At 37.5% G+C, this 57,671-nt stretch carries 48 protein-coding genes and 1 pseudogene (1 of these 49 running past the window's edge); 24 read left to right on the top strand and 25 right to left on the bottom strand.

What is annotated here, in order from left to right; all coding sequences use genetic code 11:
• Positions 1-2,281: Calx-beta domain-containing protein (locus ON073_RS05195; protein WP_274760801.1), on the bottom strand; the 2,281-nt coding region annotated here is incomplete at its 3' end.
• Between the two features lie 284 nt (positions 2,282-2,565).
• On the opposite strand from ON073_RS05195, the gene ON073_RS05200 reads away from it, so the two are divergent.
• Positions 2,566-3,852 carry a M20 family metallopeptidase gene (locus ON073_RS05200; RefSeq protein ID WP_274760802.1) on the top strand — a complete coding sequence of 429 codons (1,287 nt, stop codon included), beginning with the start codon at positions 2,566-2,568 and terminating at the stop codon, positions 3,850-3,852.
• Positions 3,853-3,892: 40 nt separating this feature from the next.
• On the opposite strand, the gene ON073_RS05205 is transcribed toward ON073_RS05200, so the two are convergent.
• The 3 genes from ON073_RS05205 to ON073_RS05215 all read right to left on the bottom strand — a co-directional run bounded on the left by ON073_RS05205 (position 3,893) and on the right by ON073_RS05215 (position 6,501).
• Complete coding sequence (locus tag ON073_RS05205) at positions 3,893-4,375, bottom strand: MgtC/SapB family protein (RefSeq protein WP_274760803.1); 483 nt, start codon at positions 4,373-4,375, stop codon at positions 3,893-3,895.
• 68 nt (positions 4,376-4,443) lie between these two features.
• The gene (locus tag ON073_RS05210) at positions 4,444-5,751 is read right to left on the bottom strand and encodes a hemolysin family protein (protein ID WP_274760804.1); all 1,308 of its coding nucleotides are present in this window, start codon (positions 5,749-5,751) and stop codon (positions 4,444-4,446) included.
• A 207-nt stretch (positions 5,752-5,958) separates the two neighbouring features.
• A complete protein-coding gene (locus ON073_RS05215; protein ID WP_274760806.1) occupies positions 5,959-6,501 on the bottom strand; it encodes a rhomboid family intramembrane serine protease in 543 nt (180 codons plus the stop codon).
• A 419-nt stretch (positions 6,502-6,920) separates the two neighbouring features.
• On the opposite strand from ON073_RS05215, the gene ON073_RS05220 reads away from it, so the two are divergent.
• The gene (locus ON073_RS05220; protein WP_274760807.1) at positions 6,921-7,295 is read left to right on the top strand and encodes a nuclear transport factor 2 family protein; all 375 of its coding nucleotides are present in this window, start codon (positions 6,921-6,923) and stop codon (positions 7,293-7,295) included.
• 87 nt (positions 7,296-7,382) lie between these two features.
• Here the strand turns inward: ON073_RS05220 and ON073_RS05225 are convergent, their stop codons facing one another.
• Positions 7,383-7,691: a hypothetical protein gene (locus tag ON073_RS05225; RefSeq protein ID WP_274760808.1), complete on the bottom strand. Its 309-nt coding sequence runs from the start codon at positions 7,689-7,691 to the stop codon at positions 7,383-7,385.
• 181 nt (positions 7,692-7,872) lie between these two features.
• Positions 7,873-8,505, bottom strand: a complete 633-nt coding sequence (locus ON073_RS05230) for a LysE family translocator (protein WP_274760809.1) — start codon at positions 8,503-8,505, stop codon at positions 7,873-7,875.
• Positions 8,506-9,012: 507 nt separating this feature from the next.
• On the opposite strand from ON073_RS05230, the gene ON073_RS05235 reads away from it, so the two are divergent.
• Together ON073_RS05235 and ON073_RS05240 are read left to right on the top strand one after the other, a co-directional pair.
• The gene (locus tag ON073_RS05235) at positions 9,013-9,240 is read left to right on the top strand and encodes a hypothetical protein (protein ID WP_274760810.1); all 228 of its coding nucleotides are present in this window, start codon (positions 9,013-9,015) and stop codon (positions 9,238-9,240) included.
• Positions 9,241-9,355: 115 nt separating this feature from the next.
• Complete coding sequence (locus ON073_RS05240) at positions 9,356-10,126, top strand: hypothetical protein (RefSeq protein WP_274760811.1); 771 nt, start codon at positions 9,356-9,358, stop codon at positions 10,124-10,126.
• 196 nt (positions 10,127-10,322) lie between these two features.
• Here ON073_RS05240 and ON073_RS05245 read toward each other — a convergent pair whose 3' ends face one another.
• Entirely contained in the window at positions 10,323-11,057 is a 735-nt protein-coding gene (locus tag ON073_RS05245) for a glutathione peroxidase (protein WP_274760812.1), read from the bottom strand.
• Between the two features lie 243 nt (positions 11,058-11,300).
• On the opposite strand from ON073_RS05245, the gene ON073_RS05250 reads away from it, so the two are divergent.
• Positions 11,301-12,272 (top strand): DUF4382 domain-containing protein, encoded by a 972-nt coding sequence (locus tag ON073_RS05250; protein ID WP_274760813.1) that lies wholly within the window; start codon positions 11,301-11,303, stop codon positions 12,270-12,272.
• Here the strand turns inward: ON073_RS05250 and ON073_RS05255 are convergent, their stop codons facing one another.
• Entirely contained in the window at positions 12,273-12,965 is a 693-nt protein-coding gene (locus tag ON073_RS05255) for a glutathione S-transferase family protein (RefSeq protein ID WP_274760814.1), read from the bottom strand.
• 151 nt (positions 12,966-13,116) lie between these two features.
• On the opposite strand from ON073_RS05255, the gene ON073_RS05260 reads away from it, so the two are divergent.
• Positions 13,117-13,737: a hypothetical protein gene (locus tag ON073_RS05260; protein WP_274760815.1), complete on the top strand. Its 621-nt coding sequence runs from the start codon at positions 13,117-13,119 to the stop codon at positions 13,735-13,737.
• Here the strand turns inward: ON073_RS05260 and ON073_RS05265 are convergent.
• The gene (locus ON073_RS05265; protein WP_274760816.1) at positions 13,734-15,050 is read right to left on the bottom strand and encodes an MATE family efflux transporter; all 1,317 of its coding nucleotides are present in this window, start codon (positions 15,048-15,050) and stop codon (positions 13,734-13,736) included. The two genes, ON073_RS05260 and ON073_RS05265, sit on opposite strands and share 4 nt — an antisense overlap.
• 244 nt (positions 15,051-15,294) lie before the next feature.
• Positions 15,295-16,248: a hypothetical protein gene (locus tag ON073_RS05270; RefSeq protein ID WP_274760817.1), complete on the bottom strand. Its 954-nt coding sequence runs from the start codon at positions 16,246-16,248 to the stop codon at positions 15,295-15,297.
• A 283-nt stretch (positions 16,249-16,531) separates the two neighbouring features.
• On the opposite strand from ON073_RS05270, the gene ON073_RS05275 reads away from it, so the two are divergent.
• The 3 genes and pseudogenes from ON073_RS05275 (at position 16,532) to ON073_RS05285 (ending at position 20,059) form a co-directional block, all read left to right on the top strand.
• Positions 16,532-16,777, top strand: a complete 246-nt coding sequence (locus tag ON073_RS05275) for a DUF1294 domain-containing protein (RefSeq protein WP_274760818.1) — start codon at positions 16,532-16,534, stop codon at positions 16,775-16,777.
• A 186-nt stretch (positions 16,778-16,963) separates the two neighbouring features.
• Positions 16,964-17,340, top strand: a pseudogene (arfB, locus tag ON073_RS05280) (alternative ribosome rescue aminoacyl-tRNA hydrolase ArfB).
• Positions 17,341-17,485: 145 nt separating this feature from the next.
• Positions 17,486-20,059, top strand: coding sequence for a TonB-dependent receptor plug domain-containing protein (locus ON073_RS05285; protein ID WP_274760819.1), 2,574 nt, complete (start codon positions 17,486-17,488; stop codon positions 20,057-20,059).
• Positions 20,060-20,289: 230 nt separating this feature from the next.
• On the opposite strand, the gene ON073_RS05290 is transcribed toward ON073_RS05285, so the two are convergent.
• Both ON073_RS05290 and ON073_RS05295 read right to left on the bottom strand, forming a co-directional pair.
• On the bottom strand, positions 20,290-21,489 hold the full coding sequence (locus tag ON073_RS05290) for an EAL and HDOD domain-containing protein (protein ID WP_274760820.1): 1,200 nt from the start codon (positions 21,487-21,489) through the stop codon (positions 20,290-20,292).
• Between the two features lie 127 nt (positions 21,490-21,616).
• Positions 21,617-22,990: a hypothetical protein gene (locus ON073_RS05295; RefSeq protein WP_274760821.1), complete on the bottom strand. Its 1,374-nt coding sequence runs from the start codon at positions 22,988-22,990 to the stop codon at positions 21,617-21,619.
• Between the two features lie 492 nt (positions 22,991-23,482).
• On the opposite strand from ON073_RS05295, the gene soxR reads away from it, so the two are divergent.
• A complete protein-coding gene (gene soxR / locus ON073_RS05300) occupies positions 23,483-23,929 on the top strand; it encodes a redox-sensitive transcriptional activator SoxR (protein WP_274760822.1) in 447 nt (148 codons plus the stop codon).
• On the opposite strand, the gene ON073_RS05305 is transcribed toward soxR, so the two are convergent.
• Together ON073_RS05305 and ON073_RS05310 are read right to left on the bottom strand one after the other, a co-directional pair.
• On the bottom strand, positions 23,926-25,311 hold the full coding sequence (locus ON073_RS05305; RefSeq protein ID WP_274760823.1) for an aspartate ammonia-lyase: 1,386 nt from the start codon (positions 25,309-25,311) through the stop codon (positions 23,926-23,928). The genes soxR and ON073_RS05305 overlap by 4 nt on opposite strands.
• A 124-nt stretch (positions 25,312-25,435) precedes the next feature.
• Positions 25,436-26,311 carry a LysR substrate-binding domain-containing protein gene (locus tag ON073_RS05310; RefSeq protein WP_274760824.1) on the bottom strand — a complete coding sequence of 292 codons (876 nt, stop codon included), beginning with the start codon at positions 26,309-26,311 and terminating at the stop codon, positions 25,436-25,438.
• 65 nt (positions 26,312-26,376) lie between these two features.
• Between ON073_RS05310 and ON073_RS05315 the strand changes: the two genes are divergently transcribed.
• Positions 26,377-26,961 (top strand): hypothetical protein, encoded by a 585-nt coding sequence (locus ON073_RS05315; RefSeq protein ID WP_274760825.1) that lies wholly within the window; start codon positions 26,377-26,379, stop codon positions 26,959-26,961.
• A 42-nt stretch (positions 26,962-27,003) separates the two neighbouring features.
• Here ON073_RS05315 and ON073_RS05320 read toward each other — a convergent pair whose 3' ends face one another.
• The gene (locus ON073_RS05320; RefSeq protein ID WP_274760826.1) at positions 27,004-27,297 is read right to left on the bottom strand and encodes a DUF1496 domain-containing protein; all 294 of its coding nucleotides are present in this window, start codon (positions 27,295-27,297) and stop codon (positions 27,004-27,006) included.
• Positions 27,298-27,399: 102 nt separating this feature from the next.
• On the opposite strand from ON073_RS05320, the gene ON073_RS05325 reads away from it, so the two are divergent.
• Together ON073_RS05325 and ON073_RS05330 are read left to right on the top strand one after the other, a co-directional pair.
• Entirely contained in the window at positions 27,400-28,602 is a 1,203-nt protein-coding gene (locus ON073_RS05325; protein ID WP_274760827.1) for a BamA/TamA family outer membrane protein, read from the top strand.
• Between the two features lie 80 nt (positions 28,603-28,682).
• Positions 28,683-29,549 carry a hypothetical protein gene (locus ON073_RS05330; protein WP_274760828.1) on the top strand — a complete coding sequence of 289 codons (867 nt, stop codon included), beginning with the start codon at positions 28,683-28,685 and terminating at the stop codon, positions 29,547-29,549.
• On the opposite strand, the gene maiA is transcribed toward ON073_RS05330, so the two are convergent.
• On the bottom strand, positions 29,542-30,168 hold the full coding sequence (gene maiA / locus ON073_RS05335) for a maleylacetoacetate isomerase (RefSeq protein ID WP_274760829.1): 627 nt from the start codon (positions 30,166-30,168) through the stop codon (positions 29,542-29,544). The two genes, ON073_RS05330 and maiA, sit on opposite strands and share 8 nt — an antisense overlap.
• Before the next feature lie 60 nt (positions 30,169-30,228).
• Positions 30,229-31,524, bottom strand: coding sequence for a homogentisate 1,2-dioxygenase (hmgA, locus tag ON073_RS05340; protein WP_274760830.1), 1,296 nt, complete (start codon positions 31,522-31,524; stop codon positions 30,229-30,231).
• Between the two features lie 171 nt (positions 31,525-31,695).
• Between hmgA and ON073_RS05345 the strand changes: the two genes are divergently transcribed.
• Positions 31,696-32,121, top strand: coding sequence for a MarR family winged helix-turn-helix transcriptional regulator (locus ON073_RS05345; RefSeq protein ID WP_274760831.1), 426 nt, complete (start codon positions 31,696-31,698; stop codon positions 32,119-32,121).
• Between the two features lie 294 nt (positions 32,122-32,415).
• Here ON073_RS05345 and ON073_RS05350 read toward each other — a convergent pair whose 3' ends face one another.
• Together ON073_RS05350 and ON073_RS05355 are read right to left on the bottom strand one after the other, a co-directional pair.
• Positions 32,416-35,559 (bottom strand): TonB-dependent receptor, encoded by a 3,144-nt coding sequence (locus ON073_RS05350; RefSeq protein WP_274760832.1) that lies wholly within the window; start codon positions 35,557-35,559, stop codon positions 32,416-32,418.
• Positions 35,560-35,606: 47 nt separating this feature from the next.
• Positions 35,607-36,458: a S1/P1 nuclease gene (locus ON073_RS05355; protein ID WP_274760833.1), complete on the bottom strand. Its 852-nt coding sequence runs from the start codon at positions 36,456-36,458 to the stop codon at positions 35,607-35,609.
• A gap of 207 nt (positions 36,459-36,665) precedes the next feature.
• Here ON073_RS05355 and ON073_RS05360 point away from each other — a divergent pair, with 207 nt between their 5' ends.
• Positions 36,666-37,517, top strand: a complete 852-nt coding sequence (locus ON073_RS05360) for a hypothetical protein (RefSeq protein WP_274760835.1) — start codon at positions 36,666-36,668, stop codon at positions 37,515-37,517.
• 40 nt (positions 37,518-37,557) lie between these two features.
• Positions 37,558-38,439, top strand: a complete 882-nt coding sequence (locus ON073_RS05365; protein ID WP_274760836.1) for a hypothetical protein — start codon at positions 37,558-37,560, stop codon at positions 38,437-38,439.
• Positions 38,440-38,499: 60 nt separating this feature from the next.
• On the opposite strand, the gene ushA is transcribed toward ON073_RS05365, so the two are convergent.
• On the bottom strand, positions 38,500-40,095 hold the full coding sequence (ushA, locus tag ON073_RS05370; protein WP_274760862.1) for a bifunctional UDP-sugar hydrolase/5'-nucleotidase UshA: 1,596 nt from the start codon (positions 40,093-40,095) through the stop codon (positions 38,500-38,502).
• Between the two features lie 233 nt (positions 40,096-40,328).
• On the opposite strand from ushA, the gene ON073_RS05375 reads away from it, so the two are divergent.
• The 6 genes from ON073_RS05375 (at position 40,329) to ON073_RS05400 (ending at position 48,017) form a co-directional block, all read left to right on the top strand.
• Complete coding sequence (locus tag ON073_RS05375; RefSeq protein WP_274760837.1) at positions 40,329-41,090, top strand: peptidylprolyl isomerase; 762 nt, start codon at positions 40,329-40,331, stop codon at positions 41,088-41,090.
• A gap of 159 nt (positions 41,091-41,249) precedes the next feature.
• Positions 41,250-44,135, top strand: a complete 2,886-nt coding sequence (locus ON073_RS05380; RefSeq protein ID WP_274760838.1) for an insulinase family protein — start codon at positions 41,250-41,252, stop codon at positions 44,133-44,135.
• Positions 44,136-44,261: 126 nt separating this feature from the next.
• On the top strand, positions 44,262-45,959 hold the full coding sequence (locus ON073_RS05385) for a lysophospholipid acyltransferase family protein (protein ID WP_274760840.1): 1,698 nt from the start codon (positions 44,262-44,264) through the stop codon (positions 45,957-45,959).
• A 259-nt stretch (positions 45,960-46,218) separates the two neighbouring features.
• Positions 46,219-46,614: an MAPEG family protein gene (locus tag ON073_RS05390; RefSeq protein ID WP_274760842.1), complete on the top strand. Its 396-nt coding sequence runs from the start codon at positions 46,219-46,221 to the stop codon at positions 46,612-46,614.
• Positions 46,614-47,462 carry a glutathione-dependent disulfide-bond oxidoreductase gene (yghU, locus tag ON073_RS05395; RefSeq protein ID WP_274760844.1) on the top strand — a complete coding sequence of 283 codons (849 nt, stop codon included), beginning with the start codon at positions 46,614-46,616 and terminating at the stop codon, positions 47,460-47,462. The genes ON073_RS05390 and yghU overlap by 1 nt, the downstream gene beginning before the upstream one ends.
• A gap of 60 nt (positions 47,463-47,522) precedes the next feature.
• Complete coding sequence (locus ON073_RS05400; RefSeq protein WP_274760845.1) at positions 47,523-48,017, top strand: GNAT family N-acetyltransferase; 495 nt, start codon at positions 47,523-47,525, stop codon at positions 48,015-48,017.
• Here the strand turns inward: ON073_RS05400 and ON073_RS05405 are convergent.
• Genes ON073_RS05405 through ON073_RS05415 form a run of 3 tightly spaced genes read right to left on the bottom strand, consistent with a single transcriptional unit; the run spans position 47,992 to position 51,474 of the window.
• Positions 47,992-48,597 carry a PqiC family protein gene (locus ON073_RS05405; RefSeq protein WP_274760846.1) on the bottom strand — a complete coding sequence of 202 codons (606 nt, stop codon included), beginning with the start codon at positions 48,595-48,597 and terminating at the stop codon, positions 47,992-47,994. The two genes, ON073_RS05400 and ON073_RS05405, sit on opposite strands and share 26 nt — an antisense overlap.
• 1 nt (position 48,598) lies before the next feature.
• Complete coding sequence (gene pqiB, locus ON073_RS05410) at positions 48,599-50,254, bottom strand: intermembrane transport protein PqiB (RefSeq protein ID WP_274760847.1); 1,656 nt, start codon at positions 50,252-50,254, stop codon at positions 48,599-48,601.
• Positions 50,251-51,474 (bottom strand): paraquat-inducible protein A, encoded by a 1,224-nt coding sequence (locus ON073_RS05415; RefSeq protein ID WP_274760848.1) that lies wholly within the window; start codon positions 51,472-51,474, stop codon positions 50,251-50,253. The genes pqiB and ON073_RS05415 overlap by 4 nt, the downstream gene beginning before the upstream one ends.
• A 109-nt stretch (positions 51,475-51,583) precedes the next feature.
• Between ON073_RS05415 and ON073_RS05420 the strand changes: the two genes are divergently transcribed.
• Positions 51,584-52,804 carry an iron-containing alcohol dehydrogenase gene (locus ON073_RS05420; RefSeq protein ID WP_274760849.1) on the top strand — a complete coding sequence of 407 codons (1,221 nt, stop codon included), beginning with the start codon at positions 51,584-51,586 and terminating at the stop codon, positions 52,802-52,804.
• A 27-nt stretch (positions 52,805-52,831) separates the two neighbouring features.
• Here ON073_RS05420 and ON073_RS05425 read toward each other — a convergent pair whose 3' ends face one another.
• Positions 52,832-54,187 (bottom strand): hypothetical protein, encoded by a 1,356-nt coding sequence (locus ON073_RS05425; RefSeq protein WP_274760850.1) that lies wholly within the window; start codon positions 54,185-54,187, stop codon positions 52,832-52,834.
• Positions 54,188-54,315: 128 nt separating this feature from the next.
• Positions 54,316-56,946: a TonB-dependent receptor gene (locus ON073_RS05430; protein ID WP_274760851.1), complete on the bottom strand. Its 2,631-nt coding sequence runs from the start codon at positions 56,944-56,946 to the stop codon at positions 54,316-54,318.
• Positions 56,947-57,069: 123 nt separating this feature from the next.
• Between ON073_RS05430 and ON073_RS05435 the strand changes: the two genes are divergently transcribed.
• A protein-coding gene (locus tag ON073_RS05435; RefSeq protein WP_274760852.1) for a winged helix-turn-helix domain-containing protein crosses the window boundary here: on the top strand, positions 57,070-57,671 show its beginning. The gene runs 1,441 nt beyond the window's last position; the window shows 602 of its 2,043 coding nt (coding positions 1-602); the start codon lies at positions 57,070-57,072; its stop codon lies off the right edge, out of view.

The following is a 57,671-nucleotide window of genomic DNA, read 5'->3' on the forward strand; positions in this document are numbered from 1 at the left end:
ACGCTTCGCTTTGTTCATCTAATGAGTCTTTTAGGGTATTTACCTTCACATCAAAGCAAGTTAAACCTTGTGGAACGGCAACTGTTGCAGCGCTCGCTAAGTTTAACTCGTTGGTGAAAGAAACCCCTTGGTCAAAACTAACAAACGCAGTGGTATCAATATCAGCAATTGTTGCAGTATTTGGGTTTATTTCTAGGTAGTAATCTTGTGTTTGGCTGGTGGTACCATCTAAACACACGTTAAATAGTGCGGCATTGCCTTCAGTTACTTTAAATGGTGTTGCAGTAATACTAGCAACCTCAGGGAAATCACCAGTGTTTTCGCTGCGATCGCTGATAGTAACGGTTGCCGTTTGTGTATCCTTGCCACCACTAATTAGATACGCTGCTAAATTAAAGTCTTCAGTACTTTCAGCTTCATCATCACGCCAAGTATGTACTCGAACATCGACATACTCAGTACCTTCAGGAATGCGAGGTCGCTGCTTAGACGATAAATCATATTCCATTGGCCATGTAATGCCACCATCAAGGGATATTTCTGCAAGTGGGTTATAATCTTTAGATGCTTCAGCAGCACCTTCATTTAAGCGTAGGCGTAATTTTGTATCTTCTGTTAATGCTTGATTAAATTTAACTCTGAAAGTAACAAATTCGCCTTCTTCCACGTTACTGTCTAAGGCGAATACAGAATGCACGGCATCTTTTGCAAGGTCGAGGTCTGCATCTTCATCATGCAAACGCACAATTTCAAATTCATGGTCAGATTGGTCTGCTCGGTGCCAAGCATGTAGTTTTAGGGCTTCAAACCCTTCTTCTAAATCGTCTTCATAGGATTCAAATTGAATGTCGACATATCGCCCACCAGGTGGCACTAAGATTTCTTTACGTGTTGCTAGATCAACGTTTTCTACGAATGTTTCGCCGCGGTCAAAAGAGACTTTTGCAAGCGTTGAAAAATCATCACCTTTAGTTGCAGATGACCCTTCAATTTCAAGGGTTAAAGGCGTTGGTAATACCAACTCTTTATTGAATTTCAAGCGGTACTTAATGGTACGGCCTTCTTCTACTAAATCATCAGTATGACGTGAGTAAACAGCATTTACACGCAAATCACCCTGATTACTTGAAGGGTCTAGAATATCTTGATTAAGTGTTAAGCGGTCTGAAAGCGTCTCTCGGTGCCATGCTTCAAGTGTGAAATATTCGGTATTTTCATCTTTGCCATCATTATTTAGGCCAATCAAAATATCAATATGGCGGCCACCAGGTGGCACGCTTATTTTTTGAGGGCTAGCAAGATCAATGACGTATGGGTAGCTTTCACCACGATTAAACGAAACAAATGCTGTCGTATCGAAATCTTGTCCTTTTTGTGCAGTGCCGCTGCTAAGTTTTAGATTAAGATCCTTTTCTTCATCAAGGTCTTTGTTGAATTTAACACGCAGATGCGCTTCATCGCCTTCTTCTGGGCTTTTATCTAAGCTATATACTGCACTGATTTTGTAATAGCTATCTTCACCGCCAGATGAATCAGAGCCACCTGTCCCACAGTTTGCGGCTGCTAAGTCAGTAAAACGATGGCTGCTTGTCGATAAATAGCTGAGCGATGATTTACCCATATCATAAGCAAAAAACTCAGAGCCACCTAAGTTGTCTTGGCGAGAAACAATTAATTCACCAACATGGTTTTTAGCTGCCCCAGTTGCTAAAGCCAAATTGTGCTTATTAACAATTTCAACGGTTAATGCATCTGTATCGACCCGATAAATACTGTTTTTGCTCACTAAATATAAGGTGTCACCGATAAAGGTTAAATCACCCCAGTTCTTATCTTGTTCATTACGAAAGCCGGTTAATTCACCATAAATTGACGCATAACCTGTGTTTGGATCGATAGTGAAAAGCGTGTCGTCATGTGCTGCCCATAATAGGTTTTGTTCAGGATCACTTACAAGTCGGTAAGTAAACTTTGTTTTGCCAACTTGATGATGAGAACCTGCATTAATATCGTAGTAAGCTAAGTAACTTACGCCATTAGTTTGAGGCACAGAAACATAATATAAACGCTGACTGTCTTTATCGAGCGCAATTGCGGCAGAATCGTATAAAGCGATTGAGTTCGACAGGCTTTGGCCTGTGTATTCATCTAGTGTGTGAATTACACCTTGACCAGCATCACTTGCAATACCGTACATAGGACTATGGCACTTCGAATGTGCAGAAAATCCAGAGGTAGCAAGGGCTGCACACACAAGTGTACGAACAGCATTTAGTTTCATAGGGGGCTCCAAATTGCTAACAGCTTATAATTAGTGGAAATTTTTTCGCGATTTTACGCGAAATAGGTACGAAAATAAAATATTTATCAGAAAAAAATATGAGAAAGTTATTACACTTTATCACACTACGTGAGTGTTCAATTCAGAGAATATGAATAATTATTCAGTACTATTTTCGCGATGGTTTGACCTTATATTGACTTTGGACTTTAGGTTAATTGCTTAGCACGCTTTTGATGGTATTGTTGTAGTGAACTAATAATAAAAACGACAGGAATTTATGCATGAATAAAACACTGCTTGCCCTCGTATTATCGTGTTTTTCATTGGGTACATATGCATCAAGTGACCTTAATTCACTCTTTAAACAAACTGAACCAAAAGTGATTGAGTGGCGACGTGATTTCCACCAAAACCCCGAACTTGGTAACAGAGAAACCCGCACAGCTGGCATTGTGGCAGCACACTTAAAATCATTGGGCATGGAAGTCGAAACAGGTATCGCTTATACCGGCGTAGTGGGATTATTAAAAGGTGCTAAACCAGGGCCAACTGTTATGTTACGAGCAGATATGGATGCATTACCAGTAACCGAAAAAACAGATGTGCCTTTTAAGTCGACAAAAACGACTAATTATCGCGGTGTTGATGTAGGCATAATGCATGCGTGTGGCCATGATACTCATGTTGCGATGTTAATGGGGGCTGCAGAAGTTTTGGCAAACATGAAAAATGAGCTAGCTGGTAATGTGATGTTTGTTTTTCAACCTGCTGAAGAAGGCGCACCACAAGGTGAAGAGGGTGGTGCTGAATTGATGCTTAAAGAAGGTATTTTTAAAAAATACAAACCAGATGTGGCCTTTGGATTACATATCACTTCGAAATTAAATGTTGGCCAAATTGGTTATCGCAGTGGGCCAGCCATGGCCAGTGCGGATCGCTTTGAAATTACCGTTAAAGGGGAGCAAACTCATGGTTCAACACCTTGGGCAGGCGCAGATCCAATTGCTGCCGCGGCGCAAATCGTGACAGGGGTAAACCATATTGTCAGTCGCCAAATTAATATTACAAAAGAGCCAGCTATTGTATCGTTTGGTAAAATAGCAGGTGGGGTACGTAATAATATCATTCCTGAACAAGTGGAAATGGTAGGCACAATTCGTAATTTTGATATGGACAACCGTCAAAAAATTTTCAAGAAAATTAAAACCACGGCAGAGCATATCGCGTTATCGTCTGGTAATACCGCTGATGTGACTATCTATGAAGGCTATCCGGTAACCGTTAATGACCCTAAATTAACAGAAAAAATGCTACCAACGCTTGAAAAGGTGACAGGTAAGGGGAATTTAATTGAAATGCCAAAAATTACTGGTGCTGAAGATTTCTCATTCTATGCAATGGAAGTACCGGGATTATTTGTATTTTTGGGCGGTACACCAAAAGGAACAGATCCTATAGATGCACCGAGCAATCATTCGCCTTACTTTTTTGCCGATGAGTCTTCATTTAAAATAGGCACAGAAGCCTTAACTAATTTTGCACTAGACTATATGGCAATGGCTAAGTAACTACTTAATCTGAAAAGCGAAACTGATATTAGTAATGTGGTTATCTTTTTCGCTTTTTCCAATCATGAAACTTTGCATGCACGCCTTGAGTCAGCGATGTAAAGTAGTCTTCTAATACATCCACACCATATAATATACCTACTACCAAAACACTGAGCTTTATTGCACTTAATTCACCTGCGATATCAACAGCAACACCAATGGCGGCAAGTACCCAAATGGTTGCGGCTGAGGTAACACCTACCACAATACCGTCTTTAGCAAGCATTACGCCTGCACCCAAAAAGCCAACACCGGTAACAACTTGGCCAATAATGCGTGATGTATCGGTTACATCATTATTTAATGAATTTGAAGCCGCAATAAACATATATGTACCAAGTACAATAAGTGCAGAGGTACGAATACCAACAGGTTTGCCGCGAAGTTGTCTTTCTAGTCCAACGATAAATCCACAGCAAATAGCAGCGGCAATTTTAGACCATTCAAACGGTGAAATTGAAAAAAGGGTTGTTAGTTCCAATGTTTCTCTCTTTTAGGTTATAAAGGCAATAAATTTAACTGCCTGTTTAAGTTGTTGTTTTATTTATTTTATAAATTTTCAGACGTTGCTGTTTCACTTGATTCAAGATGGGTGATCAGTAATTGATCAACACGAATTCCGTCAATATCTACCGCTTCAAATTTATATCCAGCATGTAGCACAAAGTCGGCACATTTGGGCATTCGTTTCATTTTATAAATGATAAATCCAGCTAAAGTTTCATAATAACTTTCGTCAGGAAATTCATCAATTTCAAGTAATTTCTTAACATCGACAATAGGTGTTGCGCCATCAACTAACCAAGAGTTTGCATCGCGTTTAACTATTTGTTCATCGCCACTAAATGGCACTAAGTCACCCATAAAGCTGCTCATTAAATCTTTTAATGTAATCACGCCTACAACCAGCGCGTATTCATTTACCACAACAGCAAACTGAGAAGATGCAGATTTAAATGCATTTAATGCGTCTGAAAGCGTTAGTGTTTCCGGTAAATACAGCAAATCTTTGTTTAAAGCTTGTAAACTGAGTTCGGCTTTTCCACCATTCAATAACTGATGCAAAATAGTTTTTGATTCAATGGTGCCAAGCAGTTTATCCAACTGTCCATCACACACTAAAAATTGGTGGTGAGGGTTTTCTAAAATTTTGTTGCTGATTGTTTCACTACTATCGTTAATATCAAAAAATACAATCGAATCACGTGTGGTCATTACTGTGGGTAATGTGCGGCCCTCAAGTTCAAATACATTGCCTATCAGTTGATACTCTTGCTGTTGCAATGAACCGTCTTGGGCACCAGCTTCCATTACGGCAACGATATCTTCCGTGGTGACAATTTCTTCGCGCTTTGTAGGTAGTTTAAAAATTCGCAGAACCACATTGCTAATACCATTGAAAAACATTACCAATGGGGTGAGAGCAAAGGTTAACAAATTCATCAAACTAACCACTCTGATTGCGACAGATTCAGGCATGATCATCGCAATGCGCTTAGGTAGTAAGTCAGCAAATAAAATAAATAACGAGGTAATTGCTAAAAACGACAGGAAAAAACTGATTTGATCAGCATGTTGTCCGTTATAAACCAAATTTACCAACTGAGAGGTATAAGGAGTAAGCGTTTGTTCACCCATGATACCGCCTAAAATGGCAATCGCATTCAATGCAATTTGGATCATGGCAAAAAAACCACCCGGTTGTTCTTGTAGCCGTAAAACTGCTTGCGCTTTTTTGTTACCTTCGTCAGCCATAACACGTAATTTAATTTTACGTGCTGCGGCAATGGCAATTTCCGACATAGCAAATAAGGCACCAAAAATGATTAAAATGCTTATACCCAGCAAGTCACTCATAGCGTTCTCCAAACAAAAGATGAGCATATGCTTTTTAATCTGAAATACATTAAAAAGCGCGCAATTATTATGCAAGTTTCACTTTGCTGCAATTACTTTTTACAAATAAATTTTTTAATTAAATTTCAGTTGGTTAGGGTTTGTATTTGCTGCGCTATTTGCAACAGGAATGCAACTGTGTTTTGAGTATAAAGGGGTTGATCGATTTTAATAATGAGCTTGCGATTTTTGCTGTTTACTTAAAAAGAGCTTTCCTGCAATGCAACCCGCAATAAAACCGAAGAAATGGCTACTCCAACTTACACCAGGTACAAACTGAGTAAGCGAATAAATAACACTGGCATACAAAAAACAAATAATTGCAGCTAGCATCAAATTAAAAATATTACGACTAAAAATAGCGTTACAAATAATGTAACCTATTAGCCCAAAAACCAATGTGCTAGCCCCTGCATGAAAACCTTCACTGGCAAAAAGCCATAACGTAAAACGCTTTAGACCTTGTTGCAACACAATAAATGCAAGCACTGCTAAGGGGGCCGCATTTGACAATAAATGTTGCCAACTGTGGTGTATAAAAGGTGCCAGTGGGATCCCGATTAAGCCGTTGATGTATCGTGGGTATATGCCGAAATTTGAAACTAACCCTGCAGTAATAGTATTTAAAATTTGCACCCCAAAGAGAATGACGAGCAAAATGCAAATAATATGTAATGGTTGTTTAATTAGCATATCAATAGTGGCTCTCATAAAATAAAAGGCACCTAGTTTTTTTCAACTAAGTGATTTTACTTTAACGCCTTACTTCTCTGAGCAACAGTTATTTTTATTAACTCATATTTTTTCGCAAAAACAAATTGGCTTTAACATTTACAATAGTCGACTGACTAAAGTTGTAGCAATATAAATTGCCGGAGTGATTTAAATCTATTGTAAGTCTCAATACTCTCGCTTTATTGCGTTTTAAATGTGTCATAACAGCAAGCATATCTAAAATTTCTCGATAATAACTGCCTCAAGCTCATATTTGCTAGTGAATATGAGCTAACGTGAAAAGTAATTTTGGTAATCAGTAGCCATTATAAAATCGAAAGATGCTCGCTTAATCATTGATCTTTAGTTGTTTTGCGTTATAACAAAGTAAAGGGTAAGAATTGCGAGGCGTTCACTTGAAAGAACTATTGATAGAACAAGAGGAATCACTTCATAACTATGAAACTCGCCACAATAAACGTGAAATTATCCGTTTAATTCATCCTGAATTTCGTGAAGTAGGCCAATCGGGCACATCATTTTCATTCAAAACCATTATTGAAATGATGTCTTCGGAAAAGCAACCAAGCGGACATGTCCATGCGCAAGACTATGAATGTATTCAGTTAGAATATTCAGTATTTTTAATGTTGTACAAAACAGCATGGGTTAGTAAAGATGGCTCGGCCAGCTATTTTGCTAAAAGATCATCTATTTGGGTACTCAATAATGGTGCATGGCAAATGAAGTACCACCAAGGTACGCCTTGTGATGAATTTACTTTAGTTTAAATGGTTATTGAATCACCACTCAAATTGATTGAGGGTTATACAACGTAATTTAATAAGAAGAAACTACAACATCCATGTTGTAGTTTACTATTTTAGAATTTTCACAACTTCACGAGTTGCTTCAATCAGGCGGATTATTCTGCCATCGATGTTTACGGTGATTAACCCTTTGTGGTCAACCGGTGCAATAATCTTGCTGTGGCTATAAATTTCACGGTCGATAGGTTTACCAACCTGAATTTTCTTTTGCCATCCTGGAGGTAATTCACCTGTGCGAGCCACTTTTTTCTGAAGGCCAGGTGGTAAGCTGTTACCTTTATTGTGTTTATCATTTTTGGCGTGAAGTGGAGACACCATCAAACAAAGACTGGCTAATGTAACTAAAACGGTTTTCATTAAAATGTTATTCCTCAAAGCTTTCACAACGGGTATTAAACTAAACGTTTGTAGTTTCTGATGTTGTAAAATTTAAAAGCGTGAAGCCACTATAAAACTAATTACCCTCAAAAGAAAACCAGTCTTTTATCTTAATTCCTTTTAAAATAAGGGTTTCTAAGTATTTTATTAATGACAGTATTCACTCGCTTCTATTTGACATTGAAAGCAATGCGCCTGCACCAATAAACACGCTGCCAGAGAGTTTATTAAAAAATGCAGTGCGACCTTTTTCGAACAACCACTTTGAAGACTTAACGCCTAGCATGACATAAAACAACAACCAGGTCAGTTCTAGTAAGATAAATGTACCTGAAAAAATAAGGTATTGTGTTAAAAGTGACTCACCTGGGTTAATAAATTGTGGAAATAGCGCTGTAAAAAACACAATGGCTTTGGGGTTACTTGCTCCAATTGTAAAGCCACTAATAAAGTGCTGCATGCTTTGCTGATTATTTTTATCTGGTATATCAGTGAGCGCAAAACCAGTGCTCTTTGACAATAACGCCTTTATACCAAGGTAAATCAAATAACTTGCACCAAGCCATTTAATAATATTAAACGCAAGCTCTGATGTAGCAATTATCACGCCTAACCCTGTAAAAGATAAACTCAAAATTAGAGTGATTGCAGTTAAGCTACCGAGCGCTGCATATATACCCGAACGTTTTCCTGAGGTAATGGCTTTTGACATACAAAAAAGTGCGCTGGGGCCAGGCGACACGGTTAAAATGAGCACCGCAATAAAATAGAGTGTCCATGTACTTATATCCATTTTGAAACCTTCAACGTTTTTTCTTTAAGCTAGCATTTTTAACAAGAAAACAAAGACAATTATTTAATGATTATCAAAAATTTTCACCTTGGTTTGTATAAGCATTGAATTGTTAAGAAAAGCCCATATTAATTTTGATGGGGTAGGCCAAAGAAAAGGAAGAAAACGGTGCTTAAAACAACGCTAATAATTTTATTTGTTATATTTTCGTTGTTACCGTTTAATTTAGCACGCTCAGTTATTCCATCTCATCAACAAACGTTAAACTCCTTTCAACACCTAACACACTTAGCAAGTAATAACAGTTCTGTTAAAACATTTATAGATTATTCGACCTTAAAAGTTTTTGCTAATCGTTTTAACTTGCGAAAATCAGCGAATTCACTTTACAGCTGCCCGTTTATAAATTTTTTAATTCGCGAAAGTTATCTTTTTAATCAATCATACTGCCAAATATGACTGCTTATCTTTTTTGATTATTTAACAACTTAAAAGATAAGGAAAATTATGACACAAGTAATCACCTTGTTTGTTTTGGTATTTGCGTCGGCTTTCTTGATGTTGCTTTGCTGGAAGATGATTGGCTGGGCAAAAAAGCGTAAAACTGGCGCAGTTGTATTTGGTGCTTTGGTTAATATGGTATTACCTGATCCCAAAATTGAACATACAATCGCCATTGTAAGAGAGCAAAAAGAAGAAAAACCACAACCAAGTGACGAACAAAAAGAAAAATAACCAAAAGCCAGCGGATGCTGGCTTTTTTTCAATTACGTTGATTTACAATTTGGCCTTGCCTTAATAACGAAAAAGTTCGTACTATTCAACTATCTAAAAATAAACGGATTTTCTTTTGGAAAATTTAATTTCAATGTCACTGGTATTAGCCAGTGTTGCTCTTGTAGGATGTGAATCTACTCCTGAAGTTAAACCACGCATGGCGCGCTTTAATAGCCCAGAAGTAAATAGCCAGCCTTTTAATTTTAAATTAGCAGTTGGCTCCGATACATCCAATGAAATATCAAATAATAATAGCAAAAAAGCAGATAGAGATTCAGCACTTCGCTTTTCTGCGGCCATGACATTAAGCCATGGTTTTGAAGCGCGCTATGTTGATAATGGTGAGCAGCAACTTAGTATGAAGTACCAGTGGTTTGGTGCTCCAGAAGAAGAAAAGCAAAGTGGTAATGTCTCGCTTGCTACAAGTGTTGGTTATATATATTCAAAGCGCAATGAAAGTGCAACACGTGCTTATAATAATTGGTCACTGGAACAAAAAAGTTATGATCTTTCGATGATTGCGGGTTATCGTTTTAATAAACAGACACTAATGTATGGCAGCGTTTTTTATCAAGATGGCGATATAGACGGGAGCTATTACCTTCTTGAAAGTTATGATGATGTAAATCATGAGCAAGTAAACCAAGGCTGTGGTTATGACAGAACGTGTGTAGGCGATCGTTTTTCAGATAAAGGTAAAGCTTATGGCGTAAGCTTAGCTTTAGAATATGAGTTTTTAACTTGGTTAGTTTTAACAGGCGAAATTGTTCATCACAGAGCTGATTGGTTTAACCGTAGCAATAACGAAACTGGTGCAAATATTAATCTTGAGTTCTGCTTTTAATACCAATTGCATTAATTGATAGGTCACTTATTGCGACAGAGAAACGGTTCATAAACAAGGCGAAAAATTTAATGTGTAGTTGCTCTACATGAGGATTTTTTAACGCAGTTAATGAGGCGTTTAACTCGCAGTAATGACATAGTAGTTAATAAAATTGGTATAAATAAAGCCTGCAAATGCAGGCTTTATTATTTTTTTACAATGATTGGAAGTAAGTTTCTAAATCATCCGAACCACCAATGTGTTTGCCACCAATAAACACTTGCGGCACGGTATCGCGGCCAGACATTGCTTTTAAGCTTGTTAATGATGCATCTTTGCCAAGTACAATCTCTTCATAGTTATAGCCATGCTTGTCTAAAAGTCGTTTCGCATTTTGACAATATGGGCAGTTTGGTTTTGTGAACAACGACACCGGTTTTGGTTTGATTGCATTTGGATTAATGTAATCTAACATTGTATCTGCATCGGATACTTCAAATGGGTCGCCTTCAACTTCAGGCTCAATAAACATTTTTTCAATAATGCCATCTTTCACAAGCATTGAATAACGCCAACTGCGCTTGCCAAAACCAATCTCGCTTTTATCTACTAACATGCCCATACCATGAGTGAACTCACCTGTGCCGTCAGGAATAAGCCTGATGTGTTCGGCTTCTTGCTCTTTAGCCCAAGCGGCCATCACGAAGCTGTCATTTACTGATACACATAAAATATCGTCAACGCCATTTGCTTTGAAGGTATTGGCTAATTCATTAAAACGCGGTAAATGTGTTGAAGAGCACGTTGGTGTAAATGCTCCCGGCAAAGAAAATACCACAACAGTCTTACCTTTAAATAGGTCATCAGAGGTCAGTGTTTGCCATTGGTTATTAGCAAAAATTGGTAAGCTAACCTGTGGTACTGATTGTCCAGAAATATCATTTAACATTATTACGCCCTTGATTTGGTTTTTGTTGAATTGAGATAAGTATGTCTTTTAATAAGCAATCAATCCAATGAATTATACTGCTCGATTCAATCTAAAAAACAAATCGAATTGCGGTAATGACTAAAAGATATACTGTTAGCTTTGATTAATTACAAAATAAGAATAAATATCATCATAATGACGTATCAAATCCTGTTCTCTCTACTACTATAATGTTGGTAATTATGAAAAGTTGGGGCAATCATGAAAAACTATTTAATTATTTTGTTATCCGCATTAATAGCTGCATGTGGAGGCAGTTCTTCTTCCAATGATAATGATGTTGTTGTGCCACCTGTGACAGGTGTTGAACAAGCAAAATTTTCATTAGGACTGAGCGATGCACCTGTTGACGATGCAATCGCAGTAGTGCTTGAAATAGATACAATTAAAATCATTAGACTAACTGATTCTGGTGATGCAGCAGAAGAAATTTTAGTTGAAGAGTTTGTTATGGAAGATGGTTCTAGCGCATCTTCGATTGTCACTAACTTACTTGATTATCAAGGTGCAGATCAAAAGAAAATTATTGATGAGCTGGCTGGCATTGTACTTGACGAAGGTAACTATCAACTAGAACTCGTAATTATCGATGCAGGCTCTTATGTTGAGCTTGATAATGACGCGACATTATACGCTATTAAAGTGCCTAGCTCGCGTTTGCGCCTAGGTGAGTTTGCGGTTGACGCAAGTTTAGTGCAAGTTGGTGATACTCCAGCTTACACCATTGAATTTGATTTAAGAACATCCCTAGTACAGCGAGGCAACAACCCAGCTAAAAATGGTTTTATTTTAAAACCACATGGTATTAAAGTTGTGGGTAGCTCGGGCACTATTGCTGGTACTATTTCATCTGAATATCTCAATTTAGGTACATGTACAGTGTATATGTACCCGGGCGATACTACTGAGTTTGGTGATTTGTTTGATAGTGAAGATGAAGCTTTCACAGGAGAAGTGCCAACTGCGACTGCGCCTCTTGCATCAACCGTTGTAACAACTGAAGGTAGCTATGAGTTTGGTTTTGTCAAAGCGGGTGATTACATGGTGGCTCTACGCTGTAATGATTTAGTAGATGACAATATCCAATTTGATGGTTTAGTGATCCCATCACCAGAAGGTCAAAGTACATCTATTACAGTGACCTCAGGTAATACAAGCGAAGCTAATTTTTAGTTAAACACCGCATGATTCATAACAGCGATTGATATAAGCAACAAGGTTAGGTTTGTTTTCAATCGCTGTTTTTATTGGCGTACTCAGTTTTCCATTAAGTAAATTGGTAAGTGTTGCATAAGCGGCTGCGTCGTATTGTGTCATTCGATCTGTTACAAAATAAGGTTTATCACCCAATAAACTGGCCAAATGTTCAATTGCTTCAACGGCAAAGTCATAGATTTGTGTTTTGCTATGGCGGCCTAAGCCTTGGGCATAAATACTTTTAATTAAGTTCTTTCTTACCAAATTAGGCACAAACAATTTTAACAGTGCCGGCATCTCTGAAAATAACTCCTGCTTAGTTAAAGGCCAAAATTCCTCGTCAACCCATCTACTAAACACTAAGCTCCAATATAGCTTCTCTTCTACTAATTCTTTAATTAGATAGCCAATTGCATGCTGTTCTTTAGAGAGATTTGCATCGAGCTTGGCGTTTTGTTCAAGGGTTGCCAAAATAATGTTTGAATCTGCAACCATTTCATTGTTAATAATGGCAACAGGAAACTTCTTTTTTGGCATTTTTTCTGAATCAATGCGATATTTAACTTGATAATCAATGTTAGCAAGTTTGCAATAAGCTTGGAGTTTTAGTGCAAATGGACTTGCATTGGTGAGTCCAAAAGCAGGAGGAAATTCATATATTGTAATCATTTTACTGTCCTTGTTGTTTTTGCACATAATACGCTGTAGTTTTGTCAGCGAGTGTCAGTAGCTTAACTTGCCTATGTAAAAATAAGTTTATCAGTGTTTAGTATGCAAGTGTCCGATAGCTAAAGTAATTATAAAATTGAAAAATAACACTATGACAGAAATCCTCTCATTAATTGAAAGTAATCCACAATTTGTACTGTGCGCCTTGATTGTATTAATCGCAATCATTTTCTTTAATGAGCGAATATCGCGAAGTTCCTTATATAAGCTTAAAACCGGAAATGGAAATGAAGCGCATTTGAAATTATTTGAGATGACAGCGTCTCAACTGATTGTATTTCAGAGTTTGTTAGGCGAAATGATTTATCGTCATAAATCTGTAATTGCCGATGAACTTGATAATGCCTCAAAAGTATTCTTAGAAGACATTAATGCAGTAGTGGAATTAAATAATCCTAAAAAAGAAGCACAATTAAAAAAACAATTGCTTCAGCTTATTAGTGATAAGCGACAGGTAGTTGCGAATGACCGATTGAAAATAAGTTTAGCCGTGAAACAGTTAGAATTATTGGCATCAAATGAACTTGCGTTATGTATTTTTAATATTCAAGGCAAAGTACTTAGTATGATCCAGCATACTGATGCCTATTTAACGCATTTAGTCAGTGTTGCTGAAAGCCCTTTTGACTCTAGATTGCAAACAAAACTGGCATTAAGTGACGATGATCAAGAGGTACTGCTAGCGCTTGGCGCCTTTTATAAGGCGTTTTAATTAATAGCAGAGCCTTGTTTGATAGCTGTAATATCATTTTGATTGTGCTCACTTAAACCAATACTTTCTTGTTTTTTATATCTGTATAAAACATACAAACCAACAAAAGCATGAGCCAAGCTTAAACCGATAAATAACCCTTGGCTTCCAGCAAAATAGACACCACTCAAGCTTAGTAATGGCACAAGCACTAAACGATGTATCACAATAACTTTACTTGCATCAAATACATAACCAATCGCATTTAGACAAGAAGGCGCTAGAAGTGCAATGGCTAAAAAGAAGTAAGTAAAAGGCACATAACTTAAGTAGTTCAAAATAACTCGTTTTTGTTCACAATCGGGACACAAAAAGAATAAAACATCACTTTTGAATACCAGCAGTAAAATGCCAATGAGGGATTGAATTACTACCAGTGAAATTAATACATGGCTGATTATTTTTTTACAACGTTTTACCTGTTTCGCCCAATAGTTAATGCCGATGACCGCTGGTAATGCTGCAGTCAAAACCATAGGTAAAACTAACAGTAACATTTCTAAACGGAAAATAATGGCAAATGCACCTACATACTCTGTGCCAATGCGGCTTAAAAAAATGGTGAGGATAAATAAAGATAGAGCAGGTGCGAGTTGCTGTAAGGTCAGAAGTAATGATAGCCGTTTATCGCTAAACAAGGTTTTGAGACAGATAATTTTAAAGTCGATACGCTTGTAAACAATAAAAATAAGCAGGGCAGCAAGCGCAAAGCAACTATCCACAACAAAATGGAGCTGTGCAAGATCTGAAATTAAAGTTGGGCTTTGATTATCGATAATTAATAACAAAAGCACGGTTTTGCTTGTCATCCAAGCGAGTAAATACATAGCTGAGAAATGACACCAGCCTAAAGCACGCATTACACTGCTACTTTGCCAAACCAAAACCAGTGGTAAAAATGAAGCAATTTTGTATTCGTAAAAGAGAGCGATTTCACTTTGATAATGGGCTAATTCCCCTTTGTTGAACTGTGATAACCATACATTTAAATTGACTAATTCGCTGTAATGATCTCGGCCAAAATACAAGGTAACTAATAAAGCGCTGGTTACAATAAGTGTAAATATAAAGAGCGTTGGAATAAATGATTTTTGATGCTGTTGTTCTTTTACCAAAATCATATTTGAGCGGACCGCAATGGCTATTGCTATCGCATTCATAGAGATAACAAGCGGCAAAAAATAACCAAATAGTGATAAGCTATTATCACTGTGTGATGCAATCAGACTCGATTCGAGGACATCAAATAGCAGCAGCATAAAAATTGCTGGCATTAATAAAGAGCTTGAATTAACAATTGCTCGCCAGGGGGAGCTGACCAAATATGGATGAAGACTCGTTGTTTGCATTATGCTGATATTTAAATCTTATAAAAAAATGCAGCATACAAGAATAAATACGTGAATATGTGTACAGAATGTAAGTGTTTATGTCGCTGATAGAATAAAAAAATACAAACAACACATACTGGTTATAAACCGCTTCTGCTAAGCATATTTATACTATCTTTTGCAGACATTAAACTACAAAATCAATTTGTTGAATAAGGCCTGCATTACCATCATTGTTAAGATAATAACCAGATTGTCGGATTGCCCCTTTTAATTCGCCATTGTCATTGCGAATATTTAAGGGTGAATTAACACTTTGTGTTGCGATAGCCCCAATATTTGCATCGTCCAAGGAAACTAACTTATCCTCGGCGCTATTTTTTACCCATATTTTTAACGAATCAAAGATTACGTCATTTTCATCAATAAAGCCGTTACCATCTTCATCGTATAGCGAAAGATCAGCAAAGCCGTTACCACTCAAAGCGCCAAACAATTCTTGTCCGTCATCAATTTTGCCATTGTTATTGCGATCAAATGCGAGATAACCATAGCCTTTTCCAAGTTGGGTTAAAGTGTCTTGGTTGCCATCAGCATCAATATCAAATTGATGCGTGCTTTCGCCAAATTCAACCGGTTTACTTATAAAACTAATAATAAGCGGATCTTTCATATTGATTGTTTCAATTGAGCGCTGATACTCGGTAAAGCTTTGCTCAAAATTAAGCTTAAATTCAAAGCTAATATCGCGACCGGCAGCCGTTGTTATTTTTCCGGCCATTTTAAGCGAGTTGGCTTGGTGTTCATGGTGAAGCTCTTCAACAATCACCTGAGTAGCCCCTTGTTCTGCATCATCATTTTGTGCTGTTGGTGTTGTTTTAGCAGCTAAATTCGCCGCAGTAAATTCATCCTGATTAAACCACTCTATGTCTTTGCCTGCTAGTTTTTGTACTAGCAGCTTGAGGATCATTACCTTTGCATTATCTTTCATCTCAAGGGTGGAATTTTGTTCTTCAACACTGTTTGCCTGCGATTGATCATGAGCTTGAATTGGCGGCTCAATTGGCGTTTCAATGCGCGTTTTTACAAATTCACTCACATGGTGATTTTCAAGTGTTACCGCTGAGCTTTCAATTTTCATAACAAAACCAACTTAAACGGGTACATATCAAGTTATCGGCAGGTTCGATTGATAATTGAGCAGTTATAAAGTTTGGGAGCGAATTATTAGGCTATAGATAGTGAATAGATTTGAAAACAGTTTTTTCTCAATTCTTCATTTTCATGTAGCATACTAGCGTTTTTGAGCCGTTAATTAAGTAGTGTATTGCTGTATGTTACTCGTATTCTTCTTTTCAATTGTTTTGATTGTATTGTGTTTTTTAAATTTCATAAAGAGCCAATTGTTGGCAATCTATTGTGTTATGAGTGTATTTGCATTTGTTGTGTATGGTATTGATAAATTCAAAGCTAAGCGTGACAAAGCTCGTGTGCCTGAGAGTACTTTACACATTTACAGTGTTTTAGGAGGATGGCCAGGTGCAGTGCTTGGACAACATGTGTTCCGCCATAAAACTGTTAAACAACCCTTTAAAAAGCATCTTTATATTTCTATTGTAATGAATATGCTTTGTTTATTATTTTACCTAATTTATCCTCATATCTTGTAAAACTAGCTTAACACAATACCTACAAGACAATTTCAAAATATATGTATTTCACGAACATTTATAAGCATTAAAATTTAGAAAACTTTAATCGTAAATGACTGTAAATATTATTAAAGATCAAAACCATCAGATGATTTGTCCAGTTTGGTATAATAAAGGTTACTAAGAGTCGTACGGAACAAATGAATGTTACAAATTTCTAACACTGTTTCAATTTCTGACTGGGAAATTGAATTAACGGCTATTCGTGCCCAAGGAAGTGGTGGTCAGAATGTCAATAAAGTATCCTCAGCAATCCACTTGAGATTTGACATCAAGCACAGTACGTTACCGCAAATATATAAAGAAAAATTATTGTCTCTGAATGACAGTCGAATCACAAATGATGGTGTCATAGTCATTAAATCTCAGTCATTTCGAACACAAGAGCAAAACAAACAAGATGCGCTTGAACGATTGAAATTGCTGATAAAAAGCGCGATGGTTGTGCAGAAAAAAAAACGCGCTTAGATAGCAAAAAGAAACATAGTCAAACAAAAGCAATGCGAGGAAGAATTGTGTAAAAAGGGATGTTTTGCTCAAAAAATCAACTAACAAATGTAAAAAATCGACTTTTTACTTGAAATTTCCCCAATATAGTCTATTTATTGTAAACAACATGTTAAGTTCATGTTTACAATAAATAACTATACAAATGCTAGGGAAATTATGAAAATTAACGCGCTACGCAAGGCAATATTACTCGCCTGCTCATCAACTCTCGCTTCAGCAATGTCTTATTCTGTATCTGCGGAGGAAACACCTGCCGCAGAAGAAAAGAAAGATGTTGAAAAAATCGCCGTTGTAGGTACACGTTCAGCACCACGTTCTATTGGTGATTCGCCAGTACCAATTGATATTATTGGTGGTGATGACTTAGAAAAGCATGGTTCTTCAGATATGCTTGAACTGCTAGTAAGTCAAGTGCCTTCATTTAATGTTCGTCAGCAACCTATTAGTGATGCTGCAACGCTTATTCGCCCAGTAAACCTACGCGGTTTATCTTCTGACAGTACTTTAGTGCTTGTAAATGGTAAACGCAGACACCGTGCATCTGTAATTGCTTTCCAAGGTGGCGGTGTGAATGATGGTGCACAAGGACCGGATGTTTCAGTGATCCCTAGTATCGCACTAAAACAAGTTGAGGTGCTTCGTGATGGTGCTGCAGCACAGTACGGTTCGGATGCTATTGCGGGCGTTATGAACTTTGTACTGAAAGATGCATCAGAAGGCGGCAGTGTATCAGTAAAATATGGTGAGTACTTTGAAGGTGATGGTGATACTACAACTATCGAAGGCAATGTAGGTTTACCTTTTACTGATGATGGTTTTGCTAATTTATCTTTTGCATTAAAGAATGCAGATCCTACTAGTCGCTCAGTACAACGCCCTGATGCGGCAGGTTTAGCAGCAGCTGGAAATTCATATATCAATAACCCAGCTCAAATTTGGGGTAACCCTGAAATAAAAGACGATTTAACTATTTTTGGTAATGTAGGTCTTGATTTAGGTAATGATAAAGAATTCTACATGTTCGGTAACTATTCTGAGCGTGATGCAATCGGTGGTTTCTATTATCGTAACCCACACAATCGTGGCAATGTTTATTCGATTGATGGCGGCGAAACTCTGTTAGTGGGTGATATTGGTCAAGCAAATGGTGGCCCAAGAACATGTGCGGTAGTGCCTGCAAATGTTCCAAATGTGCTAGAAACACAAGCATACAAAGACATGGTTGCTGATCCAAATTGTTTTTCAATGAACATGATTTTCCCTGGTGGTTATACACCGCAGTTCGCAGGTAATATTGTAGATACTTCTTTAACTATGGGTGTTGAAGGGGAGTTTAAAGGCGGTTGGCTTGATGAAGTTTATTTTGATATTAGCGGCTCTGTTGGTCGAAACGCTTCAGACTTCTATTTATACAATACACTGAATCCATCGCTAGGTTTAGAAACGCCAGTTGATTTCGATACAGGTAAATACATCCAATTAGAAAAAACATTTAACTTCGATTTAGTTAAATCAATTGAAGTGGGGTTAGATGAACCGCTAAACCTTGCTGGTGGTTTTGAATTTAGAGAAGAATCGTTTGAGATTATTTCTGGTGAAGAAGCTTCTTGGAAAGCAGGCCCTTATGCAGATCAAGGCTTTAACATCGGTTCTCACGGCTTTAAAGGGTTTGGACCTGAGTCACAAGGCACTAATACTCGTCGTAACTGGGCAGCGTATGTAGATGCTGAACAATATTTAACTGATAACTTGCTTGTAGGTGCTGCGCTTCGCTATGAAGACTACAATACTTTCGGTGACACAGCTAACTACAAAATAACCTTACAATATGCAATTTCTGATGATTGGCAAATTCGTGGCTCAACAAGCACCGGCTTTAGAGCCCCTACGGTTGGTCAAGCAAATGTTGTAAATACTGCAACATCGTTAGTAAATGGTGAGCTAATTCAAAGCTTCTTAGCGCCACCGACAGATCCGTTATCAGCGTTTTATGGTGGTAAAGAATTAACACCTGAAGAGTCTACAAGTTATGCGCTTGGTACAGTCTACGAGTATGAAGACTTCTTCTTAACGGTCGATTACTACAATATTGAAGTAACTGACCGTATTGCACAATCTAGCCAGATTGATGTACTTGAATCTGATTATGCAGAACTGCGATCGCTAGGTGTACAAAATCCAGAACTTATCTCTGCGGTAACGTATTTTGCAAATGACTTTGACACAACGACTAAAGGTCTTGATGTAGTTGCAAACTATTCAGCAGATTTACTAAATGGTGCCACTAAATTTGCCCTAGCGTATAACTGGAATGAAACTAATGTTGATTCGTTTAATCCAGCTACAACAAGTGACGGTAAAGTTAAACGTTTAGAAGAAGGTATGCCACAGCACCGTGCAACATTCACAATTACGCAAAATTGGGATGATATTAGCATGTTTGTTCGTGCAAACTACTTTGGCGAATACTTTGCTGTGCATGCGGATGATGATTGCTTAGATGGTTGTTGGAATGAAATTGCAGATTCTGCGTTTACTTTTGATGCTGAAGTAAGCTATTTCTTCACAGAAAGTTTTAAAGGTGCAATTGGTGCTAATAATATTTTCGACCAAGAAGCACAGAAGCTACCTTCATCTTCTTACGGTGTTCTTGGTGCACAATACTACGAAAGTGGTCCGTACGATTATAACGGTGGTTTCTACTACGTTAAATTAAGTTACTTATTCTAAAAAGAAGTTATATAACAATGCAAAGCCCAGATATCTGGGCTTTTTTTATTTTAATTAAAGTTATATTTAGCATTGTTTACAAGCAAAAAAAGTAATCCGAAAACTAATGAAATCGTTTTTATTGAATAACTTAGAGGTATAAAAGCAAAGTGATGATAATGGCTATTCAAAATGATTAATAGCGATAAACAAACAGGGGAATTCAGAAATTGCCAATTTAAATTGGCTAATTAAAGAGGACTTTCTTGTGTGCAATTATAAAGAATATCGCTCCATTTTATTGCCTCAAAATAAAACGCAGGTAAGTCTGCTTGGTCCAATTTCAATTTATTACATTGTGCTTCAATTTTCTGCCACTCGCCAGATTCATAACTTAAAACAAGCTCTAAAATATTACGATTAATGTTATCTTGCCCAATCAAAGCATCACTGATGTCTTTTCCTAGGGGAAGCTGTTTTAAAATAACTTCCATAGAGCGATCAAAAATTGCATCTAAAAGCGAAAATAACCCCACCAAGAAAGATTTACTTTGAAGACTTGGCGCAACTTTCTGCGCTATTACATCACAGAACTTAGCGCGAATGGTTGACATGCGAATAAGCTCATGTGGTTTGTCTTTGGCAAAATGAGCTGTTACAACAAGATTTAAAAAACGTTTAGCATTCTGTTCACCTAAATAGATTAAACCTTGCTTGATAGAGTTAATTTCTTCACGAATTGGGAATAAACCCGAGTTAATAAAACGCATTAATTTGTAGCTGAGAGCTGCATCTTGTTCGACGAGGTTTGCGATTCGATCGTAATTAAGTTCTACTTTTACTAACTCAGTATAAAGCAGTACAACAGTTTGCGCGTGGCTGACCATATCTGGCTGTTCTATTAACTGAGGTTTACATAGAAAATAACCTTGAAAATAATCAAAACCAAGTTCTTTAGCTAGCTCAAAGTCTTCGTGTGTCTCAATTTTAGTCGCCATTAACTTAATATTTTTAAGTTGCTTTAGCTTGTGAATGTCTGCAATCACTGTATTTAATGGTGTTCTACTGATATCAAATTTAACAAGGCGACATAAATTACAATAAGGTTGCCAATCAAAATGCGGTGTATAAGGGTCTAAGGCAAGGGTATAGTTTTTGTGAAATAAGTTACGACAAGCTTCATACACCTCAGGGTTAGGGATAAAGTCAGTCATTACTTCAACTATAAAGTCGTTACTCGGTAAAAGCTCAGGCTGTTGTTGTAATATCCCTTGGTGGTGAAACTTGATAAGTGCTTTTTTACCGGATGTAAGACGCCTTAATCCAATAATAAACTGACTATCAGCAATGAGTTTAGATGTTGCAATAACAGGATCTATTTCGGGAAAGGAATTTGCTCGACTGTTACGGAATAAAAGCTCGTAGGCAACAAGTCTTTTCTTATGGTTCAATACTGCTTGTCGAGCTGTGTATATTTTCAAGTGATTGATAAATTAAAGTTATTTTATATTAATTTAGTGGAATATCACGAAATTGCAATAATAAAAAAGGGTCAAAAGACCCTTCTTTAAAGTAGAATTAAGCTTGATCTTGCAATGGCACTACATTATTTTGTGCGCGAACTTGCTCTAGTTCAAGTTTGGCATCGTCTACTTCTCGTTCTAAGTCTCGCACACGCGCCATTGCTTTCTCAGCACTGCGAGTAAGACGCTCTACGGTAGTAGCAGAGTTTTGCTTGATAAACTCAAGTTGCTCAAGAAGTTTTTCATTTTCATTTTCATAGCGCCATGCATTGTTTTGCTCGCTAGCTAGTTTTTCTTCTAGCAATCTAATTTTAGATAAGTTCTGATCAGAATTCTGAGTTAAACGCTGGATAGTTGCTGTTGAGTTATTCTTAACGAAATCCATTTGTTTAAGTAAGTTTTCTTTTTCAGACTCAAAGCTAGATGCTATTTTCTGAGCTTCAACCAGCTGAGCCTGCATTTCTTCGATTTGGGCCTTAGCACCTTTAACAACAGATTGTTGATCTTGACTATGTTGAGAAAGCTCAAGATTTTGCTTTTTCATCATCTCAATATTTTGTTCAGCCTGTTTGAGCTGCGCTTGAATTGCTTCTTTAGCTTTACGAAGATCTTCTACTTCTGATGTGTGTTGTTCCGCTTTTGCTGCATGCGTATTAGCAGTTTGTTCTAGTTGAGAAAGTTGTGAAAGCGTAGAATTCTTTTCTTGCAACAGACTTTGGATCTGTGAGTCTTTTTCTTGTAAAGCAGCTTCGAGAGTTTGTACTTGTGTAGCAACTGTTTCAGTTAATTCGCTAACTTTAGCTTCACCTGTTTGTTTAAGCTCAGCAATAGTTCGTTCACTAGACTCTTTTAACTCTGCAACTGTTGCAGCATTATTTGCTTTTAGTTGTTCAATGGTGTTCTCATTGGCAACACGCATGTCTTCAATTGTCTGATTCTTAGACTCGGTAAGTTCTTGAAGTTGTTTTTCTTGATGCTCTTTTAAAGACGCAATTTCAACGTCTGCGTTGTCTTCAACTTCAGCGATAGTTTGTTTAAATTGTGCTGTTTCTTCTTCGAGGCGCGTTTCAAGAAGTTTTACTTTTTCACTTAGTTCGTCAGTGATTTGCTCCGTTTTTTGAAGGCTTAAAATGGCAAACTTTTCAGCCTCAATTGCACGCTCAAGTTGGATCTCAAAATCACGGTTAATAGTGTTAGAAAATCGTTTAATTTCACGATGGAAAGCAGCAAGGTACTCCTCACTTAGAGAGCCTGTATCAGCGGCTGCTTGGCGGGTATCTTGTGACTCACTACGCCAACGTTGGTAATGAGCTAAAATTGTTGCAGTACTGCCTTCACATTCTTGTAAAATAACTTCAACGGAAACAGGTTTTCCGTTTTGTACTAATTCATCGCACAGTTCTTTTACTTTTGCGTAATTTGTTGTCATTTCTCTATCCTTGTAGAGCATACATAGTTTTGGAGACTAAATCTGAAACCGTTAGTGATAAAGTATTATTTACAATTCAAGTCTATAGACTTTCACTCTATCTAAAGCAAAATAACGGCATGTTGTAACAATAGCAATTTTGTCCAGAAAAGATCAACACTCGTGATGTGTTTTATTAGTGAATTTAGAACTAGTTAGTGGTTTTATATACGATAATTTTATGTAAATGAATGTTTTATAACTAATGGCTACTAATTAGGTACTACAAATTTAATTAATAGAGTATGTTATTGAATGAAAATCGTGATGTTTGATTTTCTTTCATAATTACTTTGTTCATAAAATGAGCTATAGATTTCAGAACAACCTCATCATTTTGCATTATGCGTAGCAAATAACTTCAAAAGTGCAAGTAAGCTATTTGATTAATAACTTGCCATTAGATAAAACACTTTTCACAATAAACATGAGTTGTTCAAAATTGGGTTAACTATGTCAGAAGCGAATTTATCTGTTGGTGTTATAGCGAAACGCGCAGGTGTAAATGTAAGTACGTTACATTTTTACGAAGAAAAAGGCCTTATTAGAAGTTGGCGTAATGCCGGTAATCAAAGGCGGTTCAAAGCAGATGTGTTAAGACGAATCGCTTTGATTAAGGCTGGCCAAAAAATAGGTGTCAGCCTCGGCGAAATAAAAGCGATTCTAGCTAAACTACCAAATGAACGTACCCCAACAACAAAAGATTGGGAAAATATAGCGACAGCTTGGCGAGATAGATTAACGCAACAAATCAATTATATCGAGAAGCTTAAAAGCTCACTTACAGCTTGTATTGGCTGCGGTTGTTTATCGCTTGAGCGATGCCACTTATACAATCAAGATGACTGCCTAAATCAAGAAGGTGATGGGGCAGTCATTTTAGAACGAAATGATGTTTAAACTGGTTGTGTCATGTTTTCTGGCTTTAAAATAGTGGTAAGTTCTAATTCGTTTAAAATGCCTTGTTGAATTACAAGTTCTTTAACTGATGCACCTGAAAGCAGCGCGTCTTTTGCAATATTTGTTGCTGCTTCATAGCCTATAAAAGGGTTAAGCGCGGTGACAAGTGCAAGGCTATTTTCAAGTAAATCTGTGCATCTTTGTTGGTTTGCTGTTATGCCTGAAACACAATGCTGTTCAAACATATCACATGCATTAGTCAACAATGAAATAGCATCCATTAAGTTTAATGCAATCATAGGCTCCATTGCATTTAATTGTAATTGGCCTGCTTCAGCGGCCATACTTATTGCACAGTCCAAACCTACCACTTGATATGCAACTTGGCTAACCGCCTCAGGGATCACAGGATTAATTTTGCCTGGCATAATTGAGCTGCCTGGCTGCTTCGCTGGGAGGTTTATTTCACTAATACCTGCACGCGGTCCCATGCTAAGAAGTCTTAGGTCGTTAGCAATTTTAGATAATTTAAGTGCTAAACGTTTAAGTGCTGAAGAATAAATTACAAAATCACCCATATCAGAACTTGCTTCAATTAAATCTTCTGCTTTTTCAAATGGTATATTTGTCAACTTAGTGAGTTCTTTAATTGCTAAGTCTGCGTAGTCTTTATGTGTATTAATGCCAGTACCAATAGCAGTACCTCCCAGGTTAACGCTATTCAGTAAACAACCTAACTGCTTAATTAACTTTATATCTTCTTTTAAAGTTGATGCAAAACCATGAAACTCTTGCCCTAGCGTCATTGGTACTGCATCTTGTAATTGGGTGCGCCCTAATTTAAGAACTGACGAAAACTCATTGCCTTTTTGAGTTAAGCTATTAGTTAAGCTCTCAAGCGCTAACAGTAGTTTAGGTTGTTCTAATAATACACTTAGTCTAATTGCCGTTGGGTAAACATCATTAGTGGACTGCGACATGTTTACATCAGTGTTTGGGTGAATATGTTGATAGTCGCCAAGTTCATACCCAAGCTTTTTTAATGCCAGATTAGCGATCACTTCATTAGCGTTCATATTTGAAGAGGTACCTGCACCACCTTGGATCATACCTACAGGAAAATACTCATGGTATTGATCGTTGATGAGATCACTACATGATGCACAAATTGCATTAGTTTTTTCGTTATTTAATAAACCTAATTGGTTATTTGCACGTGCACAGGCTGCCTTTACATAAGCAAGGCCTTTTATAACCGCCGGGTAGTGGCTTAAATATTTACTGCTTAGTGGAAAATTAACTATAGCCCTTTGAGTTTGAATGCCATAGAGCACATCATTTTCGATGGTCATTTTGCCGAGTAAGTCTTTTTCAATACGCATTTTTATGTCTTTTACCTTGGTGAGAGTGCGGGCAAGGTTACCTAAGTTATAATACGGTGACTAATGCTAATAAAGGTTTATGGTTATGCATAAATTGCATAATGTGATGCTGTGCAATTGTAAATCAATCAAACTCCAGTGCTTGCGTTATACCTTGCCAATAGACGGACTTTGTATGATCATTTGTTGGTAAGCGATAAAGACAAATACTTAAGTCAGATATTTCATTGAAAGTTTCGAGAACAGTAAGTTTCCCATCACGTAATTCGTGTTCAATCGAATAATCGGGTAACCATGCAAAGCCTAAGCCTTGTAGCACCATGGTTTTTAAACTGTCAGCCATTGATGAACTAGCGACTTTATCAAGTTTGGCTTTCACTTCCTTTGTTAATGCATTATCAACTGTTCTGCCCAAAAATATTGATGATTGATATGCAAGATAAGGCATTTTCTCATTGTTAACCCATTGCGGAAGTGTGGTTGATAGTGCTACTGGTAGAAGTCTTATATTCAATAATTCAAAACGCTCATATTCCTTACCGAGCAATTCATTGTCATGGAATGCCAACAAATAATCACAATTATTACTTTTAAGTAGTTTTGTACAATCATCGGCATCGGCTATTTGTAACTGGGCACTGACATTGGGTAATTGACGTTTTAATGTTTTTAGAATTTTGGGGAATACACCTAAGGCAAGCGTATGTGTTGCAGCAATTCGAAGTTCTTGTGCATAGCTGTTTGCACGCAGCTTTTCTGCAGAGCTATTAAGTAAGTGAAGTACAGATTGAGCCGTTGGCTTAAATGCTTCACCTTCATCAGTCAGTGTTAATGGTGATGTACGTCTGTCAATGAGCTGACAACCTAGGCTTTTTTCAAGAGATTGAATGCGTCGACTGAATGCTGGTTGAGTGACAAAACGTAATTGTGCTGCTGTACTAAAGTTACGCGTTTCACTTAGTATAAGAAAATCTTGTAGCCACTTGGTTTCTATGTTCATTAGCTGTATAAAATTAGTTATATCGAAAGGCGAGCAAGGCTCAAATAATTTAAAAGGATAATACTATGCGCTATTTAATGACGTTAGCTTTTTTAGTGATAACTTTTGCAAGCCAAGCAGAGCAGTGCCTTCAATCTCCGCCAAAAAGTGCAAATTTTGTGTCAGAACCAGCTAATAACAAATTAACTCGGTCACAAGAAGCCAGTTTAAATCGGCTATTTAAAGAGTTATCTCGTTCATGGGTTGGCAAAAGTAGTGGTTATTATTGCGTTGGTGAAGAACCTCAAAGCGCGCATAAAGAATATAAATCACATCAGTTAGAAATCACGTTTAGCAATGACGAATCACTCATATTAAGAGCTCATTCCCAGGCACAAGATAGCGATGAGTTCAGTCAAAAATTATCGAGTTTAACTGTATATGCTGATCAGGGTTTTTTACGCTTTGATCAAAATAATGCTGCGGGTGATATTTGGATTGAACAGCTTTCATCAACACACTTAAGTGTATGGTCAATCAGTCGAGCGGGTACGGTTTATCACCTAATTAATCGCGTTATTAAACGCAGCGCGGGTGCTTTTACAATTACAATGACGACTTATAGTAATAACCGTTTAACAAGCTATTATGAAGGTCACTTGCGACATTAAAATTTAACGTGTTATCCATTTTGTAAATTTTAAATAATCGCGCTAATTAACCGTAATCTTTGATGGCTTTTTGGGATACATGACATTGCCTTTGTCATCGAGCTGAAACCAACCAAGTTGGCTATTTGGTTGGTTTTTATTTTTTATAGCGCATATTAGCAAGGTGCTTCCAACCTCGATTATTGCACCTTCAGAATACTTTTTATCTTGATACCAACAAACATGTTGCAAGGTTTCAGCGTTGAGCAATACGTGTGCTTTTGTTTCTTTTGCACTTGCCAAAATGGGGGGAAAACAAAATAACAAACAAAAAACTAAAGTGAAATAACCTTTCATATAACAAATCCTTCAAAGCTTTCATTTATTATTTGATATAACATAAGAAAATACAAAAGGTATTTTTGAGCTAGCGTTAGCTCATGTTTTAAAAGGATGTTTATGTTTCGATTTATTTTTTTATGCGTATTACTACTTAACTCTTGTACGCTTTTTGCCGAGCAATTATTAGCACAATTTGTTGACCCAATTGATGGCAAAATTGATGCTTCAAATTACCTTTCTGAAAATGTTTATGGTTTTTTACCTGTGCCTATAATAATTACCGATCCTGCGCTTGATAGTGGCCTAGGAATGGTCGGTCTCTTTTTCCATGAATCAGAAGAAGATGCCAACAAGCGTATTGCTGCGTTAAAAACATCAGAAGGTGCAACTCCGCATTTATTTCCTCCAAGTGTCTCTGCATTAGGTGGTGCTTATACAGGAAACGACTCTTGGTTTGGTGGAGCTGCTCATCTTGGCTTTTTTAAACAAGGGGATATACGTTATCTTGGCGCTACTGGTTATGGTGATGTAAATTTAAATTTCTATGGATTTGGAGATTTCAGCTTTAATCGGCCTCTTGAAATTAATACACAAGCAATTGCTGTACTACAAAATCTTAAGTTTAGGGTAGCTGACACTAAGTTATTTGTAGGAATAAAACAAAACTATACAAGCGCGTCACTTAAACCTACTAAATTACCTGATTTTAGCAATATCCTGCCACCAAATTGGCAAGGGCCAGTAGAAGAAGTACTCAAAAAGATGCTAAGTACTGACATTACAACTTCAGGCTTGGGGTTAGTGTTTGAATTTGATAATCGAGATAACTTTTTTTCACCAAATAAAGGCTATCGTTACAGCTTAGATATTACCCGTTTTGATGAGCATTTAGGCAGTGATATTGAATATGACTTATATTTTGCCGAAGGCCTGAATTATTGGCAATTAAATGATTCTTGGCGTTTTGCATTAAAGCTGTCAGCGGAGCATGCTAATACGAATACCTTGCTACCTCCTTATGCGCTGCCGTCAATTAAATTACGTGGCGTGCCTATGGGGCGTTACCAAGGTGATTACGTGTTTTCAACTGAATCAGAAATAAACTATGACATTAATAACCGTTGGAGCATATCTGCGTTTACGGGTTTAGGTCGTTTTGGTACATCTCTGGATTCCATTAAATCGGGCAATAGCCAAATTGCGAAGGGCGTTGGTTTTAGATACTTAATTGCACGACGATATGGCTTTAAAATGGGGTTAGATGTGGCCTTTGGGCCTGAAGAAACTGTTTGGTATGTTCAAGCTGGTACCGCTTGGTAAAAATAGCCTTAACATTATTTGTTTTAATACATTTTCATATCTAGGCTTAACATAACTGTTTAGTTTTAAAATTAACTGGTATGTTAAGTCGCTTCTGTGTTTTGCTTTATGTTCTTATTGTATTTCCACTGAGTGCAAAAGTAATTGATATAACCGTTGAAACGGACATTTACTTCTACGCGAAAGACATTATTGGAAAAAAGCCTATTTTAGAAATTACTGATTATTCGGGTAAAAATGCGCAGCGTGATGTGGTGGAATTTATCTTAATCCAACAAGCATTGATACTTGGTGGTGCCGACATCGAATTTAATTTTCTTTATGGCAATTATGATGCTCGTAATTTAAAACTGTTGAATGAAGGGCTACTTTTACTTTCTTTTGACTCGTTATGGTTAAGTGCTACTGAAAAATATCAGGACAATCTCTACATTAGTGAGCCTCTTATTAAAAAAGGGGATTATTTTGCTGGAATCTTTACCTCAGAAAGTAACATAGAAAAATACAGCAAATCGCCTGTTACCATTAGAGATATGAGCATTGTTTCAAGTAAAGATTGGCATGTTGATTGGCTAACTTTACAGAGTTTAAAACCTAAAAAGCTAATACATGAATCTGACTGGATAGTTATGGCCAAAATGGTTAGTCGTGGCTGGGTTGATGGCATGTTAGCCCCCTTTAAAAAACAGGATAGTTTTTCTTATATAGGTCCAGATTATAAAATATTTGCCATTCCAAATGTGAAAGTTGCATTGGAGGACAGTCGTCACTTTGTAGTATCTAAAAAGCACCCTTTGGGTAAACAAACCTTTGAAGCATTACAAAAAGGATTAGTAATCTTAAAAGAGCGTGGATTAATTGAAAAAGCCTACCGACAGGCAGGCTTTATTAATGAAGATGTAAAAGAGTGGCGGACGATTACATCAGACAAAGTGCAGTTTAATTAGCGTCAATTTGGTTTTCAGGGGCTGCTTCAATAAACGCAGGTAATTGATTGCATCGCTCATAAATAGCACTAATTTTTGGGAATTCACTCATATCGAGGTTAAATCTTAGCGCGTTGAAAACTTGCGGCACTAAACATACATCAGCAAGGCTCGGTGTGTTGCCACAACAAAAATCGGTATCACCAATTTGAGACTCTAATTTTTCAAAACCGATGCGTATCCAATGCAAATACCATTCGGTCTTCTGTTCTTCAGAAATCTGCAATTCACCAGTTAAGTATTTGAGTACACGTAAATTATCAATAGGATGAATATCACATGCAACTGCGTAGGCAAAACTGCGCACCTGTGCTTTTTGCCATGCATCACTTGGTAACAAAGGCGACTGCGGATAAAGTTCATCGAGGTATTCTAAAATTGCCAGAGATTGCCCAAGTTTGCCATGCTCTGTTTCGAGGGCTGGCAATAAGCCTTGTGGGTTCACTTGTAAGTAATCTTCGCTTTGCTGTTCACTTTTCAGTAAATTTACTGGCACCATTTCATGATTAATATTTTTTAGATTCAGTGCGATACGAACACGATAAGCAGCCGATGAACGAAAATAGGTATATAGTTTCATTTAGATAATTCCTTTAAGCACAAACAAAAAAGAACGGCTAACCGTTCTTTTAATTAGCAATTATTGATTGAAATACTTTTTAATGCCTTTCCAACAATCAAGGTAATTTTGTTGACGCTCTTTACCTTCAAGGGCATATTTTGTTGGTGAAATAACGTAACGTGATTCAAACATAAATGCGAGTGTATTTTCATAACGTTGTGGTTCAAGTTCTGCATTAGAAGCTTTCTCAAACACATCTGCCTCAGGTCCATGCGGTGACATACAATTATGTAAACTCATACCGCCTGGCACAAAACCGTGTTCTTTTGCGTCGTACACACCCTCAATTAAACCCATAAACTCACTCATAATATTACGGTGATAATAAGGTGGTCTGAAAGTATTTTCAGCAACCATCCAGCGTGGTGGGAAGATTACAAAATCAACATTGGCAACACCTTCAGTGCCCGATGGCGAAGTAAGTACTGTGAAAATAGATGGATCTGGGTGATCAAAACTCACTGTATTCATAACATTAAAGCGAGCTAAGTCATACTTGTATGGCGCGCTATTACCAGTCCAAGCAACCACATCAAGCGGTGAGTGGCCAATATCACAACGGAATAAATTACCATTGAACTTTGCAACAAGCTCAAAGTCACCTTCTTTATCTTCAAATGCCGCTACAGGGTATTGGAAATCACGCTCATTGGTATAACCATTAGCGCCTACAGGCCCGCGTTCTGGCAAAATATAAGGATGACCATAGTTTTCACAAATATAACCGCGTGCGCTGTCATCTAACAATTCAACTGAAAACTTGATGCCGCGAGGGATTACTGCAATCTCACCTGGCTTAATAGCAAGTTTGCCACACTCAGTATGAAGTACAATTGCACCTTGCTGTGGTACAAAGAGTAATTCGCCATCAGCATTATAAAAATAACGACCATCCATTGAGCTATTAGCTACATACACATGAATACCGATACCTGTTTGACCATTGGCACTGCCGTTTGCCGCCATGGTGATTAACCCGTCGATAAAATCGGTCTTTTCACTTGGAATATCAATAGGGTTCCAGCGCAGCATTGTTGGTGGGGTAGGCACTTCAGTAATTGGCGCCGTTCTTAGTAATCCATTATCTAATGCCTGATAATCACCTTGCACAACAGAAGGACGGATACGGTAAAACCAATTACGGCGGTTATCAGCGCGAGGTGCTGTAAATGCAGTTGTATTGTATTGCTCTGCATACAAGTCATATTTTACTTTTTGCGGTGAAAATTGACCGATTGGTAACGCACCTTCAAGTGCTTCGCTTTCAAACTCATTACCAAAGCCAGTTAAATAATCAAATTCTGGGAAATTCATGGGTCACTCCTGTTGTGATTTTGAAATAATATAGTCTCACGTGAGAGTAATTGCAAGTGGCTATACATTATAAACTCAAACCATAAAGTAATTTGATTTAGCAGTTCCATTAATAAAGGCATACATGTAAATTTAATGTGCCAAAGCAAAGATAAAATAAAAGATACATTTATGATTAAGTTAGCTACTTTTTTGCCTTACAGAATAGCCACACTCAGTAGTAAGTTAAGTAACAGTTTTGCTGAAGTCTATTCAGATAAATATCAATTAACCGTACCACAGTGGCGTGTAATTGCGCATTTAGCAGAGAAAAGTACCTTAACAGCAAAAGAAATTTGTATTGAAGCTGGGCTTGATAAATCAACAACTTCGCGAGCTGTGAAACAGCTGTTGGATGGAGATATCATTATTGGTAGACAAGCAGAAAGAGACAAACGTGCTACGGAACTAGCGCTTACAGAGAAAGGTAATTCGCTTTATCGAGAATTAGCAAACGATGCAGCTAAGTGGCAAGACAACTTATTTGAAAGCCTTTCAAGTGAAGAACAAACTATGCTTTTTTCCATTTTACAAAAATTAGATGAAAACAGTTATTAACGATTAATAGCAATGCTTTTATTTTCGGGCTTAAGAATAGCACTGGATAAATGAATTTCAACAAGGCGTGTTTTTTCTTATTTAGCTGTTCTACATTGATAAATTAAAGTGCAATTAGCATGAAATTTAGTTTGCGAGGATGATCACCTACTGAACTGAATTGGTATAGGTATTAAAAGTAAAATTAGTTTGCGAGGATGATCACCTACTGAACTGAATTGGTATAGGTATTAAAAGTAAAAAAGCCCCGCATTTGCGGGGCTTTCACTATCAAGGGGTATCTAAATATTTAGATTAGAAACGGTAGTTAACACCTACACGCATTTGCCATAGTGAACCAGAGTTCTGAACATCTTGCTGTGCAGCATTTTTGCTGAAACCTTCATAGATGTACTGGTCATTATCGCTGTCGTAAGACATATCAACCATACGGTTACCTACGAATGCACCTTCTTTAAGTACACCCCAGTCATCGTTAAGGAAGTTACCTACGTTCTTAATCGTGAAGAATACATTACCTTTGTGACCGTCCATAAGACCTGGGATTTCTTGTGAAATCTTAACGTCAAATTTAACGTACCAGTCGGCATTGAAATCGTTACGACCTACAGTTGAACCGCGCTTAAGACCTTCTTTCTCAATCCATGCGTTCATATCAGCGATTTCTTCAGCGCTCATGTCGTATACAACGTTAGGATCGTTTTCTAACGGGATATACATTAACTGACGTGAACCATTCCAGTTATTGTCGCCGAACTCACGGTCGCTACGGTTGTACGTGTAGCTGTATGGACGACCTTCACTTGCTTGACCGAATAGGTTGAAGCGCGTTAGGTAACCGTCAAAGAACTCATGCTTGTAACCTAACTTGAATGTGAAACGGTGAGGTACTTCATAGTTTGATGTAGCAAGACTTGGATCATTCGGGTCAGTTACTGCTAAGTTACCGAAATTAGAACCCGCTACTGATGATGTCATTGGGTTAACATCTTCAGATTGCGTGTAAGCATATGAAACAGTGAAATCTAGGCCATTGTCATACTCTTTCGAAAGTGCGAAAGATAATACTGTTGATTCACCGTCATCGCCATCTACGTTAGTAAGTAAGTATTCGTTAAAGCGACGAACTGTATTACCTTCGCTATCCGTAAGCGGTGTGCTTGTGTAAATTGGACGACCATCAAATGTGGTTTCGCCAGTCTTAGTAAGTGCTAAATCACGAATAATTGCACTGTCTTGCTTCTGAGTGTGAAGTAAATCAGCAGTGATGATGTAGTTATCTTCAGTGAAGTAAGTACCACCAAGCGCAAATTTCCACTCTGAAGGAATTTCAAAGTTGTGATCAATCGCGTTCACAGAACCTGAACCACCTGTTGAATTAGCAACTTGGTCATATTGGTTTTGAGGCACTTCAAAGATTGGTGTACCACCGTTAACCATAGGTGTATTGAATAGATCAACACCACGCTCTTGTGTCGCGATGTTTACAACACCGTCATTAGAGTATGAGTTTGATACCCAAACGTTCGGGTTACCACCAGAGTAAAGACCAATACCACCACGTACTTCAATGTTATCAGCTGCTTGCCAGTTGAAGCCTAAACGTGGTTGAAGTAAGTCAATGTCATCCATGTTTTTCGTGTTATTGAAGCCATATAGCTCAGTGAATAACGCGTTTTCGCGAGGCTTGTCGCTACTTGTGTACATGTCATAACGAAGACCGAAAGTAACGCTTAGATCATAATCTAAGAAATTATACTCGTCTTGTAGGTAGAAAGTATGCTGTGCGAATCCAAACTCAGCAGCTGCATCGTCTGGGTTATTCGTACCTGCTGAGTTGTTGTAGTAAACACGTGCAGCAAGACCAGCTTCAAAATCATCAATTGAATCGAAACGGAATTCACCTTGCGTGTGCTGCATGAATAGGTTGAATACGTTAACATTTTCATACTCGTAACCACCTGTGATTACGTGCTCGTCTAGGTAGTATGTACCTGCTAGTTTGAACGTTGTTGTATCGTAATCTAGGTCATTTGATTGACGAGAATCATCTGGGCCTAAGAAAATTGTTTGGCCACCGTTACGAATTTGAACTTCACCAAAACCGCTTTCAGCATCAAGTGAACGCTGACGCATATCTACATCAGACTTACCAATACGCATTTCAGTTGAGAAGTTGTCAGTCCAATCTGAGTATACAGAACCTACGATTGACTGGAACTCAACACCACGCTCATAGAAGTGGCTATCAAGTGTAACAGCCCAATCATCAGACTGGCTTAAACGGAAACCATCATTGTAGTTGTAAACAACACTTGCACGGTGATCATCATTGATGTTCCAGTCTAACTTTACAAGTAATTTCTGGTCATCAACTGGCATGCTTGCTGGTGTAGAACCTGCATCATAGCCATAAACGTCTTGTGCGATTTGACGTACACGATCAAGGTCTGATGGTGTTACATCGTCATCGTCGCTTGTACCAAGGCGAGGGTATTCAAATAACTCTGCACCTTCTAACTCTTCATAAGCTACGAATACAAAAAGTTCATCTTTAATGATTGGCGCACCAACAGAGAAGCCATAACGCTTTTCTGAGTAGTTACCAGTATCGATGTCTTCACCTTCGATTGAATCACCTTGCATTGAATCGTTAGTGTAATCGAAGAAAACTTTACCGTGAACTTCGTTAGTACCTGACTTAGTTACTGCGTTGAAGTTACATGATGTAAAGCCACCGTAGTTTACGTCAAAAGGCGCAAGTTCTACAGCTACTTGGTCGATTGCATCGTATGAGAACGGCGCACGAACAGTAGGATAACCATTGCTGTTTAGACCGAAGTTATCGTTCATACGAACGCCATCAAGCGTTAAGCTGTTAAAACGTGGGTTACCACCACCACACTGAATCGCACCGTCACCACGGCTGTCATCGATGTAAATACGAGGATCAGCTTGTACAATGTCTTTTAAGTCACGGTTAATCGCTGGTTGGTTTTCAAGATCACGAAGGCTAAAGTTAGCAGCAGGACCTGTACCACCAGAGAAAGAGCTGATAGGGCGACCAGTTACTACGATTTGCTCGATGTCTGATTTTGACTGAAGCTGAACGCTTACTGGGTATTCTTTACCAAGTGTTAGGTATACATCTTCAACCATAGTATCTTCAAATTCTTTTGAATCAACGATGATTTGGTATGGACCACCAACACGTAGGCCTTTCGCACTGAAAAGACCAGATTCATTTACTGTTGCCTTTTTAACAGAACCAGAAGGTACGTGAATAATAGTAATTTCAGTACCAGCAGCTGGGTTGCCGTTAGGGCCAACAATAGTACCGCGTACAGATGATGCAGTATCGTTAGCATAAGCAGCTGTAGAGCCTAAACATGCAGCAATTGCAAGAGGCAATACTTTTTTGCGTAGTTGCGTTTTCATTAGTAGTTTCCCGTGTAACTAAGTTTGAAAGTTAGTTTTGTATTTTATTACTTATTATTTTGTTCAAGATAACCAATTGCATTAACTTGAACTTCTGCAGATTTATCAAAAATTTTATTTAATAAACCAGCTAATCTAATGCCACCTTGAAGCAGACGTTCTTTGACAACAGGCATCTGTTCATAAATATAGTGGTATTTGAATTCGCCATTGCCGATATCGTAAAGTTCTTCAGCAATATGAAATGATTCGAGTACCCAATCCTTTGGTTCTGACGCTAAGTAGCGAGAAATAACTTGTGGGTCTTTAGTATCAATAAATTCAACAAATTCAGTGTAGGAAAGGTTTTCACTTTCGACCAATCCTTTATCCCAAAGTGAGTGTAAGTTAGTTTCTTTACCAAAAAATTTAACTTTTATTTTATTTCCACCCCAATCTTCACTACGGCCAGCATGCATAGGCTGATGAATGTCTCCAACAAGGTGGGTTAAAAATCGGAAGTAAAATTGTTTCTTTTCTAAAGAAGTATTGGGGCTTTCAAGCACTGCAACCGCTTTTAAAATACCTGAGTAAATATCAGTAACCTCACCTTTATTGTGGGTAATTCGGTATTCATTTGGTTTGAATTCAGCAGCAGAAGAGATATTGATGTAGTGCCACTTGCCCGATTCGTGTTTCCAAAAGTCGGCAGGGTTTGAGCGCATTTCGTCAGCCCAAGTGGTAACTTCAGCAAGTTTATCTCCTTGTAATAAAGGATAAATTGCACGACGAGTTTCAATCGTTAAATGGTTCTCGGCAATTTTGCCAATAATTCGGTGTCCATTTTGGCTCCAAGCACTTGCATTAGAAGTGGTGAAAGTTAGAGCAACGAGTAACAAAGAACTTATGCGCTTAATCATCTTTTTAATTGTGTTTAGTTGTTATCAACAAGGCTAATTGTCCTTAGTTTTACAAAAATAGAAAGGACTCATTAGGATTCATAATTACTTGTTAACAAAGCTTATAAAACAATAAGATAGAATATTTAAATAAAATTACTTATTGCAATAAGTAAATGTACGTGATGAAATGAGGGCTTAGTTTAGGTCTAGATTCTAACAATAAAAATGAAATATAACTTTTTGTTTTCAAAAGCGGTAATAACTGCTGTTTTTTGTATATTAATTGTGCTTTTTGGCGTGCTCGGAGCAAGCCAATATAAAAGTAATTCTGAGCAACTTGCTTTGTTTATCGAAGTCAACAAGCAATGTGATGCTAAATTATCTGAAAATGAAAATTTATTTCATATTTATGTCCCAACAGAGCAGTTAGCAAATCAACTTATCCCGTATTTCTGTAACAACCCTGTAGTTGCCAAGCAGTTCGGTCAGGTTAAATTGAACTGGGGTTATGATATGAGTGATGCACTTGAGTTTATTGGTCGAGGCAATGCCGACTTAATAATGACGAAAGAAAATTTAATGCTGGCATTTAAAAGTGAGTACACATTTAATTATAAAACATTGCTTTCTTACCCGGATTACACAGCATTTTTTATTTCACTAAATGAGAAACCGCGCCTCGAAAAAGAATACTTTATTGATAAGCGAATTGGTTTATTAGATTACCCAAGTAGCCGTTCAGGCTATATCTTACCGAGAACCTTGTTCAAACAATTAAATATCAATGTTGATAATTTGGATATTATTCAAGCAAGTTCCCATAGTGCATTAAGAGATTTGTTGGCTGAAGGTAAAGTCGATCTTATTGCATCTTACTGGAAGCAAGATGATATGAATCGTTTCTTAGAAAACTACATTACGCCAATTAGCAACAATGTGAGTGGCAGCCGCTGGTATTTTAAAATGGAAACACAAAATACTGAATTAGCCTGTGCCATAAATGGCATTATTCATCGTCATGCCAATGCCCAAACATCCCCTTATTTTAAAGATGTAGAAAGTTATGTTGAATGTTAGTCGTAACAAAATAATTTTAATAGCATGTTTAAGCTATTTTGTGTTTCAGCTTAGTTATGCGCTGTCAAAATACAGTAGTATTAACTCTGCTAAAAACAACTTGTCGGTACTTATCGAAAATCGAATCGCTAAGGATTTAAGTCGTTTACCATTACCAGATCCAAGTAAGAGTAGTGCAGGTAACCTGCTAGCAATTGAAAATTACATTTCAAATTTAAACCAACAAATTGAAAACTTACCACTTGAGCCTAAACTATTAGCAATTCAGTCAGATAAATTTAACTTTGAAAGTACGCGAAAGTTAATTAAGAAGTCGTTTCAAACGCCCAATAAAACGATTACTTTTGTCTATTCTGTAAAAAAACCATCGTTATGGGATTATTTTTCTGTAGCAGCGTTGCTTGCAGCGTTCGGTTTTTATCTTTTAGTTGAATATCGCTATAAGTTAAAATCACAAAAGCAAAATGTGACAATTGAACAGGATAACGAAGAGCGCGCGCGTTTAGTTATCGATCTCGAGAAAAAGCTTTTAATAAATAGCCGTACACATGCAACAGTACCGCTAGCAAATAAACCGCTTTGCTTTTTTACTGCATTAATAGAATACTGTGTTTTACACCCAGATGTTTTATTGAATCAAAATAAAGATTTACCCGACGAACTGGTATCACTATCTAATAAGTACTTTTATCGCTTAACTGAACTTGGTCATACCATTCGAAAGCGTCCAAATTTCTCAAATAGTTTAGAAAAAACATTAAGTGAAATTCGAGCTGCACTTGACGAGATCTTAATGGATGACTTGCAGCTAAAAGAAATGTTCTTCCCACCGAAAGCGCATGGTGAAGGGTCACGTTCAAAGCTTCATCATTATGGTTTGAAAGAAATTGATACTGAGTTAGTTGAGGTAATTGGGAAATAGTTGAGACTTTAATTTTAGAAAAATTGAGCATTCAGAGTCTTAACTGAATGCTCATCAGATTTAGATCTTTGACGCATCAATAGGCGAATTTTTTAAGAAGTAATTCTTTAAAACTTCCGCATCTACTGTATCGGTGGCAACAAAATGTGCATGGTTTGTTACATTAGGATAGCCATCACCGCCAGCCGCATTATAACTATTTAATGTAAAGCGATAGCGCTTTGACATATCGAACGGCTTACCAGCAATCGATTTAATAACAATTGAATCACTACTTTTTTCATATTCAATACCGTAAAACTGACAATATGCGCCAGAATCAGGCGGAAAATTTGCCGCTATTGCAATGTAATCAATCAATTCTTGGCCTTGAAGTTCAAGGTAGGTTATACGATTTTTAAAGGGATGCACTTGCAAAATATCTTTGTAACTTACATCACCGGCTTTAATAGAGTCACGAATACCACCACCACTAATAATACCAAAATCAGCAGCAACACTTTCACTTTGGGCTTTGGCAATCAAACGCCCTAAGTTAGTTTGTACAAATCGAACTTTATTACGGTCGCCTTCTAAGTGGCCAATTAGTTTACCGATTGGTTGTGAAATTTTGGCAGCACCTTTTTCTTGATAAGGTGTTAAAAAAGCAAGCATTTCAGGGTCTTCTGGTATTTTCTCACCAGCCAGTGATTTAACTGTTTTACCTTCAACTATGTCCTCGCGATACATATTTACTGGAATTAACTGATAATCGACTAAGGTTAATTGGTTATTTTCAAAGACAAACTCTGCTTTACCAACATATTTTCCCCATTCATGTGCTTGCATGATCCAGGTGCCATTTTGTTGATCCGGTTGGCATTTATCACCAGGTTGAAAACTTGTATTAGCAGTGTTTTTGCCTTCCATACAAATCGGCTCTTGTGAATGGCCACCTATAATCATATCTAAAGAGTTTTTTGGTAGATTACGGGCAAGAGTGACATCGCCAGGGGCGTTAATACCGTGTTTAGCGTCTACATAATGGCCCATATGGGTTACTGCAATAGTAATATCAGGTTGGTATTTTGCTTCAAGCTTGCTTAATAGGGGCTCTGTTGCAGCCACAGGCTCTCTAAATTCAAAGTTGCCTATGTATTCTGGGTTAGCAATTTTTGCAGTATCAACAGTGGTTAAGCCTATGATGGCAATATTAAGATCGCCACGCTTAATAATGTGATAAGGGGTGTATGCGTGTTCACCCGTTTTTTTATCGAAAATATTAGCAGATAGTAATGGGAAGTTTGACCATGCAATTTGTTTATCAAGTACTTCAAGCGGGTTATCAAATTCGTGGTTACCAATTGCCATCGCATCGTAACCAAGTAAACTCATCCCTTTAAAATCGGGCTCTGCATATTGTAAATCTGATTCGGGTACACCTGTGTTAATGTCACCACCGGAAAGCAGTAATACATGGTGATTTTTTTCTTTCGCTTCTTTGCGTAACTGATCAATCAGTGTTTTACGCGCAGACATGCCATATTCACCTTGGTCGTTTCGCCAAAATCGACCGTGATTGTCATTGGTGTGAAGTACCGTTAGTTTTTCAGCTGCAGCTGACGCAAAGGTAGTAAAACCAGATAAAGTGACAGCTAAAGCAAAACTTGTTCGCATATTGATCATTGTAAATTTCATTTGTTAGCGAAAAAACGTGAATATTCTACCTAGCTAAAATTACGATGGGGCGGACAAATGTCCGCATGATTGCAGCTTCAAGTAAATTAAATGCAGAATAAGTAAAAAGAGTGTTATCAATTGTTACTGTAATACCTTGCTATGTAGCTTCTATATCCATTTATAGGTAATATTTTGCACGATAAAAATTAACAAAATATTCACGGGAAATTATGAACAAGCTAAAAATGGCAGTATTAGCAGCAGGCCTTTCAGTTGGCTCAGCACAAGCAACCATTGTTGAAGTACAAACAACACAGGGGAATTTTCAGATAAACTTGTTCGATGAAGGCACGCCAAAAACGGTTGAAAACTTTCTTAAGTACGTTAATAACGAAGATTTTAATGGCGTTGTTTATCATCGTTTAGTTACTGATTTTGTATTACAGGGCGGTGGTTATACCTTTGATGGCTCAACGTTTAACGCAATAGATAATTATGGCAATGTAGTTAATGAACCTGTTTACTCAAATGTGCGCGGTACCATTGCAATGGCAAAGCTTGCAAATGATCCAAATAGTGCAACGAGCCAATGGTTTATTAATTTAAGTGATAATAGTGCTAATTTAGACTTACAAAATGGTGGTTTTACCGTTTTTGGTCAAGTTATTGGTAATGGTATGGATGTTGTAGATGAATTGTCAAAGTTTGAATGTAATGAATATCCGCTTGTAAATACTACCGATGAACAATGTGCCGATTTAAAAAGCGGCACTTTAACACTTGATGCACAGCGCTTAATTACCATTGAACATGTTGCGATCATTGATAGTAACACCAATACACTTGGTGATTTATCGCCAAAAGAAAATACTCTAATTAAAGAGTCAGTTCAGCCACCTGATCTTTCAAATGATTCAGGCGGTAGCTTTGGTGCGTTACTAACACTTATGGGTGGACTGCTGGTATTTAGACGCAAGCGTACAACACATTAATGTAATTGAGTTTTAGACACGTTTTATTGACAAAATGTTACAAATATAATGTGTTAACTGTTGCATTTAATTACTGCTTTTTTATAGTGGTGATATGAAAGAGCGCTCTGTTTTTTAAAAGATCAGAGCGTTTTTTATATATGTTAATAGGGAACCATTATGAAAAAAGCGCTTACATTAAGTGCATTGGCACTGGCTGTTCTGGTTGGCTGCAACGCAAACAATCAAGCCTCATCAACTTCAAATACGACGAATCTTTATTCAGATACCTTAGTAGTTAGTCCAAATGATAACCGTGAATACAAAACGTTAAAGCTAAGCAATGAAATTGAAGTTGTTTTAGTTTCTGATCCAAATGTAGACAAGTCTGCTGCGGCCCTAAGTGTTGGTGTTGGTTTATTACATGATCCAATGACGCAACAAGGCATGGCGCATTATTTAGAGCATATGCTGTTTTTAGGTACTGAGCGCTTTCCAGATACCAATGAATACTCTGAATTTATGACTAAAAATGGTGGTGCGCATAATGCGTATACATGGTTAGACATTACTAACTACATGTTTAAGGCAAATAACGATGCATTTGAAGAAGGGTTAGATCGTTTTTCAGACTTTTTTAAAGCACCAAAGTTGTATCCTGAATACACTGAAAAAGAAAAAAATGCGGTTAATGCTGAATGGTCGATGCGCCGTGAGCTAGATTTTTTTGGTCAGTTTAAACTCGCGCGTAAAATGATGGGTGAGCATCCAGCCAACCGCTTCTTAATTGGTAATCTTGAAACATTAGGTGATAAAGAAGGTAGTAAGCTGCATGCAGAGACAGTTGCATTTTTTGATAAATACTATTCTTCTAATATCATGAAAGTGGCGCTTTTAAGCAACAAACCAATTGCCGAAATGGAAACGCTTGCGAATAAATACTTCTCAGATATTAAAAACAAAAATATTGAAAAGCCAAGTGTGACTGCGCAAGTTGATTTTTCAAAAATTGGCGGTAAAAAGGTTTTCTACAAGCCAAATAAAGATGTAAAACAGCTTACGCTTGATTTTACCATTGAAAATAATAACGATGAGTTTGCGCTTAAACCAAACCGTTTCTTATCTTATTTGATTTATTCTGAAATGCCGGGTACTCCTGCAACATTACTTCGTGAAAAAGGGTGGATCTCAGGTTTAGGTGCTAATGCATCACCAGCCCATTACGGGAATTACGGTACATTCTCAATTGATGTAACACTTACAGATGACGGTATGAAACACCGTGATGAGATAGTTGCAATCATAATGCAGTACATTGATCTAATTCGTGAAAAAGGTGTTGATAAAAAGTATTTTGACGAGATCAGAACGTCACTTAATAACCAGTTTAAATTCCTAGAAAAAGGCGATGAATTTGGTTATGTGTCAAACCTTGCTGGTGCAATGCAAGTTTATCCAACAAATCATGTTATCAATGCGCCATACTACTATGGTCAATTTGACGAAAAAGCAATTAATGATGTACTTGCACAGCTAACACCAGAGACTTTAAAAATTTGGTATGTAAGTCAGCAAGAAGAAACTGATAGCACGCTCCATTTCTATGATGGTAACTATCGTATTGCGGATATTACGAAAGAAGAAATTGCAAGTTGGAAAAAACCAACAAAACTGGCAATGAACTTACCTGCAGTTAACCGTCTACTACCAGAAAGTTTTGATCTTAAAGTCGCAAGCGATGAAATCAAAGCCAAGCCGCAATTAGTGCATGACACTAATCACATTAAAGTGTGGCAATTCGCAAGTAAAAACTTTGCGCATCAGCCAAAAGGCATGCTGAAAGTATATGTAAATAACCCAAATACGCTGACTGATATGGATACCTCAATTTTGTTAGCAATTTGGCAAGATCTTTACAGTAATAAAGTGGTAGCGCTAAACACTGAGGCCAGTGTTGGCGGCATGTCAATGAGCCTATCTGATTCAAATGGCGTTATTTTTACCGTTAATGGTTTTACGGATAAGCAAAGTGAGCTGATTGTAGCAGGCATGAATGAACTTCGCATCGCACCTACAGAACTTGAATTTAACCAAGCGAAAGACCGATTCTTACGTGGTGTTGCTAATAAGAGCAAAAACTTCCCTTATAGCCAAGCATTTGATGCATTTTATAAAGCAACAAGCCAAGGCAATTATGAAGATAATGCGCTAATTGCACGAGCAAAATCACTTTCAATCAGCGATTTAAGCAAGGTAATTGATAACGTACTTACAAATAACCAAGTACGCGTGTTTATGTTCGGTAACTATGACGCGAAAGACGTTAAAACCGTTGTTTCTAGTTTAGAAAAAGCACTACCTAAGGATGTTAACACAACCCAATACACGCGAGCTAAGTCATGGTTGCCAAAACCTGGCCAGGTATTTACAGTACAGCGTGATATTGATGTGGCTGACGTTGCCCTTGTAGATATGCATATGCACCCTGTAAAAGGTAAAAAGCAAGAAGCGCAGGGTCTAGTGTTACAAGGCCACTTTAGCAACAAAGTATTTGATAAATTACGCACAGAAGAACAACTTGCTTACGCTGTTGGCGGTTTCAGTACAGCCTTAGATGATTACATTGGCTTTGGCATGTATATTCAAACACCTGTTAAAGGGCCTGGCGAAATGCAAGCGCGTTTTGATGAGTACAAACTTGAATACAAAAAAGAGCTTGATGCCATCAGTGAAGAGACGTTTGCACAGCTTAAAAATGCGGTACTTATTAAACTTAATGAGCAACCTAAAAACTTAGGTGATGAATTAAGACCGTATTTATCAGACTGGTACGATGAAAATTTTGATTTTGATTCAAAAGCAGAGCTGATTAAAGAAGTTGAAAAAGTAACACTTGAGGATGTGAAAGATTTCTACAAACAAACGGTGTTAAATAAAAATGCAGCGCGTTTAAATGTTCAAATGCGAGGTACAAAATTTGCTGACAAAGCATTTGGCAAGCTTGAAAATCAAACCGTTATTACTGATTTTACAAAAGCAGATGATTTACTTGATTACCAAAAATAATCGGTAAATTAGAAAAAAGGCGAGTAAATACTCGCCTTTTTTTCGTCATAATTGTTCAATATATTATCAATAATAGCGTCACATTTGATTCATAAGCTTGGCTAAAACAGCTTAATGGCAAATGTTATGATCCAAGTTGAACAAGTAATAGAAAAGCAATTTCCACAATTGACCGCGAGTCCTTTACTGTATAAATCGAGCAGTAAGTTACTTAAAAACTTAATGCACGAAGATGAATTTCAACAATTTGAAAAAGATTACCCACATTTATCGGGCTTAGATTTTGTTGAGCAAGTGCTTGATTACTTTGATATTAGTTACTCAGTAAGAGATAGCGAACGACTCCATATTCCGTCATCTGGTCGTTTAGTGATAATAGCAAACCACCCAATTGGCTCTTTAGATGCGTTAGCATTAATTAAACTTATCAGCGAAGTGCGTTCAGATATTAAAGTAATGGCAAATCAGTTGCTCTACAGTTTAGCGCCTCTACAAGAATTACTCGTACCGGTTGATAATATTAAAGGCACCACTAGTAAAATCACTGTTAATAGCATGAAGCAACACCTAAGTAATGATGGTGTGCTGTTAATATTCCCTGCTGGCGAAGTATCGCGATTACGGCCGCAAGGTGTTAGGGATACTTTTTGGCAAAAGGGCTTTTTGAAAATAGCAAAAGCCTATAAAGCCCCCATTTTACCTATGCATATAGACGCTAAAAACTCGCCTATGTTTTACAGCGTATCCATGCTGTATAAACCACTTGCCTCATTTTTACTTATTGAAGAAATGTTTAAACAGCGAAAGCGTAATTTTCCAATACGCATTGGCGCACTTATTCCTTTAAGTTCATTTGAGTTTTCAAATACTTCAAGTGAGCAGCAAGTAAAACTATTTAAAAAGCATGTGTATGCAATTGGCGAGGGTAAAAAGGGCTACTTTGATACGCAAACCGGCATTGCATTACCAGAAAATAAAGCAAATTTGAGCCGCTTACTAAAAGAAAAATGTGAACTGTTAGGCGAAACTCAAGACGGTAAACATATCTATCTTTATGAGCATGTTGAAAGCTGCGTGATTATGCGTGAAATTGGTCGCCTACGTGAGATTGCATTTCGTGCTGTAGGTGAGGGCACTAACCGTAAACGCGATGTAGATAAATATGATTCAGATTATCTTCACCTTATTTTATGGGATAAAGACGAATTAGAAATTGTGGGCGCATATCGTTTTGGTCGCGCTGATGTGTTAACGAAAGATACGCAAACATCAGGTCTGTATTCTGCCACGTTAGTTAAGTATGAAAAGGAAATGGCCCCCTATTTTGCAAAAGGATTGGAACTCGGAAGAAGTTTTGTACAGCCAAAGTATTGGGGAAAACGCAGCCTAGATTATCTTTGGTTTGGTATTGGCGCTTACTTAAAACATTATCCTGAAATCCGCTATTTATTTGGCCCTGTTAGTATGAGTGGCACTATGCCAACAGCTGCAAAAGATGAAATGGTGGCATTTTATTTAAATTACTTTGGCAGTCCAGAAAAGCTTGCTTCGGCTAATAATCCATATCGTTTTTATGATAACGATAAGTCGGAATTTCAAAAATCAGATTATAAGACTGATTTCAAAGCGCTCAAAGCATCGCTTGCTAATCAAGGTGTGGCTATCCCAACGCTGTTTAAGCAGTATACAGAGCTCTGTGAAGAGGGCGGAGTGAAGTTTTTATGTTTTGGCGTTGACCCTGATTTTAATAACAGTGTAGATGGTCTAGTGTTAGTGGATCTAGCAAAATTGAAAGACAATAAACGAAAGCGTTATTTAACCTGAACTCGGGTTAAGAAGTTAACTAAGCATTTGAAATATATTAGCTATGTTGTTTCATACTTTCTAGCTTGATAGTTTTTCTTAGTGCAAGGCAAATTTGTGCGTCAATAGCGAGTCTATTGCAAATAAATTTAACGCTGTAATAAGTAAAAATAGTTGCTAGAAAGTAATTTATTATCCCGAGCTCAGGTTATTTAGCTTAAAACTAGCTATCTAGTTAAGAATATGTCAGGTTAAGTAAAAATGTTAAGAGGCTTAACCTGTGATTTCTATTATCCCATTCTACGCAGCATTACTTGGCTTACTTTATGTTTACTTAAGTGTCGCAACGGTATCACGGCGCAAAAAAGTGCTAGTTGCACTCGGAGACGGCGGCGATAAATTACTGCAAAAGAAAATGCGTGCACATGGCAATTTTCAAGAATATGTACCTATCGCAATCATTTTAATTGGATGTTTTGAGTATTTAGGCGCATTTAGCTGGCTTATTCATATACTTGGTATGTGTTTGTTCACAGGGCGAGTTTTACATGCCTTTGGCGTGAGTATGGCGCATGAAAAACTGGTCTTTCGAGTTTCCGGTATGGGTTTAACGTTTTTAAGTATACTTATTAGCTGTTTTGGCATTTTGTATTTTCAACTTATCCAAGGAATATGATGAACGACAACAAATACTCACCGCCTAAGGTATGGCAATGGCAACAGGGAAATGGTGGCAAGTTTGCCAATATAAATCGCCCAGTTTCAGGGGCAACACATGAAAAACAATTGCCTGAGGGTAAACATCCACTGCAGTTATATTCTTTAGCCACGCCCAATGGTGTAAAAGTGACTATTTTACTTGAAGAATTACTTGAAAAAGGTTTTGCAGATGCTGAATACGATGCATTTATCATCGATATTATGGAAGGCGCTCAATTTAGTTCTGGTTTTGTTGAAATAAACCCAAATTCAAAAATTCCGGCTTTACTCGATAAATCCACAGAGCCTGCAACGCCTGTGTTTGAATCGGGCGCTATCTTGTTATATTTAGCTGAAAAATATAATTGTTTTATACCCAGTAACCCACAATTAAAAGCAAAATGTTTATCATGGTTATTTTGGCAAATGGGTAGCGGTCCAGCATTAGGTGGTGGTTTCGGTCACTTTTATGCCTATGCACCAGAGCCAATGGAATACCCAATTAACCGCTTTACCATGGAAGTAAAACGTCAGTTAGATTTGCTCGACAAACATTTAGCTAATAACAAATACATTTGTGGCGATGAATATACGATTGCAGATATGGCTATTTGGCCTTGGTACGGTGTGCTTGTACGCGGTGACTTATATGATGCTGCTGAATTTTTGGCGGTGCATGAGTACACTCATTTAACTGCTTGGGCTGAACGTGTTTTTGCAAGGCCAGCAGTAAAACGCGGACGTATGGTTAATCGAAGTTGGGGTGATGAAAATGAACAGGTACATGAACGTCACAGTAAAGAAGACTTTGCAAATAAGGGTTGATTTATAGCACTAAATGCATATGTTGTATATTGTATTCATTGTGGTGTAATAAGGATTTTTGTGAAAAATATCGAACTATGTGAATTAACTGAATCAGATGCTGAATTCATTTTTAAATTGGTAACTCAACCTAGCTTCAAAGCAAATATTGGCGATAAAGGGGTTATTGATTTAGAAACCGCATTAACCCATTTAAAAGAAAAGTATATTGCACCCTATAAAGAGTTTGGTTATGGCCTCTGGGGTATCAGAGATAAAGATTTGAACTGTTATGTTGGTGTATGTGGTTTAGTATCAAGGCCAGACTTTGAAGTGCCAGATTTAGGCTATGCGTTGTTAGATGAATATACCAAACAGGGCTATGTTGATGCTGCAGCGAAAATGAGTATAGCGTTTGCTCGTGGCTTGGAAAATTTAACCCAGTTAAACGCAATAACCTCACCAAGCAATCAAGCCTCAATTAATGTGCTTGAAAAGCTTGGTTTTAAGTTTGAAAAACAATTCACGTTAACGGGCTATGAAGGTGTCTCTAACCTTTATCAACTAGCTCTTTAATTTCAGCGGCAACAGCTTGGTTGGTGTTAAACCAAGCTGTGTTTAATGCGCTAACCAGAGCTGGGTAGCCATCATCTTTTAATTTAACTTGCTCCGTAAACCCTTGGCTATAAACAATATTGGCTATTGTATGTTCTAACTTATAAACCGTGACAACACCGGCAATAACACCTTCGCCATTTAACGTTGCTTGAAACTTATTTAGATAATAATCAATGCGATAGGTAGGTAGTTGAGCATTAATTGCCGACTCTAGTTGTAGTGGTATAACACGCATATCATTTAATTGAGTGTCCAAGCTGACAACACTTGCCTGTAACAAAAGCTCACTCGGAATACTGCTCCAAAGGTGGCTATTTGCACTTTGAATTTGCAAAGGCGTGACTTCAACAGCAATACCCCGATTGGCAAGGTGGCCAATTAGTTTTGGGCTACTGACAATAATGTTAGCGCGGGCATCTTTACCCAGTTTGTTGCTAGCAAATTCACCACCGTCAAGTTGATAGTAACTTATTGGATCAACACTACTGCATGCGATAAGTAACACGCTAAAAAATGAAACAAGTAAAAAACGCGACATGTTATTGTTTCCTCGGAGTAGGATCAGTTTGTAAGTCTTTATCGAATATAAACATATTTGGTTGTTCATTTAAGCCTTTTGTTAAAGGCTGAAGTTGTTCTGCCAATTGTTTAAGCTGATTAAGCGTGCTGTTAAGTTCGTGATAAATAGCCGAGCCTTTCTCATAGTCAGACATGGTTTTTTCAAATTGCAGCATGGTTTCATCAAAAGTGGCCATTGATTCTTCAACTTGCGCCAGTGTTTCATTAAACTCTTTTGGTAATACTTGAGTATCTTTACGGTTTAATAATTCACGTAATTCAACCGCAAAGGTATTGTATTCTGTCATTGTTTGATTGAAGCTATTTAACGGTGTTTGCATATCCAAGTTATTAAATTTTGCTAATAATTCAGAAACTTGGTTTGCCATCACACTAAAGCCACTGGAAGTACTAGGGAATACTTTTAAACCAGCCATTTTAGTTGCAATAAAGGGCTCTACATCTTGGTATAAGTCAAAATCAATATAAACTGAACCTGTAAGCAAATTACCGGTTTTAAGTGATGCTCTTAGCCCTTTTTCAATCCAGCTATCCACATTGCCTTGCCAAAATTCTTTGGCAATTTTAGCATCATGGAAAATACGCTTATATTCAATTTTAACTTTAACTGGTACCGCAGTATTCTCAGTTGAAAAATAAGCAGGGCGGTCGCCAACAATTAACATGGCAGGTGCTTCTTCAACCGTACCTATGCGAATACCGCGATACTCTACAGGCGCACCAGGGGTTAAGCCTCGGATTGATTGTTCAAACGGAATTACGTAGTAATCATATTCATCATAACGATGTTCAAGGGCTTTTTTGTAATCACTACTCAGTCTAAAGGTATGCTGTTGTTTCGCTAAAGCTTCTGGCTTTTCACCTTCAGGAATACCAAATGAAATGCCGCCTTTGAGCATTTTTGCTAATGAGCTTGTTTTAAAGTTGATACCATCTGCTGATAGATCTACTTCAATTGCAGAGTTAATCCAAAAAACCACATTTTCAGTGACTAAGTTTTCGTAAGGTGAGCGGATAAAAATACCGTAGCGCATGATTTGTTGTTGCCAATCAAACTTTGCAGTTTCAATTTGACCCACGTTATAGCCATTATAAAAAATTGAAGTGCCAACATCGATCACATTGGTATTTTTACTGGTGAGTAAGTAGCGCTGACCTTTTATATTGTCTGGTATCTGTGGCGGGGTATCTAACAAAGTAAATTGGCGTGTTTCAGTATCGCTGTTACCCGGTAAAAACTCAAAATAAACACCTGATAAAAGTGTACTTAATCCAGAAATGCCGGATTCATCAATCCGCGTTTTGACTATCCAAATTTTGGCATCTTGGTCAAGCAGGTGCTCATAATCTTTATCAATTACCGCACGGGCAACGACCGTGGTTTGATCATCAGCTAAGCGAACTTGTGCAATTACGCCCATTTTTACCGAACGTACCTTTATTTCAGTTTTGCCAGGGATCACTCCTTCTGCATTAGGCATAGTGATATAAATGCTTGTACCCTGACTTTTGTGATATTGATAAAACATCCAACAGGCGACAAAAATCGCAATCAATGGAATTATCCAAATAGGAGAGAGTTTACGCTTTTTACTAATCGCTGCAGCGTGATTCATTCAGAAGGCCTCTTTTTATCCCAAATTAGGCGCGGATCAAATAATTGAGCGGCAATCATTGAGGTAATTACCATTATCGCGAAAAAAATTGCGCCGATACCAATTGTTATCGACATTAAAACACCTAATTGTACAAGTGAAACTAAAATAACAACAACAAAGACATCAATCATCGACCATTTACCAATCAGCTCAATAAGCACATAGGCTTTACTGGCTTGCTGTTGGCTAATATGTTGTTTTGAAGATACTAAATAACATAACCAAAATAGTGTGAGCAGTTTGCCGATAGGAATACATATACTGGCAATAAAAATAATGATTGCAATGGGGTAAGAGCCAATGTTCCACAAGGTAAACACACCTTGCAAAATGGTTGATGGCTCATCAATTGAAAACACCCAAGTATGCATTATCGGAAAAAAATTTGCGGGCAGATAACAAACAAGAGAAGTAATACTAAATGCTAACACCCACTGAATATGACGTGGATTGCGTACACTGGTTTTTGTATTGCAGCGTGGGCAAATTGGTTCGTTTGTGAGTAATTGGCAAACATGGCAGGCTGATAAATTTTGTTCTTTAGCGCGTTGAACCTCCCCAGAATTCACAATGACTTTATCTTGATCAGCAATTTGTTGCCAAAGTGAGTTACTGTCGAAGTAATAAAGAGTTAGAGAATAACAGACAACAAAACCGGAAAAAGCCCAAAAACTAAGACCAAAGCTAATTTCCGCCATTGCCATAATTTTGATCATACTGATCAGCACACCGATTAGAAATATCTCAGACATTACCCAAGGCTTTAAATAAAAAATAGTTTTCAAACAAATGCGAGAAACTTGTTTGGGCAGCACTTTAAGCAGGCCAGCATGTAAAGGGATAAAAAGCGAAAGTAATACAAAAGGTAAACCGATAATGGTTGCATCAATTAATGCAGCAACAAAAAAGTTATCTTGATAAAATAAGATTTTAGCTGCATCTAATAAACTTATAGTCTGGCTTAGGCCTTGATTGCTAAATGAAATAAAAGGGTAAAGTAGTGCACTAAACAATAAAATAAGAGAGCTAATACTCAGAGCGACGACTTTTTGATTGCGGTATTCAATGGTACGACTTAAAAGAGTATGGCAGTTTGGGCAATACGCATGCTCTCCATGATTTAATTCAGGGATGCTGACAAGTTGATCGCAATGATGACATGCGAGTTGTATTTCCATGAAGCCACTTATTTGTTGTCGTTTCAGTTTAATTTTCTTATATCCTTGATTGTATAGCAAGAAATTGTGCTAGGATATTTGCTCTAATAATGATTAGGCACAATAGGTTATGGAAAATACGCTAAGCCCAGTAAAGGCACTGCTTTATCGAAGTTACCACTTTGCACTTCGTGTTGCGTTATTAGTTTATCCAATTCCGCGGCCGCGCTGTTTTACATCACAGCAGCTTGATAATTGGCTTAGTGAAGTGAAAGAAAATCAAATTGAGCACATGTTGGTGGTGACCGATGATGCCCTTTTGAACTTGGGTATTCCTGAAAAACTAATCTCCTTTCTTAATCATAATGGTATAAAAACCACCGTATTTTCAGGTATTTTGCCTGATCCAGATATCAAAGAAATTGAACAAGGTTATTTGGCTTATTTAAACAATAATTGCCAAGGTATTATCGCTATTGGTGGTGGTTCAGTAATTGATGCAAGTAAGTTAATTGGCGTTCGTATCGCCAGACCTAAAACGCCCTTAACTAAATTAAAAGGTCTGTTTAAAGTTCTTACAAAACTGCCAGTGATTACTGCAGTACCGACTACTGCAGGCACTGGATCTGAAACAACGGTGGCAGCGGTTGCCTCAAACAGAAAGACACACGAAAAATTTGCCATTGCGGATTATTGTTTAGCACCAAAATATGCGCTTTTAATGCCTGAATTAACGCAAGGATTACCAGCATTTATTACGGCAACGACAGCAATGGATGCATTAACCCATGCTATCGAGGCTTATATTGGCGTCAATGGTACGGCTTTTACAAACAAACAATCACTAAAAGCATGCAAGCTAATTTTTGATAATTTGCCGTTAGTGCTGAAAACGCCACAAGATTTAACGTGTCGTGCGCATTTACTTAACGCATCATTTTATGCTGGTGAAGCGTTTACCCGAACCTCAGTGGGCTATGTGCATGCCATTGCCCATCAACTAGGCGCTAAATATCATGTACCTCATGGACTTGCGAATGCTGTGTTATTAGACGTGGTTTTAACTGAATTTGGTAACGAGATTTATGGCAAGCTTGCTGAAATAGCCGATTATTGCGGCTTATCAAAGCAGCAAGATAACATTGAACAAAAAGTCTTTTGCTTAATTGAGGTAATTAAAAAGCTAAAACTTGCTTCAAATATTCAAGCCACTTTACCAGACATTAAAGTTTCGGATATTCCTCATTTGGCGCATGCTGCTAGTAAAGAAGCGCATCCAGATTACCCTGTACCTTCGTTTTGGGGCTTGGCACGCTTTGAAAAGGTGCTCCATAAAATTTGTGAAAAGTGACTTAGGCTTTCACCTAAGTCAGCCTTTTTATAATGCTAAGGTGTTCAGTAATGTGACTTTGTAACCGTCGCTTTGTGTATAATCTTCTTCAAGGATCAAAATATAATTTCCCTTATGTGAAAAATCTAAATCGGCTAGCTGCAAGATACTAATTGTTTGATTGTTAGCTTGGTAAGTAATTGTTAAGTCGTAATTTTGTGAGTCTAGATAGAGTGATTTGGTTTCAAATGCATCGATATCTTTAATATAACTTGTGGTATCTTCAATTGTTTCATTGCCCTCAGTAAAATAAATATCAACTTCACTGACATTTGTATCAAATGGCGATGTATCAATTAAATTAACTACCTCGACTTTATGGGATACTTCATTCGGAGTGAGATCTTCAGTAACTGAAATCATTGCAGGGTAGCCAGCGCTATGCTGATAGAAAATACTTAACAAAGATATGTTTTTATTAACGGCTTCAACATAGTTACTGACAATTAGGTTATTTGAGCTATCTAACATTGATAATGTAAATGTACCGGCATTCACGCTGTGGTATTCAGTTGCAATATCCTTACTTACAAGATCAGTATTTATATCATCTTTAGTACTGATGGCCTTGAAACTCACATTTGCGTATTCATCAATTGCATTATAAAAGCGCATTTGGGATTTTGCATCCACATGGGTAAGCGATGTAACACTTGACGCATCAGAGACAATATCAAGAATTATACCCCCAGCCTCAGCTGAGAAGCTTGGTCTTATCATCACTACATAGGTCTCTTCATCATCAAAATTAACCATACTTGATTGAAAGAGTATATTGCTATCACCTTTTAACGTGACGTAAAAGGTGTAGTTATCTTCTGTTAACTCGTTAAGCTCTGGCAGCTCTAAATAGCTGGTAGTTGTTATAAATTCGGCATCAACAAAGTCATAATCATCTTTTGCAAGGTAAAGGTCGTATTCTTTATCGCTAGCTACGGTATTGATTACTGCTAATTGAAACTTATCTTCTTTATCAAACTCGGCAATTTCAAATTGTTTTATTTGTGGTTCGTTATAGTCACCAGCAAGCACTTTTAGGTGCTTTACATCACTTTTAATGGATAGGTTTTCGTTGTCATCCAATAACGCAATGTAATCGTCATTGTCATTAATGTAGAGGTAATTCAGTTCATAATCATCATTGTTATAATTATGGCGAGTAGTGACTTGTCCAAATCCTGCACCGGTGCGGACCACATCATCGATTTCTAAATAGACATTTGGGCTATTGCTACTGGCATTATACATTTGTACATAACCTGTTCCAGATGATTCATCACTGCTATCACATGCTGCTAGTAACGCAGTTAATATTAAAACTGAAGATTTTTTTATAAGGGTCATTATTCTTTTTCCGTGAACGATTGATTTATCGTCAATGAGTATGTCACGGAAAAAATGACTAGATAATGAGTTTTACTTATTATTACAATGGGTTACGAATAATAACATTGTTAACAAAAGTTAACGTTTTAGTAAATAAATCGTACTCCAAAATAAATTCGTCGTCCGTTACGATAAACAGCTTTAGGTGAATAATGATTACCTTCATAGAGGTAGGTTATTTCATCTGTTAAATTTAAACCTTCAAGGTTTAAAGACATATTCGGTGTCAGATGGTAACTAAATGTGGCATCTAATTGCGAAAAATCATCTGCCATTTCAAGGCCTATGCCGGTAGAAAACTCAGTACGATAATTATGCGAAATGCGCGCACTAAACAATTCATTCTCATAGTAACCCGTTAAGTTAATTGTATGTTTTGATGTGCCTGGGATGTCCGATTGTGTCGGTTGCCCATCTCTGTTGCCATTAACATAGGTATAATTGGTAATTACACCAAGGCCCTGTAAAAACTCTTGTTGGTAACTTACTTCAATGCCCCATAAGTTTCCTCCTGCACCATTAATAGGCCTATCAATAGTCATTAAAATGCCTTCATGGGTTTCTAATTGGCGGTTGAACTCAATAAAAGATTTTACGTCTTTAGCAAATGTGGCAACTGACAGTAGCCCTAAATCAGAAAAATACCATTCCAAAGATAAGTCATATTGAGAAGCCCTGTAGGGATCAAGCTCAGGGTTTCCCCCTTGTCCTTGCGCTTGAGTTACATTGTAGTTAGTTGATGGCATTAAGTGATGGTATTCCGCTCGGGCCATTACTTTTGCTGCACCAAACCTCAGTAAAACATCGTCGGCAAGGTCAAAGTTCAAATTAAAACTGGGAAGCACGTCAGTGTAGTTTTTACTTTGTTGCTGCCAAACATAACTTGGTTGTGACGCTAAGGTTGAAGCTATTTGTTGATATGCACCCGCATCTTGCTGTGTGTTTACAATTCTAACACCAACATTCGCATTAAATAGCTCGGTTAAAAGATTCAGCTTACCGTAAAGCGCTGTGGTTTGTTCTTTAATATCAAAGCGACTAGCTTGTTCTACTTGCTTTGAAAAATCATATTGCTGATATTCATTGGCAAGTAAATGCGTATTAGCAAATGCATAGGCTTTTAAGGTTTTATCTGAGCCAATACCAGCAAGGTAATTGTCAGGAAAGGGGGCAGCAAAATCTGCTAATGTCCAATTGAGTAATCCATTAATATCGTTATAGCCGCCATTGTTTGAGCGGTTTCTAATAAAATCTCTTTCGTGATTGCGATATTTTGCACCAAAGTCGATGCTATCAATAATATTGTGAATTAGGGCTTTGGAAAAATCGGCTTGTAAATACCACTCTTGATCAACCGAGTTTTGAGAGTCATTGCGAATTTCACTTATTTGCCACTCGCTAGCAGTTTGCGGGTTTACTTGATATGCAGTTTGAATATCACGTTTATGACTTGTATCGACACTAAATGCCGAATTAGATGACCACTGTGATGTGTTATCATCATAGGTTCCTCCACTGCCACGTGTGAAGCCAAACTGGTAACTATTTTGCCAAAAATGAATGGTGTGATCTGCTTTGAGATTAATGCTATTGGTTTTTATATTTGATTGACGCCAAATAGCTTCCATTGAGGTACTAAACGGAATGCTGTCATCATCACTTACTTGGCTGTAATTAGCATAGCTAAGTGTGCCATTATCAATGTGGTGATCTGTAATAACTCCGCCACGTGCAAATACATTAGACGGCAGCCAGAGAAAATTTTGATTGGTATTGTCAGCGTCGAGTTCAGAATAAAGAAGGTCTAGCTCAAATTGCCACGCAGTATTGGGTTGATAATCAATTGCCATGGTAGCGCTTGTACGTAAACGTTTTTGCTGAAATAACGCAGAGCCACCACCACCGGGTGTCCAAATATTTTGTATGTCAGCGCTGTCATTGTCGCTATAACGTAAATCGCCATTGTCTAATACATCAAAATTGGCTTTATGCCATCCCCAAGATTCCAAACCATCTCGCCTTAATGTGCGTTGATGACGGGTTAGGGTGAAAAGCACACCAAAGTCTTTTTCAGAATTAACATGGTTATAAAAAATAGATAGCTGGGGATCAGTTTGCTCTGATAAGTCGCTATATTGGCCTTGGAGTGTTGCAATAAACTGGGTATCAGTCGTCAGTGGTCGATGGGTTTTAATGTTTATCGCACCACCTAAAGATCCCTCGTCTTGATGTGCTTGAGGCGTTTTAAACACTTCTAATTTACTGACTAGCTCTGCAGGTAACATGGTGTAGTTAAAGCCACGATTGGGTAAAGATGAAATCCACCAATCTGCAGATGCGATATTTTGGCCATTGAGGAACGTGCGGTTTTGGCCTGGTGTAGTACCTCGCACACCGACACGTTCACCTTCGCCCATTACTCGCGTTAACGAAATACCGGTAACACGTTGTAAGGCTTCGGCAACGTTTTTGTCTGGAAATTTTCCTATTTCTTGTGCGCTTAAAACATCGGATATCGCTTGATGTTGTTTTTTGTCGGCAAGAGACTTAACTAAGCTTTTGTGAATACCTCTTATTTCGATGGTATCTAGATCAATCAATTTTGCTTCAGTAGCAAATAGAGTCGGGGATGCAACACATGCACAAACAAGTAACGATTTATGCATAATGTTCTTATTAACTAAGAATGTGTGTTTTGATTTTTTGTGTTGCTGCATCTGCCCCCCCTTACATTTTAGCGCCAGAAGAATATCCCTTCTGATTATTTACTTGTGTGTTTATAAACGCTTAAAATGCAATCTTCATAATACTTATTTACTCGTTATAAGGCCAGACTAATTTTGCCACATACGTCTTTAGCTAACTCATTAATTCGAATAGACAAAATTGTAATTGATTTTGTTGGAATGCGAGTTAAACGAGACGGTGTTTGGCACAAAGTTGAAAGTAAACAACTTAGATTACTTGAGTTGTTAATCAGCTACCAAGGACAAGCGGTTTCACGTGATGAATTACTCGATAAGATTTGGCCAAATGTTATTGTGAGTGATAACTCTTTGAGTAAATTGGTCACAGAACTTAGAAAATCCATAGGTGATGATCGCACCGATCAAGGCATTATTCGTACTGTACCGCGTATTGGTTATCAATTAATTGCCCCCATTTCACATGATGTAAAAGTCAAAAGCCCAATACAAACAAAGAAAGCAGTGTTTTTTGGCTTTTTATGCTTAGTGTTTGGGGCACTATTTCAGTATTTTTTATCAATAGCAACAACGTCAGAGCCTTTGGCTGCACTTTACCAATCGCGCGTATTAACACAGCGTGCGGGTATTGAAGAAGGGGTGTCGTTTTCAAGTGATGGTAATTTAATGGTGTTTAACTATACACCCATTAACCAACCGCATTCAGATCTGGCCGTGATGGACTTACAGCAGCAGAC

Source organism: Pseudoalteromonas sp. G4 (assembly GCF_028875915.1).
Lineage (GTDB): Bacteria > Pseudomonadota > Gammaproteobacteria > Enterobacterales > Alteromonadaceae > Pseudoalteromonas.

Bases quoted from the DNA above. Each gene is read 5' to 3' on its own strand.
- ON073_RS05200 (WP_274760802.1), top strand. From the start codon at position 2,566: ATGAATAAAACACTGCTTGCCCTCGTATTATCGTGTTTTTCATTGGGT.
- ON073_RS05210 (WP_274760804.1), bottom strand. From the start codon at position 5,751: ATGAGTGACTTGCTGGGTATAAGCATTTTAATCATTTTTGGTGCCTTA.
- ON073_RS05215 (WP_274760806.1), bottom strand. From the start codon at position 6,501: ATGAGAGCCACTATTGATATGCTAATTAAACAACCATTACATATTATT.
- ON073_RS05225 (WP_274760808.1), bottom strand. From the start codon at position 7,691: ATGAAAACCGTTTTAGTTACATTAGCCAGTCTTTGTTTGATGGTGTCT.
- ON073_RS05230 (WP_274760809.1), bottom strand. From the start codon at position 8,505: ATGGATATAAGTACATGGACACTCTATTTTATTGCGGTGCTCATTTTA.
- ON073_RS05235 (WP_274760810.1), top strand. From the start codon at position 9,013: ATGACACAAGTAATCACCTTGTTTGTTTTGGTATTTGCGTCGGCTTTC.
- ON073_RS05245 (WP_274760812.1), bottom strand. From the start codon at position 11,057: ATGTTAAATGATATTTCTGGACAATCAGTACCACAGGTTAGCTTACCA.
- ON073_RS05250 (WP_274760813.1), top strand. From the start codon at position 11,301: ATGAAAAACTATTTAATTATTTTGTTATCCGCATTAATAGCTGCATGT.
- ON073_RS05255 (WP_274760814.1), bottom strand. From the start codon at position 12,965: ATGATTACAATATATGAATTTCCTCCTGCTTTTGGACTCACCAATGCA.
- ON073_RS05260 (WP_274760815.1), top strand. From the start codon at position 13,117: ATGACAGAAATCCTCTCATTAATTGAAAGTAATCCACAATTTGTACTG.
- ON073_RS05265 (WP_274760816.1), bottom strand. From the start codon at position 15,050: ATGCCAGCAATTTTTATGCTGCTGCTATTTGATGTCCTCGAATCGAGT.
- ON073_RS05270 (WP_274760817.1), bottom strand. From the start codon at position 16,248: ATGAAAATTGAAAGCTCAGCGGTAACACTTGAAAATCACCATGTGAGT.
- ON073_RS05275 (WP_274760818.1), top strand. From the start codon at position 16,532: ATGAGTGTATTTGCATTTGTTGTGTATGGTATTGATAAATTCAAAGCT.
- ON073_RS05285 (WP_274760819.1), top strand. From the start codon at position 17,486: ATGAAAATTAACGCGCTACGCAAGGCAATATTACTCGCCTGCTCATCA.
- ON073_RS05295 (WP_274760821.1), bottom strand. From the start codon at position 22,990: ATGACAACAAATTACGCAAAAGTAAAAGAACTGTGCGATGAATTAGTA.
- soxR (WP_274760822.1), top strand. From the start codon at position 23,483: ATGTCAGAAGCGAATTTATCTGTTGGTGTTATAGCGAAACGCGCAGGT.
- ON073_RS05305 (WP_274760823.1), bottom strand. From the start codon at position 25,311: ATGCGTATTGAAAAAGACTTACTCGGCAAAATGACCATCGAAAATGAT.
- ON073_RS05310 (WP_274760824.1), bottom strand. From the start codon at position 26,311: ATGAACATAGAAACCAAGTGGCTACAAGATTTTCTTATACTAAGTGAA.
- ON073_RS05315 (WP_274760825.1), top strand. From the start codon at position 26,377: ATGCGCTATTTAATGACGTTAGCTTTTTTAGTGATAACTTTTGCAAGC.
- ON073_RS05320 (WP_274760826.1), bottom strand. From the start codon at position 27,297: ATGAAAGGTTATTTCACTTTAGTTTTTTGTTTGTTATTTTGTTTTCCC.
- ON073_RS05325 (WP_274760827.1), top strand. From the start codon at position 27,400: ATGTTTCGATTTATTTTTTTATGCGTATTACTACTTAACTCTTGTACG.
- ON073_RS05330 (WP_274760828.1), top strand. From the start codon at position 28,683: ATGTTAAGTCGCTTCTGTGTTTTGCTTTATGTTCTTATTGTATTTCCA.
- maiA (WP_274760829.1), bottom strand. From the start codon at position 30,168: ATGAAACTATATACCTATTTTCGTTCATCGGCTGCTTATCGTGTTCGT.
- hmgA (WP_274760830.1), bottom strand. From the start codon at position 31,524: ATGAATTTCCCAGAATTTGATTATTTAACTGGCTTTGGTAATGAGTTT.
- ON073_RS05345 (WP_274760831.1), top strand. From the start codon at position 31,696: ATGATTAAGTTAGCTACTTTTTTGCCTTACAGAATAGCCACACTCAGT.
- ON073_RS05350 (WP_274760832.1), bottom strand. From the start codon at position 35,559: ATGAAAACGCAACTACGCAAAAAAGTATTGCCTCTTGCAATTGCTGCA.
- ON073_RS05355 (WP_274760833.1), bottom strand. From the start codon at position 36,458: ATGATTAAGCGCATAAGTTCTTTGTTACTCGTTGCTCTAACTTTCACC.
- ON073_RS05360 (WP_274760835.1), top strand. From the start codon at position 36,666: ATGAAATATAACTTTTTGTTTTCAAAAGCGGTAATAACTGCTGTTTTT.
- ushA (WP_274760862.1), bottom strand. From the start codon at position 40,095: ATGCGAACAAGTTTTGCTTTAGCTGTCACTTTATCTGGTTTTACTACC.
- ON073_RS05375 (WP_274760837.1), top strand. From the start codon at position 40,329: ATGAACAAGCTAAAAATGGCAGTATTAGCAGCAGGCCTTTCAGTTGGC.
- ON073_RS05380 (WP_274760838.1), top strand. From the start codon at position 41,250: ATGAAAAAAGCGCTTACATTAAGTGCATTGGCACTGGCTGTTCTGGTT.
- ON073_RS05385 (WP_274760840.1), top strand. From the start codon at position 44,262: ATGATCCAAGTTGAACAAGTAATAGAAAAGCAATTTCCACAATTGACC.
- yghU (WP_274760844.1), top strand. From the start codon at position 46,614: ATGAACGACAACAAATACTCACCGCCTAAGGTATGGCAATGGCAACAG.
- ON073_RS05405 (WP_274760846.1), bottom strand. From the start codon at position 48,597: ATGTCGCGTTTTTTACTTGTTTCATTTTTTAGCGTGTTACTTATCGCA.
- pqiB (WP_274760847.1), bottom strand. From the start codon at position 50,254: ATGAATCACGCTGCAGCGATTAGTAAAAAGCGTAAACTCTCTCCTATT.
- ON073_RS05415 (WP_274760848.1), bottom strand. From the start codon at position 51,474: ATGGAAATACAACTCGCATGTCATCATTGCGATCAACTTGTCAGCATC.
- ON073_RS05420 (WP_274760849.1), top strand. From the start codon at position 51,584: ATGGAAAATACGCTAAGCCCAGTAAAGGCACTGCTTTATCGAAGTTAC.
- ON073_RS05425 (WP_274760850.1), bottom strand. From the start codon at position 54,187: ATGACCCTTATAAAAAAATCTTCAGTTTTAATATTAACTGCGTTACTA.
- ON073_RS05430 (WP_274760851.1), bottom strand. From the start codon at position 56,946: ATGCAGCAACACAAAAAATCAAAACACACATTCTTAGTTAATAAGAAC.